Below are 57,671 nucleotides of genomic sequence, written 5' to 3'. Positions count from 1 at the left end.
CTCCCCGTCAGCGCGCCACGATCCGATCCGCCACCCGCGCCGCCGCATACCGCGCGAGCCCGCGCGCCCACGCGCCGAGATCCTCCCGCAGCGGGGTTTGCGCGAGCACCCACGGCACGCCGAGCTCGGCCTTCCCGCGCGCGATAGGAAACGCGCCCACGTCGTAGAACGGCACGAGCGCCGCGCGCCGCAGCCTGCCCGGCTCGAACGCCCGCAAGAGCTCCGCGTCGACGCTCGCGGCCCCGAGCGCGCGCAACGTCGACAGCATGACGAACATCACGGTCCCGAGCCGGAAGGCCCGCGCCCGCTCCACCAGCACCTGCCGGTCGATTCCACCACGCAAGAGCAGCTCCAGATCGAGCCACGCAGCCTCGTGCCGAAACTCGTGCCCCGCGGCGTGCAGCGCCACGAGCAGCGCATGATCCTCCACCGACGGCACGAAGAGCCCCGGGAGCCCCGGCGCCGCGCTCGCGCGCGTCTCCACGGCCGCCACGTCGATCGGCCGCGGCACGATCTTGTCGAGCGTCCCGTGCACCTCCACGAGCAAACGCATCTCCCCGGCGCGCGCGACGAGCTGCGTCTCGCCCAGCATCTCCCGACTCCTGGGACGCAAGCGAGGTTCGTGGAGCGCGAGCCCCGCCGCCGCGAGCACCTCGATCACCGCCCGCTCCCGCCGCGGCGGGACGAGCAGATCCACGTCGCACATCGGCCGCGCGGCAGGCGACGGATACACCGTGAGCGCGAGCGCCGCGCCTTTCACGAGCATGGCGTGTTCCCCTCGCGCGACGAGGGCGCGCGAGATCTGCCCGAGCACGTGCGCCCGCAGCATCGCCTCGGCGTGCGCCTCGGGCGTCGGCGCGGGCATTTCGGCGCGCGGATCACGCAGCAGGTCGAGGAGAAGCGTCGAGGGCGGCGTCATGCGGAGAGCCGGAGCACGTGCTTGGCGAAGCCGAGCACGGCGGGATCGTGGATCGCGGCGATGACACGGCGGCGCGCGGCGAGGCGGCGAAGCAAGTCGGCGAGCTCGGCGACGCTCGCCGCATCGAGGTGGGCCTCGGGCTCGTCGAGCACCACGAGATCCGCCTCGCGCACGAGCGCCCGCGCGAGCATCACGCGCCGCGCCTGCCCGCGCGAGAGCGAGCCGAGGCGAAGCGCGAGGGCCGCCGCATCGGAGCCGGCGCGCGCCCGGAGCGAGGCCCAGAGGCCCACCTCGTCGAGCGCGGCGGCGAGGCGTTCGTCGGGCGCATCCGCGTCGAACGCGCGCAGGGACGCGGCGATCGTCGCGTCGGGGGGTTCGAACGGTTCTTGCGAGACGAACGCGACCCGATCGCCGAACCGCGTGGTTCCCGGCCCCGGAGGCGCCTCGCCGTCGAGGAGGACCCGCCCCGCGTCCGGACGAACGAGCCCGAGCAGGAGGTAGAGCAGCGTCGTTTTCCCCGCGCCGTTCGGGCCGAGCACGGCGAGGCTCTCGCCGGCCGGGAGCACGAGCGAGACGTCCCGGAGCGCGTGGGTCTTCGAGGCTCCGTCTGCACCTCCCCGCGGCGGATACGCGTACCCGACGCCGTCGAGCCGGATCTCCGCGCGGGGATCGAGCGCACGAGCGGACGCATCCTCCGGCGCAACAAGGCCCTCCGCCGCGCCCCTCGCGAGCATGCCCCCGAGCGCCACGAGCTCCCCCCGTGCGTGGACGAAGTTCCCGAGGCCCGCGATCGTCATCTGCAACGTCGGGATCGCGGCGAGCACGAGGAGGAGCGATCGGTGCACGTCGCGCCCCTCGCCGGCCTCGAACGCCTTCACGCCGAAGAGCGTTGCCGCGCCGAGCGCCGCCGCGATCGTCGCGAGCAGCGCGCCCCAGCCCGTGATCGCGCTCGTGGCGCGGGCGCGGAGCTCCGCCGAGGACCACGCCGACACCTCGGCCCGGAGCTCCGCGGCGAAGGCCCGCGCGCGTCCGTGCGCCACGAGCTCGGCCGCGCCGGCAAACCCCGCGGACGCCCGCGCGAGCAGCACGCGCGACCGCTCGAACACCACGTCCCACGCGGCCTCGACGTGCGACGCGCCGAGCATCGTGACGAGCCCGCCCGTCAAGCCCGCGGCGACGAGCGGCGCGAGCGCCGACGCCCCGAGCGCCGAGACGAGCAGCGCAGTGACGGCGGGCACGGCGATCGCGCTGGCGAACAGGACGGCCACGCCCTCCACGGCCCAGCTCACGAGCACGGGCAGCGCCGTGGAGAGCCGCGCGGACGTGACCGCCGCCGGCGGCATCGCGACGACCGCGCCGTGTTCGAGGGGCGCGACGAAGAGGTCGACGACGCGGAGGCGCACCTGCCGCGCGAGGGCGTCGGCGGCCCGGGCGCGGACGAAGCTCAGGGCGGCCGCGACCGCGAGCAGGACGAGCGCGTCGCGGGGGCCGCGGTCGCCGAGCCAGAGGGCCGCGAGCGGCAGGGCGACGCGTTGCGCGCACGCGGCGGCCGCCACGACGACGAGGCTCGGCCCGGCCCCGCGCAGCAGCACGCGCGCGGGGGCGAGGGAGGTTCGTGGGGAGGTCAGGGCCTGCTCGGACACGGGGCGCGAGGACGATCGCGGGCGAGCTCGGCCATGAACTTCACCCGGGGGCGTCCCGGCTTGATAGCATCGGCACGGCCGCCGCGGGGATGCCGGGGCGAGCCTTCACGTGAGTACCCCGATGTCGACCTTCCCCTCCGCTCCCCGCGCGTCTCGGTTCCGTGGCCCCGCGCGGACGCTCTCGTTCCTCTCGGCCTTCGCGTTCGCGGGCCTCTCCTTCGCGGCGTGCAGCCGGACCGGCATCGGCACGCCCCCGGAGGAGTCGATCTCGGGGCCGGGCGGCGCGGGCGGTCAAGGCGGCGTGGGGGGCGCGACCTCGACGTCCAGCATCGGCGGCGGCGGGCAGGGCGGCGTGGGCGGCGCGCCCCCGTGTGTCGTGGCCCAGGACTGCACCGACGCGGACCCCTGCACGACGGACGCCTGCGTGGACGGCCTTTGTCAACACAGTCCGCGCGACGACGACGGGGATGGGTTTCCTCCGCTCGGGTGTAGCGGCACGGACTGCAATGATTTGAACCCGAAGGTGTTTCCGGGCAGCCCCGAGAACTGCACCGACGGGGCGGACAACGACTGCAACGGCGTGGCCGACTGCTCGGATCCCGCTTGCAAGCTCGCGCCCACCTGCGGCTGCGTGCCGAAGCCGGGCGGCGAGTCTTGCGCGAACGGCGAGGACGACGACTGCGACACCATCGTCGACTGCTTCGACAGCGATTGCGTGGGCACGCCGGCGTGCGGCTGCAAGCCGAGCGAGTCGCTCGATTGCGACAACGGGTTCGACGACGATTGCGACGGGAGCATCGACTGCAACGACCCCGACTGCTTCGGCTCCACGGCCTGCTCCTGCCAGGCGAAGTCCGAGGTTTGCAGCGACGGGACCGACGAGGACTGTGATCTCCTCGTCGACTGCGCCGACCCCGATTGTTTCGGCATCTTCCCGTGCGCCTGCCAGCCGCCGGGCACGCCCGAGGTCTGCGTGGGCGGGCTCGACGAGGATTGCGACAAGCTCATCGATTGCGCCGACCCGAACTGCATCGTCTCGCCGGCCTGCCAGAGCTGCACGGCCGAGGTCTGCGACGACGGCAAGGACAACAACTGCGACAACAAGATCGACTGCGCCGACCCGGCGTGTTTCTTCGCGCCGAACTGCGCGCCCAAGCCCGAGGTTTGCAACAACGGGCTCGACGACGACAACGACACGCTCGTCGACTGCCAGGATCCCGACTGCGCGAACAACCCGATCTGCATCCTCCAGCAGGCGAACTGCCTGTCGCCGAAGCTCATCCCCGGCACGGGACAGTACACGGGCGACACCACGGGCAACGTGAGCGAGACGAAGGGCTTCTGCGGCGGCGACGCCGGCGAGGCGGTCTTTTATTTCGTGCTGAACCAGCCCTCGCGGGTCCACCTCGACTCCATCGGGACGAGCTTCGACTCGACGCTCTACGTGCGCACGGGCAAGTGCAACTCCGGCAAGGAGATCGGCTGCGACGACGACAGCGCGGGCGTCTCCTGGTCGGCGCGGCTCGACTTCACGCTGCTCTATCCGGGCACGTATTACGTGTTCCTCGACGGGTACACCGTCGACCCGGAGCAAGGCGCGAACGAGGGGCCCTTCGTGCTCAACGTCGAGATCGAGCCGAACCCGAAGGAGAAGTGCGACGACGGCAAGGACAACGACGGCGACGTCTACGTCGACTGCGCCGACCCGGATTGCGCGAGCTTCGGCATCTGCGCGACGTGCCTCAATGGCGGCCCCGGCAAGCCCGAGTTCGGCACGTCGGCCTGCAAGAACGGCCTCGACGACGACTGCGACGGCGCCGCCGACTGCGCGGACGACGACTGCAGCGCGAGCGATTATTACGTCACCGAGTGCTGCGACGGCCTCGACGAGAACGGCAACCAGATCCCCGACGACTTCAACTGCCGCTGCGCCTCGAACGCCGACTGCTCGGGCGGACAGATCTGCTACACCCACACCGCGTTCGCCTGCGGCATCCCCTGCACGCAGTACTTCGGCGACGTCTGCCCGTTCGTCGCGGCAGGATCGTATTGTAATCCTGCGACGAACCAATGCGAGTTCTGAGCCGGGACCGGCCGGGCACCGGCTTGACCCTGACGACGTGATGTTCCTGCTCGCTCGGCTGCCCGGGGGCGCGGCGCGTGATACCTTTGCCCGCGGAGGCTGAGCATTGGTCTCATCGTGAGGCGTGGGAGCCGGGGCGCCGCCCCGGACCCCGCGGGGGCTGTCCGCCCAAAGGCCCGGACCAGGGCAAGCCCTGGACTCGGGTTTGAAAAACTGCGCGGGCGCAGTTTTTCAAACAGGCCGGCGAAGAGGCCGTGGCGCCAGTCGAATCGGCAGCGCGGCTGTCTTGATGGGCAACGCTGTTGCCAGTCTTGACCGGGCCTGTTCGATGAACTGCGCGGAGCCCAGATCATCGACCTCGGGTCCACGCCCTGGCCCCGCGAGGGCTCATCAGATACCTCGGGGAGCAAATTTCCCGGGTGTTTTGCCGTTGTTTTTGCGGAGCTACGCCGAGACGAAGCGTTGCTTTGGGCCGGCAGCCGCGGCGTGGATCATCGTTCGACGGTGTCAACGTCGACGGAGGTCGATGAAAGGCTCGGTCGAGCATCCGCGGCATCGTCCTCTTCTGCGGATCACGAAGGGAGAGGGCTTGGATGGAGGGGCGTGACGGTCCCTTGCGTCGTTGCAGCGAGCTGTCGGGGATGACGTTCACTGCTGCGGCAGAGGGACAAGGGTGACGAGCGTCGTTGCGGGGTTGGACAATGATGCGGGGTGGCGTAGGTGGCGCGCGCGTGCGCTGCGAGGTGGTCCGGGAGGCGTGGAACGACGACGCGGGGCGGGGCGCGCGGGCTGGCGCAAGGATGCGCCTGAGTTGTCTGTTGCCGTCAACGCGCTCGCGTGCGCACGCGGCAAACGCCGGGAAAACGGTTGACTGCCCCTTTCGCCCTCCCGTAGCCTCGCCCACCCGCGTCAGGGTTTACGCACCGCGGCGACGGAGGGAGCTGCATGGCCAGGATGGATCTTCGCATCGAGGGCATCGACGCTGCGCTCCACGTCCGCCGGGTTCAAGTCCGGGAAGTGATATCCATGCCCTTCGACGTGACGATCACGGCGCGCTCCACGTCCCCCGACATCGATCTCGACGCGGCGAGCTGGGCGCCGGCCTCATTCTCGCTCCTCTCCGGCTGGGCCCTCGTCCGCGGGGGCGGTGAGCGCGCATGGACGGGGCTCGTGCAGCGCATTGAGCAGACCGCCGTGGAGCTTTCCGGGCTCTCGACGTATGAGATCCGCATCGTCCCGCGGCTCTCCCTGCTCACGCAGAACAGAGATTATCGCATTTTTCAGCGGCAGACGGTTCCGGCGATCGTGAAGCGCCTCCTCGAGGACTGGCTCGTCGACCATGAATGGCGCCTCGATCCCGCGGCTTTCCCGGTGCTGGAGTACCGCGTCCAGTATGGGGAGAGCGATTTCTTCTTCCTCGCGACGGCTGCGGCTCGGTCCTCGTGCTCTCAGTTCGTCGAACCGGACCGGGGTGCATTCCCGGGCGCAGCATCGGAGCCGGCGTCGCTGGGACCGGGGTCGGGCGCCGGGGCCGGGTCGATCAGCTCACACGGCGCGAAGTCGTATTTTTCATTGTTGTCGCAGAGGATGACATTATCATTGCAGCAAACAGCGCAACTATAGCGCGCCTCTCGCCGGAAGCAGCTATAAAAGCACTCGTGTGATAGCTTGTTGCAATGTTCTTGGACCTTCAGCGGCTTCTTCTCTTCGTCCTCAGCTCGGTCGCGCTTCGGCCTGTACGTACCGCAGCCCGGGCGCGAGCTGCCGAGGGAGGTCAACACCACGAGCGCGAGCAACGCCTTTTTCATGACGGCCTCCAGACCTGGAACATAGGGGAGCTGCATTGGCCCGCTATTCCTTCCCGGGACACCAAAAGAAGCTGTAATGTTCGCCCTTCGTGCACGCCTTCTGGGCATCGTTGCAGCAAGTGCTACACGCGGAGCCGGCCCCGGACTTGAAGCAACTGTTCTGGCAAGCGATCGCCTTCTGATCGCACGGCGGGAGGTCGTCGTAGTCTGAACATCCGCCGGGGGCAAGGAACAGGGCGACGAGGGAGAGACGAAGGCCAAGCGCTCGCATGGTGTACTCCTGGCTTCCAGGGTACCGCGCAGACTGCGGAAAAGGAAGCGAAGTTCAAGGACGAGCACGGGTCGATCAAGGTGGGGTCCTCATGGGATCACGAGGGCGAGACGTCGTGCTGGATCCGCGTTTCGCAGGTCTGGACGGGCGCAGGATATGGAATCCATGCGACTCCGCGCGTGGGGCAGGAGGTCCTCGTCGGGTTTCTCGAAGGAAACCCCGATGAGTCGATCATCGTCGGACAAGTGCCGAACGCGCTCACGCCTGCGCCGTATGTTTTGCCGGGGAACCAGACGAAGACCGTGATTCGGACGCGGAGCACACCGGAGAGCGACGGGGTCAACGAGTTGAGCTTCGAGGATCGCAAGGGGGAGGAGCTGGTTTACCAGCGCGCCGAGCGCGATCGGGAAACGTGGGTGCGGCAAGACGAGCGGGAGCTCGTCGGCGGGAACCGGCAGCGCGCGGTGGGCGCGGATGAGCATATCGCGATCAAGGGGAGTCGCTTCGACGAGGTGCGGGGAGACGAGCACAGCAGGGTGGAAGGGGAGCTAAAGGCGGAGATCGGCGGGCCGGCCTCGGTGACGATCGGCGGTGATCTGAACGTGGATGTCCGCGGGACGCTGAGCATAAGCGTGGGCGCACAGGTTTACGTGGTCGCGCTCGACAAGCTCCTGCTCGCGGCGGCGGACGCGTCGATGCAGAGCGGGGGCGCGTTCGTGAGGGCGACGCCGGGGGCGGTGTTCGCGTCGCCGTTCGTGGAGAATGCGGGGGTTGGAGGCTCGGGGGCGCCGAACGCGCCGGCTGTGCCCGTGCCGCCGGTGTTGCCCGCGGCGTACGAGGAGCACCTGCCGAAGCGGACGCGGCTGCCGGTCATGGGGTGGATCGGGGGGATCCCGCCGGTGGGGTCGGTGCCGGATGAGGTGTTGATTTGTAGGTTTATTTGTGAGTGCAAGGATGCCCGGCGAGGGGACGGGACCAGGGAGCCACAACAGTGCTACATCCGGAAAATTCGACTGTATGAGCAGAGTGCACGCGGAACGACGCACATCTGGTCGGAGGTGCCGTACGACATGAGCACGAACCCGCCGACGCCGATCATGAGCCGGAAGGAGCCTTGGAGGCAGACGGGGAGGAAGCCGGAAGGGTCGAAGATCCCGGACAATGTTCTGGTCAAGGATCCGAGCAAGCCGCCGACGCAGGACAACATCGACAGGATCATCGAGGTGAAGTTTCCGCCGGATGATTGGTGGGAGGGACAGCAGACGGCCTACGAGAGGATCGCTGGAGACCCCACGAAAGTAGAGAAGTGGGGGCCTGACAATCCATGTCACTGCTCCGATCGCAAGGAGAAGGAGCCCGTGCGCGTCCCGGCGACCGACGTGGTCGGGACAGCGGTGATTGCGGCGCTCATCGTCGTTCTTTTGCTGGATGATGCCGTCGGCGGCTTCGCGGATGACGCCGCGATCCCGCCGCTCGTCATCGAGCTCGTGAAGCGGCTGGGGCCGCTCTTCAGCCGAGCGACCCCCATACCCTAGAGCGAGGAATATCGAAACATGTCGAATATGCTGCCCGACGAAGACCTGAAGTCGCTCTCCGATCTGCTCTGCATACGGGACACAGATGGCCGACCCGCGCTGATGATCGGGCTGATGGCCTACTTCTACTTCCGTGAACCGTGGACGCGTCCCGTTCGTGAGGCCGTCACAGAGATCGCCGACGAGTACCTGCATCAGTTCGAAGGCCAGCTCAAGTGGATACGAGATCACCGGTCCGACCGCGCGCCGATTTACGCTATCCAGAAGAGACGCGTTGCTTTACCTCGCGCGTGGCTGCCCGACAATCCGGACGGGCAGGAGTGGGGCATCGGCATTCATGGAGGCGAGAGCGAGCGGGCTGCGTCCGACATCCAGATCCAGGCGTTCGGTGGTGAATACTGGGGCCTCAATCATAAGGACGATTTGGGTCACCTATATTTCTACTACCCGCTGCGATGGCTCGCCGATCATCCCGGCGACTTTCAGCAGCGCGTCCTACATGCAGCCCAAAGGCTCAAGCCTTTCCACGGATATGCCGGCGTCGGTTTTCTTGAACCAGTCAGCCTTGCTGCGCGAGAGCAATCTTGCGTGCTCGTGACTCCGCTGGCTTCCCGCTTCCCCGGCATCGAGGTGAATGCACCAATCTCCCATGGGTTGAAGTGCCAGCATGGCATCAAGGGCGTGAACTGGTTGACCATCCTCTCCGATCACTTCGTCGAGGAGGCTGGAGGATACGACTACCTACGCATCCGCCTCGATGAGCCGAACTTTCCCTTCTACAAGTACGACGGCGGCTTGATGATCCAAGCCGGTCCGCACCCCGAGGTCGGCGACGCAACGCAGAACCGCTGGCCACGGCACTACGTCACCCTCGCGAAGGTGCTGAAGAAGATCCAGGTCAAGGAACACGGCGGGTTTCACCTTGGCGGCCCGGGTCTGCGCATGAACAAGGAGCGTGCCGAGGCCTGGCTCTTCCGCTTCGACGGCAAGTGATCCCCCGCCCCCCGCCCGTTCGACCCAGAACAGAAAGTTTGTCCCCGTGCTTGACACCTCCGTTTTGCGTCGGCCTCCCCTTTTCCGGTGTGGGTTGCGGTATCCTCTTCGCGCCATGCCGCGCGCCCAATCCCTCGCCCCGCTCCTTTGCCTTTCGCTCCTCGCCCCCGTCGCCTATGCCGACGAGCCCGACACAGCCCCGCCCGATGCAGCATCACCGGCGGAGCCACCTCCCCCGTCCCCGGAGGCCGTCACGAAGGCATGGAAGGTTCTGGTGGAGCTGGGCGACGCGGCGCGGGCGCGCGGGCAGGTCGACGAGGCGGTGAAGGCGTATCGGCGTGCCTACGATCTCCACCCGGACCCGGAGCTCGCCGCGCGCGTCGGGCTCTATCTTCTACAGATCGATAGGCCCGTCTCGGCGACGGCGCTCCTGATCGAGGCGCTGGAGGGCGGCGCCGGAAAGGACGCGAAAGACAAGGAAAGGATCATGCGCGGAATCCTCGCCGTGCGCGCGCGTGTCTGCCTGCTCCACGTCGCAGGAAACCTCCAGGACGCCGCGGTCACGGTCAACGGAGATCCTGTCTCACGGAAGCTCGGTGCGTTTTTCCGGATGTTCGAGGTCCCCGGCCGCCTGGTTATCGTCGGGCAATCGAAAGAGCACGGCGAAGCTCGGGACGTCGTGAATTGCCCGGCCGGCGGCGAGGTGTACGCGAACCTCCGCTGGAAGCTGCCCGAGCCGGCGCCGAACGTGGAGCCGGCGCCGAAGGTGGAGCCCGCGCCCGCGCCGGCGGTCGTCCCCGTGGCCCCGCCTGTGCCGCTCGCGGCGACGAAGGCGAAGGCCGAGAGCGCGCTCGGCGTCTACGTCGAGCGGTACACGAAGCAGGAGGATCCGTACGGGTACGAGGAGCAGCCGGCGAAGCCGAGCGACGCAGAGAAGAAGCCGATGCGTGGCTTCGTTGGCGTGGGGCCGGTCGTGGTGTTTGGCGCGGCGACGTGGGCGCCTGCGGTGGGCGCTTCGATTACGGGGGGTTTGCGGCTCCATGAGCATGTGTCGGTGGAGCTGGAGGGGCGGGCAGCATGGCTTGCGGGGGGTGTCAAGGGAGAAGCGATCACCACGATGACGGCGGGAGGCGTGCTGGGACTATGTGCGAACTGGCGCTACTTCCTCGGGTGCGGGCTCGGGCACCTCGGGGTCATCGCAGTCAACTGGGATGAAACCAAGTACGAACGCGGGTCGGATGTTTTCTTCAGCCCCGGCTTTGGCGGGCGGCTGGGCGCTCGGCTTGACCTGGGTTCCTCGTGGGGCCTCCAGGTGGCCGGGGATGTCTTGGGGCTCTCTCGGGGGACGCGGATCGTCGTCGGACAAACCGTGCTGGTGGAACAACCCGCGGTGATGATCAGCACGTCGCTCGCGCTATTAAGAAAGTTCTAGAGTTCGTCGGAGAACACTTGACAGTTCCCCGACGAACCCGCGACCATCACTCCATGTACAAGTCGAGGATTCGTACCGCGCTCGCGCTGGTAGGACTCATGGTCGGGGGCGCCGCGTCGATCGGGGCCGGATGCGGCGGGGTCCCGCAGGACGCGGAGAACAGGTGCAATCCAGATACTTTTTTCCCCACCCCCATCTGCGCCCAAGACGCTGGCACCGACGCCCCCGCTGCCGACGCGGGCGACGCCGGCACCGACGGCCCCACCGCGGACAACGGCCGCTGCCCGATGGACACGCATACGTGTGTCCCCCTCCCGGAAGGGGACGACGCGATCCACTGGCATCCCAATGAACCCCTCGTCGTGTGGTTCGGGGACAACGTCGAAGGCGAGGAGAACCAGCCGAAATGCCTCGCCGACACGGCGCCCGCCGTGCAGGCTCGTATGTATTCGGACCTCATCGCGCCCCCCGCCACGTGTGACGCCTGCGAATGCAAGCCCGCGACCGGCGATTGCGACCCCGTCCCCACGTCCATCACCATCCGCGCGGGGACGTGCGACGACCAAAGCGCCACGACGGTCCCCTTCGACGGCCCGTCCGAATGGGACGGGAGCTGCACCGCCGTGAATGCCTTGCCCCAGGGCGCCGAGTGCCCGCCCGGGAGCGGCGTGCCGTGCCTGCAATCGATCGAGATCGGGCCGTTGCCGCCGCCGCAAAATGAGAAGTGCGAGGTGGATGTGGTCGAGGTGCCCAAGGTCGTCGGACGCATCACGAAATGGCAGACGACGAGTCTTGCCTGTCGCGGGGAGAATGATACTTCGCTCTGCGACAATCCCGGCAAGATGTGCCTCCCGCAGGTGCTGCTTCCTTATCGGGTCTGTATCTGGCGGGAGGGGATCCACATGGAGTGCCCCATGCATTACCAGGGCGAGCCGGCGCGCTGGATGTACCCGGAAGAGGTGAAGGAGGGGCGTGGGTGCACGGAATGCGCGTGCGGGGCGCCGAATGGCGGGGCGTGCGTTTCGTCGTTGCGGTTGTTCGAGGATGGAGCGTGCGCGGCGCAGTTCCATGAGAAGTCGACCGCATCAGTGGGGGGGGATTGCGACCCGATCTTCCCTTCCGGCCGCGCCCTCGGCAGCAAGGAGGCGAGCCCCGCGATGTACATGGCCGGGACCTGCGAGGCGAGCGGCGGCGAGCCGTTCGGCGGGGCCATGGCGGATATGGACAACGCGATCACGTTCTGCTGCCGGCCGTCGTACGTGTTCGCGGGGTGAATCCGACCTCCGCGCCGCGGGTTCGCGGCGTTTCCGCCTGCGACATCTTTACAGGGGAGCGGTCCTTGCGTACCCTCTCGCGCGGAGGAGAAACGCCAATGTCGGAACCGAGCTACGCGCACGTCCCCGAGGAGGGGTTCCACGGCTTCGCCCAGGAGCTAGCGCAGGGGGAGTGGGCGCTCGTCGATTCCAAGGACTTCGAGGGCGGCGGCCAAGGGCCGGCCAAACCCTTATGCGAGGCCCCCTTGCAGGTCGCCTGGAAGCTGCGCATCGGCTGGACGCTCGCCGAACTCGGCGCCGCCCGCGGCGGAGCGGACGCAGCGAAAGACGTGGATGGCGCCTGGGATGGCACGCAGAAGAAGTTCGGGGGCCTCCTCCTCGCGAGCCACGACAAGGACCCCGAGAAGCGCGCGGCCTCGGCGCGCTTGCAAAAGGCATTCTTGCTCGGCGCAGGCAGCGGACAGACGAAGCTCCGGTATCAACAGGAGGTTGATTTCGGTCGCACGCAGGTGCAGCTCGCCAAGGAGGCACAGCACGCCGCGGATATCCATTTGCTCGGGCTCGATGGGGTGATCGCCGAAATCGAGGAGACGACGGACGCGTTGGCCGACGCGATCGGTCACGGTCAGGGCACGGGGCGACGGCCGAGCGAGCGACGGCGCGCCGCGCTCGGCGCCTGCTCGACGACGTTCGCGGCCGTGGCAGACTCGATTGCATGGGCGATTCGATGCGGGACGCCCGGCGATCAACCGCGGGCGCAGGCGCTTCTGGAGTCCTTGCACGCGCTCGCGAAGCGCTACCCGGCCCCCGCGTCCGGCACGAGCACGCCCGCCGACCAAACGACGTCGGCGGCGCCCTCGAACGAGGGCTGAGCGCGCGACGCGAGCCAGCCGAGACCGCAGCGCTGGCCGTACGGCTAGAGACTTCTTCCCTGGCGACAGCGCGCATAGCGCGCTGTCGATCCTGGTCCAGGGCTTGGCCCTGGTCCGGGTCGAGGGGCGGATAGCCCCCGCGGGGTCCGGGGCGGCGCCCCGGCTCCCACGCCTGCACGATGAGACCCATGCTCAGCCGCGGAGGATCGGGGGGGGACGAGGAGACCGGGGGCGGATGACCCTTCGTATCGTCTATGTGCCCATCGCTTGCAGCATGCCGCTCCTTTATGCGGCGGCGCGCGGCTTTTTCGAGCAGAAGGGGCTCTCCGTCGAGCTCCGCCGGGCCCCGAGCTGGGACGCCGTGCGGCGTCTGCTCACGCACGACAAGGTCGACGCGGCGCACCTCCTCGCGCCCCTCGCCCTCGCCACCGGCCTCGGGATCGACGGCCGCGCCGCCCCCATCCGCGTGCGCGCCCTGCAAAACCAGAACGGCAGCACGCTCGTCGTGGCGAAGGCCCTCGGCCGGATCACCACGCCGCGCGAGCTCGCCGGCAAGGTGCTCGGCGTGCCGCATCGCTTCTCGATGCAGTATTACCTGCTCTGCGACTGGCTCGCGCGTGGAGGCGTGAATCCGCTCAAGGACGTGGCGATCCGCGAGGTGCCGCCGCCGCGCATGCCGCGCTGGCTCGCGCTCGGGCGCATCGACGGCGCGATGTTCCCCGAGCCGTTCGCGCAGCTCGTCGTGGATCGAGGCGGCGGCGTGGACTGCATGCAGAGCCGCGAGGTTTGGCAGGGCCATCCCTGCTGCACGCTCTCGTTCGGGCCGAGGCTCTGGCGCGAGAGGCCCGAGCGCGCCGGCGCGCTGCTCGAAGCCGTCGTCGAGGCCCAGGCCGAGCTCGAGCGGATGGAGCCCGAAGGCCGTCGCGCCGCCGCGGGCCTCGTCGTCGCCCGAGGCTACTTGCCCGCGGAGGTGTGCGGCGCCCTGGAAAAAGGCCTCGCCGGCGATCCCATGAGCCCGAGCGATCCCCTCGGCCCCGAGCGCATCGGCTTCACGCCCACGCCGTTCGTCGAATACGGCGTGTGGATCCTCGCGCAAATGCAGCGCTGGGGGCAGCTCGCGGGGGACGTCGAGCACCACGCTTCCGCGCGCGCGATCTTCGAAGCCGAGCCGGCGCGCGGGCTCGCGGCGCGCCTCGGCATGAACGACGCCGCCCCGCGCCTCGACGACGTGCGCGGCTTCTCCTTCGACGATCCGCTCGGCGCCGTACGCGCCGCGCCGTTCTGCGCCCATCGCGCCGAGCGCCGTCCGCCGCCGCCGTGCAGCAGCCTTCCCGCGCCTGCCCGGGAACGCATCCAGCGGATCCTCGACCGGCTCGCCGACATGGCGTGGGGCGCGCCCGAGGTCGGGCTCTCGACCTTCGAGGACGACGAGCTCGGCGAGCTCGAGCGCGCGCTCGACGAGTCCATCCGGGCCCGCGCGTTCGCCGAGGAGGCGCTCGTCGAGCACATGGAGCTCGAGGAGGCGCACGCGCGGCAGGAGGCGCGGATCGAGGCGCAACACGCGCTCATCCGCGAGCTCGGCGCGCCCCTCGCGCCCGTGCTCCCGGGCGTCCTGCTCCTGCCGCTCGTGGGCCGCATCGATCGGGCGCGCGCGGCGGACATCGAGGAGCGCGCGCTCCGCGCGGCCTGGGAACGATCGGCGCGCCGCGTGATCGTGGACGTGACCGGCGCGCGCCTGATCGACGACGAGGCCCTCGCGCTCATCCTGCGCCTCTCGCGCGCGCTCCGCCTGGTCGGGGCCGAGTGCCTGCTCGTCGGGGTCTCACCCGAGGCCGCGCGCGCGCTCGCGGCGAGCCCCGATCCGGCCGCCTTGCCGCGCTGCGTGCGGGATCTCTCGGCCGCCCTCGAGGCGCTGAAGGACGCAATTCCCCGGTGATTTCGCGCAGGAACGAGCCCATCCCGCTGCGGAATTCCCCGACGGAGGATCAGGATCTTCACGGGTTTCGCGGTTCGGCCCAAGCGGGGAAGATTTCCTACAAATCATGGATCGTGCTGGACATTGGGAGGGGGATACGGGGAGCGATCTCTTCTTCACCTCGGACGCTCGATCCTCAGTGGTACGGGAGGTACGGGAGGAAAGCGGAGCTGCCGCGCGGGCGGGCGAGACGCACCCTTGTGGCGCGCTCCGGCGGCTCGTTTGCCTCGAAGAGATCACGATCGCGCTCCTCACGGCGACGAGCGAAGACGCCGTCGCGAAGGTGATCCTCGACCTCGGCGCGGCTGCGCTCGGCGCGAGCGCGGCGGTCGTCGCGATGGTCGAGGGCGACGAGTTCGTGATCCTCGACGCGAAGGGCATGCCCGACGAGGTGCTCGCGCAGTGGCGAAGGCACGCGCGGAGCGCATCGACCCCGATCGCGATGGCCGTGCAACGACGAGCGCCCGTGTTCATCGAGACCGAAGCGGAGTGGGCGGCCACCTGTCCAGACGCCGCGCGCGCCACGGTCGGGCCGCGTGGACCCCGCATCGCGCTCCCGCTCCTCGTGGGCGATCGTGTCCTCGGCGGGATGGGCTTCAGCTTCCCGCCGAGCGTGCGCTTCACCGACGAGGACCGCGCGCTCGCCGTCACGCTCGGGCGCCAGTGCGCGCTCGCCCTCGATCGCGCGCGTCTCTTCGACGCCGAGCGGAAGGCCCGCGCCGAGCTCGCGCGTGTCGCCCAGCGGATCGATCGCCTCCAGCACACGACCGCCGCGCTCGCCGCGGCCACGACGCCGCTGGAGGTCGCGCGCGCCGTCGTGGTCGACGCCCGCGCGGCCCTCACGGCCGATCGCGCGGTCCTCGCGATCCCCACGCCGGACGGGCAAAGGCTCGTGGTGCTGGAGCACGAGGGCGCCGCGTCGTGGACGAGCCGCACGCCGAGCCAGCCGTTCCCCGTCGACGCGAACAGCCCGCTCGCGCTCACCTTTCGCACGGGCGAGCGCCTGCGGCTCTCGTCGAGGGCCGCGATCGAGGCGCGCTTCCCGGCCGCGAGCGGGGAGGGCGTGGTCACGCCGGGCTCGCTGCTCTGCCACCCGCTCGTGGCTCGCGGCCGCACGATCGGCGTGCTCCTCTTCGGCTGGGGCGCCGAGGGCGCGCTCGACGCGGACGGCGCTTCGATCGCCGAGGAGCTCGTGCACAGGAGCGCGGTCGCGCTCGACCGGGCCATGCTGCACGCCGCCTTCGAGCACGAGAACCGCACGCTCACCGCGTTCATCGCGGCGTGCCCCGTGGCGGCCATGATCCTCGACACCGACGGCACCGTGCGCGTCTGGAACCCCGCGGCCGAGCGCATGTTCGGCTGGTCCGCGGCCGAGACCGTGGGGCGCTTCTTGCCCATCACGGAAAAACCTCACGAGACCGAGGCGTTCCTCGCGCGGGTCGCGCAGGGCGAGGTGCTCTCGGACATCGAGGTCGAGCGCAAGCACAAGCTCGGCCACAGCATCGACATGTCCCTCTACTCGGCGCCCGTCGTGCATGGAGACGGCAGCGTCCAGTGCCTGTCCATCTGCATGGACATCGGGGATCGCAAGCAGGCCGAGGCGGAGCTGCGCCGCGCGTACGAGATCGCGCGCGACGCCGATCGGCGCAAGGACGAGTTCCTCGCGCTCCTCGGGCACGAGCTTCGAAACCCCCTCTCCCCGATCCTCACGGCGCTCTACCTGATGCGCCTCAAGGGGCGCACGGACGGCCTCGAGCGCGAGCGTGACGTCATCGAGCGCCAGGTCCAGCACCTCGTCTCGCTCGTCGACGACCTGCTCGACGTCTCGCGCATCATGCGCGGCAAGATCCAGCTCAGCACGCGGCCCATCGAGATCGCCCGTGTCTTCTCGCAGGCCATCGAGATCGCGAGCCCGCTCTTCGAGCAGAAGCGGCACGAGCTCCGCGTGGACGTGCCGGCCGAGGGGCTCGTCGTCGAGGTGGACGAGACCCGCATGGCGCAAGTCCTCGCGAATTTGCTCACGAATGCGGCCCGGTACACGGACGCGGGCGGGCACATCGCGGTCGCCGCGCGGCGCGAGGGGGACGAGGTCGTGGTCACGGTGCGTGACGACGGCAGCGGCATCCCCTCCGAGATGCTGCCCGTGATCTTCGACCTCTTCGTGCAGGGCGCGCGTGGCGCCGATCGTGCGGGTGGTGGGCTCGGGCTCGGCCTCGGGCTCGTGCGGAGCCTCGTCAAGCTGCACGGGGGCGCGGTGAGCGCGCGCAGCGAGGGCCCGGGCAGGGGCAGCGAGTTCGAGGTGCGCCTCCCTGCGCTCTCGCCGCGCCGCGCGTCCTCGCCGGACCTCCCTGCGCCCGTCTCTCCGCGGCTCAGCAAGGTGCGGCGCGTGCTCGTCGTCGACGACAACCGCGACGCGGCGCAGATGCTCGCCGAGGTGCTCACGAGCCACGGCCACGAGGTCGTGGTCGCGCACGACGGCCCGCAGGCGCTCGCCCTCGCGGCGACGTTCCGGCCCGAGATCGGCATCCTCGACATCGGCTTGCCGGTCATGGACGGCTACGAGCTCGCGCTCGAGCTCCGCACGGCCTACGGCGAGCGCATCACGCTCGTCGCGGTGACCGGCTACGGCCAGGAGCATGACAAACGCCGCGCCTTCGAGGCGGGTTTTTCCCGGCATTACGTCAAGCCGGTCGCGGCCGACGCGCTCCTCAGCGAAGTGTTTCCTTGACGGCGGGTCGACGGCGCGCTCGGGCGAGCGCGGAGGCGCGGGCGAGGCGGATGTCCTGCCTCGCCGGGGGGACGAACGCTCAGAAGTGGATGTGGACCTTGGCGCCCTTCTTGTGGGGACCTTTCCAGTGCCACTTGCCCTTGCCCTTGCCCTTGCCGACGACCACGACGCCGGGGGTGGGGACGACGACGACCGGGGCCCAGTTCGCCACGACGAACAGGCCCACCACGGGCGCGCTCGGGCCCACGACGACGACCGCGCCGGGGTGCCAGCCGCAGAGCACGACGACCGGCGCCGGCGCGTCCTCCGGGTAGACCATGACCGTCAGCTTGTGGGGGTTCGTCTTCACGACGAGCTTGCCGGTGAAGTAGAGGCCCTTCGGCTCCGCGTCGAGCTCGACGAACTCGGGACCGCTCGCCACGACGCCGAGCTTCACCTTCCGCTTGCCGACGGGGATCGGCTTGAGATCGTCGTCGAGCACGAAGACGCGTGTCTCGCCCGTCTTCACGTCGGCCACGACCTCGATGAGATCGTCGCCCGCGACCTGGAGGATGCCGCCGTTCGGGCCTTTTTTGCCCTCGGGGATCTTCACGTCGGCGTTGACCTTCGCGGTCGCGACGAGCTCGTGCGTGCCGCCCTTGGGCACGTAGAGCGTGCTCTTCAGCGGTTTGCCCTTCACCTGGACGTCGTAGCTGACCTCGGTGAGGTCGTCTTCGAGCTTGGGGATGTCGGCCGTGTGGACGCCGGCTTTCGCGTCGAAGACGAGCTTCGCGCTCACGGGCTCCGCGCCCTTGCGCGTGGGCTTCACGGTGACGGTGCCGGTCACGCCGTCGTCGAGCGGCGCCCCGTCGGGCGCCTTGAAGCGGGCCTTCACCTTGCCTTCCGGCGCGACGGCCCACGTCACGGTGGCAGCTTCGTGTTGCTCCGTGATCGCGTCTTCGGCCGCGATGTTCTCGGCCGTCACCTCGGCCTCGGCCTTGGCTTCTGTCTTCGAGCACGCGGGCAGCGCCGCGACCGCGGCGAGCGAGAGCGCGACGAGCGTGGAGTGCAGGAGCTTTTCGAGTCGCATCCCGGCCATCTTACCCAGAATCGTTCCGCTCCGCGATATCCATCCCGACGAATCCTTGCCTTTTCAGGCCTCCGGAGCGCGCGCGGGGTGGGAATGCCCCCTGGTCACTGGAATGGGCAGGGGCCTTTCGACGTGCGGATGCGTCATATTTGTCGTTTGCGGACGGACCAAACGAAACCGTCGTAGAAAAAATGCATCAGGGCGACGGTCTGGACGAGGCTCCAGAGCGCGCGGCTCCCGTCGGAGGTGATCTCGGCGACGGCGCCGTACGCGAGGGTCACGCAGGCGAACACGGCGGCGGCGAGGGGCGCGCCGTGCCGGAATTGTTGGAGCCGCAACCTTTGGACGAGCACGCGCCGCTCGGACCACCAGACGAGGCCGAAGTACTGCACCGCGTGAAAGAGGTTCATGATGAGAAAGGCTTGCCCGAACGGGTTCCACCCCCACGCCCAGATCGAGCAGAGGCCCGTCGTGGCGAGCAAAAACACCTTGGGAAAGCTCACCACGTGGCCGCGCCGCGCGAGGCGCACGTAGGTGACCACGTAATACACGAGGAAGAGGCCTCCGCCGACGATCACGGCCCAGGCGATGGGGCGCTGGTGGGCCGACATCGCGGTCGGGATCTCGGTGAGGAAGAGGGCGCCGACGTCCTCGAAGAGCTCGAACTTCTGGAAATGCGCCAGCATCGTGGCGCCCGAGACGATGGGGCCGGCGTAGAGCAAGAGGTTCAGGCCGAGATCGAGCCTGCGGAGCGTCGTGGGATCGTTGCCCTGGTTCCGCTCGTAAATGCGTCCGAGGCCGAAGGTCTGGAGCGCCGAATGATAGACGTCCCAGAACGTGACGAGCACCGTGGCGATCACCACGGCCCACATCGAGGTCATCATCGCGGCGAATGCGGCGATCGGGACGACGACGAACCGGATCTTGTGGCGCGAAAAGACGTCCGGATTGAGGTGGCTGCGGACGAACACCGCGACGAGGTGGGCGTTGACGACGATCCCGAGCAGCAGCGTGCTCCAGGTGACCCGCTTGCCCGCGAGCCAGAATCGGTCCGTGGCGATCCACGTGCCCGAGACGAGCGCGCCGACGAGCACGGAGACGATCGGCGGCAGCAGGAAAAACACCCAATCGTAGACGGGGCCCGCGATGTAGACGGAGCGGGCCTGCTTGGCGCTCTCGGCGGGCCTCGTCGCATCGAGCGTGGTCATGGCGCGTCCGCGGCTTCGGCCTCGGGCGCGGGCTCGGCCGGCGCTTCGGGCGCCGGGTTCGCGAAGCGCAGGGTGACGCCCTTCTCCGCGAGGTGATCGACGAGCCAGAGCACGAACAGGTTGATGCCAAGCATTTCGAGCGACTCTTCGACCGCGTCGAGGAGCCCGTAGCCGAGGTTGTGCATGCCCTTCTGCTCGGTCCAGTATCCGAGCGGCAGCTCCATCCCGACGGCGCCGCCCACGTAAATCGCGCCCGCGACGAGGAACCGGATCCTCGTCCGCAGCGGCAGATGCCGCAGGAACGGGACGTACACGAGGCCCACGAGGAGCACCACGACCGCGGCCGGAATCACCCAACTGAAGTAGAGGACGCCCGAGAGCTCCACGAATGTGCCTGCCATTTCGTGAAACTCGAAGACCTCGTCCACCGCGATGTAGGCGAAGCCCGCCGAGAGCCCCCACCAGTGCGCGACGAACCGCTCACCCGCCCGCCGCGTCGCTGCGGCGGCAAGCGCGAGCAGGAGCGACGTGAGCCCGAGGAGCGCCGCCGTGTAGAACGTCGGCACGTTGCCCTCGTAACTCATCGACAGGAAAGGCACGATCCCGCTTCGGCTCGGCAGCTCGTAGAGCGGCTTCAGCACCTCGACGAGCACGCCCGCGAGGACCACGAGGCCCATGGGCACGAAAAGGAGGGGCCGGAGCCACGATTTCGACAGGACGACGTCCATCTCGGTGTCTCTACGCGCGCCCTTCGATCGAGCCCATCATGCACCCGCGCGGAGGCCACGCGCAAGGCTCACGTTCGTGGTATCAAGGGTCCGTGCACGACGGTCGTCCCAGCTTGACATCCATGGCCGTGGCCACGATCCGGGCGGTTTACACCGATCTTCCGGCTCCTTTCGCGGGTGCGCACGATCCCATCGCGGGCGCGCTCGTCCCGCGGCCGCTTTCGCTCGCGGCGCGCATCGCGGCCCGCGCGGCGGTCTCGGAGCGCGCGACCGGGCTCGTGCACCGCGGGCTCGGCCTCGCGTCGCTCGGCATGACGTACCACGTCGCGCTGCGGACGCGGGCGATCGACGACGCGCTCCGCGAGAGCCTCGCCGCGGGCGTGCGGCAGCTCGTCGTGCTCGGCGCGGGCCTCGACGGGCGCGCGTATCGGATGGACGAGCTCGGAGACGCGGCCGTCTTCGAGGTGGATCACCCGAGCACACAACGCGACAAACGGGCGCGCCTGCGGGCCGCGCGGATCGAGCCCAAGGCGCGCGAGGTGCGGCTCGTGCCCGTCGATTTCGAGCGTGACGACCTCGGCGCATCGCTCGCGCGGGAAGGTTTTTCCGCGGACGCGCCCTCGTTCTGGATATGGGAGGGCGTCACCGTGTATCTCACGCGCGCGGCCATTGCGGGCACGCTCCACGCCGTCGGCGCGGCGAGCGCGCCGGGCAGCCGGCTCGCGCTCACGTACGTGCCTCCACGCGAGCCCCGGATCGAGCGGATCTTGCTCGTGGGCGGGCGCGTGGCCGCGCGGGTGCTCGGCGAGCCCATTCGTGGGTTCGTCGCGCCCGCGGAGCTCGCCGCGCTCGGGCGGGACGCGGGGCTCGACGTCCTTCGGGACGAGGGCGCGGACGCCTGGGCCCCGCGGTACTGGTCGACCGAATACGAGGGCATTTTTGAATGGGAGCGCCTCGCGATCCTGGAGCGGCGCGCGGGGTAATCGTGCTCGACGCGGGATTCGCGTGACGGTGCGTGGGGCTTGTGGAATCGTCGTTCGCGCGGACTTCCTTTCCCCACTTCCGGGAGGCCTCATGCGAAGGACGTTGCTCATCATCCCGCTTTTGGTGCTCGCGATCGCCTGTGGAGACGAAGGCCCCACGAAGCCCCCCGCGTGTGGTGACGGCGAGTTGAGCGAGGGCGAGATCTGCGACGACGGCAACACCGAGGACGGCGACGGATGCAGCGCCGGCTGCGTGCCCGAGCAGGGAGGCGAGGCGTGCGGCAACGGCGTCGTGGATCCGCTCGAACATTGCGACGACGGCAATAAGCTGAACGGCGATGGGTGCAGCGCGACCTGCGATCTGGAGAGCTGCGGCAATGGCGTGGTCGATCCGGGCGAGGATTGCGACGACGGGAACGGCATCAACCTCGACGGGTGTCCCAACGACTGCACGCTCGCGAAATGTGGCAACGGCGTGATCGAGGCGCCGTACGAGACCTGCGATCCGCCGGACACGGCTGTCTGTGACAGCCAGTGCCAGGGGCTCCCGTTCTGCGGCGACGGCGAGCTCGAAGGCGACGAGGAGTGCGACGACGGCAATTTCTTCGGCGGCGACGGCTGCAATTCCGCCTGCAAGCTCGAGTTTTGCGGGGACGGTATCACCAACGACACCGGGCACGAGCAGTGCGACGACGGTAACAACGAGGATGGCGACGGCTGCAACTCTCTTTGCATGTACGAGACGTGCGGCGACGGCATCCTGCAAACGGGGCTCTTCGAGACGTGCGACGACGGCAATACCCTCGGCGGCGACGGCTGCCGGTCGAACTGCACCCTGGAGGTCTGCGGGGACGGCGTCCTGGATCCAAACGAGGCTTGCGACGACGGCAATGTGGTCGATAACGACGGCTGCGGGAACGATTGCACGTCGGATGGATGCCACGACGGCGTGACGAACCCCGACGAGCGCTGCTACACGAGTTTCTCTTCGTTCCCGGGGCCCTCGGACCTGATGATCGTGGGCAAGGCGGATCTCGACGGCGATGGGCGGGTTGATGTCGTCGCCTGGAGCAGCGAGCACCTCGTGTGGTTCCGGAACTTCGGCGACGGGAGCCTCGGCGCGAGGCCAATCTTCTCGGGGGCCCCGATCCGCGCGGTGGCGCTCGGAGATGTGGACGTGGATGGAGACACGGACGTCGTGATGACGTTCGGCCAGGACATGGCGAGCGCGCTCGTCATTTGGACAAATGATGGTGCGGGCCATTTTACCAAAATACAGACGCCCGACGCGCCGATCGGCGCCTTCACGCTTGCCGATTTCGACGGCGACGGGGACCCGGATCTCGCCATGATGCTCGACGTCCTCGGCGGCCTGATCGTGCGCGAGAACATGGGCGGCACCTTCGGGCCGCCGAAGACGATCTCCACGAACCCGGAAGGGTATGTCATCGTGGCCGGGGATCTCGACGGGGATCTCGATCCGGATCTCGCCTCGTTCGCGCCGACGACCAACGCGCTGCGATTCTACCAGAACCTGGGGAATTTTTCGTTCGCCGCGCCCATCGAAGTCCCGATTCCGACGGGCGCCGGATCGTTCAGCGCGAACGTGCTGCTCGACGACATCGACGGCGATGGCTTGCTCGACGCGCTCACGACGGATGGATTGCAGGACGAGATCGTGATCGCCCGGAACACGGGCGAGTTCACATTTGCCCTGCAGGAAGTGCCCGTCGGCAAGGACGCGTCCCCGGTCCTCGTGATCGACGCCGATGCCGACGGCGACAAGGATATTTTCCTTTCGGCAGATGTCCAGGCCGGCGATCCGCAGGGGCTCAGCGTGCTGACGAACGATGGCACGGGCACGTTCGCGCTCGGCGCGGATCAATGGGTCCCCGAAGGCGTTTGGACCGGGCCCATGGTGTCGCTCGATCTGGAGCAGGACGGCGACGAGGACGTCGTCCTCAACACGCTGTATGGCGCTGAACGCGCTCGTGTCCAACGGACCCCAAGGGTTTGTCCCGCGCCAGGTCGTGGTGGCGAACGGTTCTGCCAAAACGATCCAGCTCGGCGACGTGGACGGCGATGGCGACGACGACGCCGTGCTCGCAGGCGGCGGCGTTTGGATCGCGCAGAATGATGGAACGGGGCGCCTCCTCCCGCCGGTGCAGGTGCCGAATACGCAGTCGACGTCGCGGGTCGCGCTCGGGGACATGAACGGCGACGGCTCGCTCGACCTCGTCCTCGCCTTTTCGCTCGGCGCGCAGGTGGTGCACGTTCTCCACAATGACGGCGTCGGCCATTTTGGCGCGCCCGTGCCGGTGCCGGGCGTCCTTGACGCGACGCATGAGCTTTTCGTCGAGGATCTCGACGCCGACGGCGACAACGACGTCCTCCTCGTCGGCTCCTACGACGCGCAAGCCCTCCTCAATGACGGCGTGGGAGGACTCTCGCCGAAGACCAAGTTCACGATCGCCGTCGGGTTCGACGTCGATTCCGCGACGCTCGTGGATCGTACGGGGGATGGTTTGCCCGAGCTCGTCCTCGGGATCAGCACACGGATCGATACGTTCGAGAACGCGGGCAACGGGGCCTTCACGAAGCTCGCCACGAAGCCATGCGATTTCGAGGTGGGCGCGCTCGCGGCCGGCGACGTCGACGAGGACGGACAAACCGATCTCGTGGTCGCGCCGAGCATCTTCACGGACCTCGCGGATCTGCGCCTCTTCAAGGGAATGCCGGCCGGCGAGCTCGCGGAGCCGACGCTCGTGCCCGCAGGCAAGCAGCTCCGGAAGGTCTTCCTGGTCGATTTGAACCTCGACGGCAGGCTCGACATCGCGAGCGTCGCCTCGTTTGATCAAAAGATCCCGCTGCACTTCCAGGATGCGGCGGGGCACTTCAACGCCGAGGTGACGTTCCCGTACGTGTGGTCCGGGTATTCACTCGCCGTCGGGCGGCTGAATGGCGACACGTTGCCGGATCTCCTCGTGTCGAGTTACGCGTCCAGGTTCATCAGCGCCCTCCTGTCGAGCCCCTGACAGGCTTTTTGGCGCCTCGCGGACCGACCGGGCTCCTGGTACCATGCGCCCATGAAGTACCTTCTTGCCTTTCTTGGTTTCTCGGCTGGGCTCACGGGCTGCGGGCCCGTGGTGGATACGATCGACACCTCCACGGCCGGGAGCGGCGGCGCCGGGGCCTCGGGCGCCGGCGGCTCCGGGGGCGTCGGCGGCTCGTCCGGCGTGGGCGGTTGGGGCGCGGGTCCGTCTGCGCTGTGCAAGCCGCTCACGAATCCTTCGGGCCCCGCGCAGCCGCTTTGCGGCCTGGAAGCGCCTTGCCAGGTCCTCGAAGAGGAGCTGCTTGCCGTTCCGCCCGCATATCGGAACGACGCCCCCGCGCTCTCGCTCGATGCGTCCTGCCACCCCCGGGTCCTCTTTTCGTCGGCCACGGGCGAATACAAAGGGTTTTACGCTGTACGCAAGGCCGTGGGCGACTGGCAGGTGATCCCGACGCCGTTTGATTCGGCCACGGCCGGGCTCGTTTCGATTGCGCCGGATGTTCCGGTCGCGCTCGTGAACGACGGAGCGTTCGGGGCTTCGTTGTGGTCGTTCACGACGGAGGGGTGGAGCCTCGTCGGAGACGTCCCCGAGGAGGGAACGCACCTGGCCCGGGGATTCGCGCTCGGAAAAACCGGTGAGTTCTTCGCTGGGTTCCGTGGTCCCGGCGACGAGCTCCTCTTGGGGCGATATGGTAGTTCGTCCTGGTCCATCGAAACGCTGGGCGGGACCCCCTTTCCGTTCCCGGTCGTGGTCTCGCCCGAGGGCGCGCCGCACCTCATCGCGTGGGAGGCCGTGAATGGCGCGTGGAAGCTTCACTGGCAAACGCCGCCGCACGCGCACGAGGTCGTCATGCCGCTCGGCGCGGGGACCCTGCAAGCGGACGCGTATCGCCTCGTGCTGGGCACCACCGCGGCGGACGTCGTGAACCCCCAGGGCAAACCCCACGTCCTCGCATTACGCCAGCTCTCGGATTTCACGTTCGAGCTCGTGTACGCGACGCGCGAAGGGAAGGACACGTGGACCGTCATGCCCCTCGAACAGGTGCCACAGGACACCACGGTATATCCGCTGGGAATCGTGACCAACGAGGCGGGCGCCGTGCGTCTCTTTTATTCGAGGGTCAAGTTCGCCTCGCCGACCGCGGGACAACTCGTCGTCGCCGCGCCTGTTCCCAGCGGGCCCAAGCTGGCCGTCGTGACGGAGGGGTTTTCTCCGTTCGGCGCCACGTTCGACCGTGACGGGGTCGGCCGGATCCACGTCGCGCTTTACGAGTTCAACACGACGAGCGACATCGGCATCCGATATCTCGTCCTGGGACCTTGAACCGCTAAAAACCGCCCTCGACGCCGATGCTCGGGATCACGAGCGGCCCGATCTCCTCGGGCGCGCATCCGTCCTGGAACGAGCATTCATATTGCGTCACCTCCTTGCCGGCGGTCGCGTTCAGGACCTCCACGGTGAACGAGAGCCAGCGACCGTTCGGGAACGTCCATCGTTTTTCCAGACGCACGTCGAGGCGGAAAAACGCGGGCAGGCGGTCGGGCAAGTTGAGGCTCTGCACGTAGTTCGCGAGCAGCTTCCGGAGCTCCTCGCGTTGCGCGTGGTCCTCGGGGGTGTCCGGGAGATCCGGTCCCTCGTCGGGTTCGTCCGGCAGGCCGAGGTCACGGCGGCGGACCCGGTAATCGAGGATCATCGGGGAGCCCGTGTAAAAGACGATGCGGCCGCCGATCTTCCAGTTCCTGCCGAGGTCGTAGGAGGCCGCGAGGTTCATGACGTGCCGCCGGTCGTAGGCCGACTCGAACGTTTGGTTTCCGATATGGCGGAGCGAACGCGAGAGCGTATACGAGAGGAACCCCCCGAGGCGCTTCGAGAGGCTGCGTCGGAGATAAAGCTCCATGCCGTACGTGCTGCCGGTTCCGCGGAGCTCCGCCTGGCGGGCATACCCGAGCTCCGTCGCGGGGGGGCGATTGCCGATCGGATCACTCAGGTTGAAGAACGCGCCACGAAAGCCCGTCACGGTCGCAGTGATGTCGAGGGGCAGGGTCATCTCGACGCCCGCGCTCGATAAGAGCCCCGTTTGCACGCCGCCCTGCAATCCCCCGATCTGAAGGCCTGGGGCCGCGCCGAGGAAGCTCGGGGGCTGGTGCGACACGCCAAACGCGCCGACGATCGTGAAGCGTTTTCCGACCTCGAGGCGGCTCGCGAGCCGCGGATCGAAGGTCGCCTTGGCGACGCCGTCGGACGTGAAGATGTCGGAGCGCACGCCGGGGACGAGCTCGAGCGCGGGCAGGGGGCGGATCACGGCGTCGGCCCAGACGGCGGCGGTGAAATCGTCGCGGCTCGTGAGCTGCCGCAGGAGCGCGAGGTCGTTCGGGCTCGGCGCGTCGTCGTCGTCCTCCTCGATGTCGATCTTGAAGCGCTCGACGTACGCGTCGGCGCCCGCGCGCACGGTCACGAGGTCCGAGGGGCGCAAGGTGAGCTCGGTGCGCGAGCCGAGCAGCCACGTTTTGCCCGCGTTTTCGCCGCCGCGGGCCTCGCTCTCGTCGTAGCCGAGCGTGATCGCGTGGCGCAATTTCCCGCGGTTGCCGAGCTTCCGATCGTAACGAAAATCAATGCGGTGGAACTGGCCGGCGACGACGACCTCCTTTTCGCCGTCGTCCTCATCGATCTGCGCGAGGTAATCGTGCGAGCCGAAGGCGAACACGCTGATGCGGTCCGAGGGCGTGAGGTCGTAATGGATCCGCGCCTGATAGTCCCAATAGCCGAGCTCGACGCCCGGGGAAGCGAGCTTCAGGACCAGCTCGGGATATGCATATCGGCCAGCGACGAGCGCGGCGCCGCGGCCGTTCGCGAACGGGGCCTCGACCATCGCGCCGGCGTCGAACAAGCGGATGTTGCCCTCGCCGTGCAGGCGGTTTTCGGGCTCGCGGACGGTGCCCGCGACGATGCCGCCCGTGAACCGGCCATACCGCGAAGGGAAGCCGCCGGGATACAGGTCCACGCGATCGACGAGGCCGGGGTGAATGACGCTTGGCCCCGCGGCCACGTGGAAGAGGAGCGGGACGCGGATGCCGTCGAGGAAATACCCCACGTTGCCGGGCGGCGCGCCGCGCACGAAGAAATAGGGGACGCCCGAGGCGATGGGCGTGACGCCGGGCATGGCCTCGATGGCGCGGAAAGGATCACCGAATGCGCCGGGGAGCTGGCGGACCTCGACGCGCGACATCGTGCGCGTCGTCGGCGCCTGGTGTTCACCTTGGACGCGGACCTCGATGGCCTTGGGCGCCGGGGGTTTGGCAGGCGGCGCGGTCGGGGCAGGCGCGGCCGGGGTTGTCGCGGGCGCGGGGGAGGTCTCCGCGGGCGGCGCGGGGGTCTCGGGGACGGGGGCGGGCGCGCGGAACGAGACGAGGAAGCGGATGCGGGCGCTGATGGGTTTTCCATTGCGGCGCGCGGGCTCGAACTCCCACGACGAGGCGGCGGCGGCCGCGGCGCTGGCGAACGGCTCGGGCCCTTCGATCACGCGGGCCTCGGTGACCTTGCCGTCGGAGCGCACCAGAATGGCGAGCATGACATCGGCGTCGCCCGTCGCGCCCTCGGGATAGGGCGGGATCGTCGGCCCGCGCGGCGAGGGCATGGTCGCCTCGGGGGGCTCGCTCGCGGGCTCGGCGTGGGACGGGGCTGTGACGAGGCCGAGGGCGAGGGCCGCTGCGCCGGCGATCAGGGCGCGGGAGAGGATCGTTTCGTGCGCGCGGAGGGGACGCGATCCCGGGTACGGCATGGTTTGAGTACAAACCTACCACGAACGCCCGGACTTGCAGGCTAGCCGCAGAGCATTTGCTCGAGGACGGCCGGGTCGAGGGCGAGGAGGATCTCTTCGAGCTCCTTGGGCCGGACGGCGTCGCCGATCACCTCCACGCCGTCCGCCGTCGGCCGGATGCGCAGCTTGACCTTCCGGCCCTCGGGATCGGCCGCATACTCCTCGGGCGTGATGAGGTCGGGCAGGGATTCGACGAATTCGCGTTTCGTCATGTCGGCACCTCGTCCCATCGCCCGGGGACCTTCCGTGAGCAATGAGGGCATGTTCCGTGAAGGAGGTTGTTCTCCGCGAGCGCCCACACGTCTCTTCGAATCACGGCCTGGCCACAGCCCGCGCAAGATGTATTGCGCCCGTCCTCGCCGAGCGCGCGCTCGACGTACACGTGCACGAGCCCGGCGTCCTTCGCGAGGGCGACGGCGCGGCGGAGGAGGTCGGGGTGTGTCGGGGGGGCTTCCTGGAGGCGATAATCGGGGTGGAAACGGACGAGGTGCCACGGGGTCTCGGCGCCGAACGAAACGACGAGCGCGGCGAGGGCGCGGAGCGAGGCGTCGTCCGTGTTGAGGCCCGGGATGAGCGGGGTCGAGATTTCGAGCCAGACGCCGCATTCTTTCCAGATGGAAAGCGCTTCCAGGACGGGCGCGAGCGGCGCGGCCGTGAGCTTGCGGTGCGAAAGGTCGGCCGGCGTCTTCAGATCGACGTTGGCGGCGAGCAGGGCCGGGGCGACGAGCCGGGCGGCGTGTTTCGTGACGAACCCATTGGTCTTCCAAACGATGGCGGGGCCGGGGTCGCCCTGGAGCTCGGCGACGTCGAGCGCGAGCTCGGCGGCGAGGAGGGGCTCGGTGTACGAGAAGGCGAGGAGCGCGTTTTTCTCCGCGCACGCGCGGACGAGCTCTCGCGCCGTGATGGGACGCGCGGTCCACGGCGCCTCGATGCGGCCGTGCTGCGAGAGGGGGAAGTTCTGGCAATACGTGCAGGCGAACGTGCAGCCCGGCGCGGCCACGGTGAGGACGGTTTTTCCGGGATGAACGTGATACAGCGGCTTGCGCTCGATGGGCTGGGCGTGGAGGACGGACGTCGCGTAGGTCGCCGTTTCCATCGTGTCGCCGCGCCTCTGCCGGACGTGGCAGCGGCCCCGATCGCCGTCCGCGAGCGCGCACGCGAAGGGGCAGAGGGTGCAGGTGAGGCGCGCGCCGTCGGTCCGGTAAAACCGCGCGGGGCGCCATTCCGGAGACGAGGTCATGCGAGCACCTGCCCGAGGGCCGCCGCGAGCAGGCCTTCGTCGTCGGGGCCGAGGCAGACGGCGCGCTTGCATCGCCTTTGCCACGCGGGCTCCCGGGGGTGGCCCGGGTAATGCACGAAAAAGCCGGCGAGGTCCTTGGGCGCGGGGACGTCGAGGTCCTCCTCGCCGAACGACGGATGCGAGAGGAGCACGATCGTGGGTTCGAGCGGACCGTGCATGGGCAAGGACGTGCAGAGTTCGGCGGCGAGGGCCATGGTTTGTCCGGTATGCACGGGCTCGCGCGCGCGGGCCGTGAGCACTTCGAAGAGGTCTGCGCGGTGGGCGATCGCCCGCGCTTCGTTGTTGCCGCCGGCTGCAATGAAATAGGCGGGCAGGCCGACGTCGAGCAGGGACGCGGCGAGGGCGTGCGCGGCTTGCCGGAGCAGGGCCTCGACCGGGCCGAAGGCGGTGGGCGAGACGTCGAGGACGAGCACGAGCGGGCGCAGGCGCGGCGGCTCGCGGCCGAAGCGGGCGCGATAGAGCAGGCCGCCGGCGAGGGCGCGATACTGCCGGAGATCGTCGGGCAAGGCCCATTGTGAGGGGACGAGCTGGAGGAGGTGGCCCGACGAAGAAAACCCCGAGGGTTCGAGCCAGGGGCCCCGCGCCTCCGCGGCGCCGAGGCTCTGCGCGGGGATACGCAAGGCGAGGAGCCGGCGATCGAGGGCGATCCGCGGCGCGAGCTCAGCGAGGCGCCCGAGCATCACGAGCGGCAGGGTGGGATCGTCGGCGCACGCCTCGGGGCCGAGGGAGCCGAGCAAGGCGAGCAGGCGATCGTCGACGGCGTCGAGGGCGTGTTCGAGGTACGCGAGGGGCAAGGGCGGCGCGTCGGGCTCGGAGGCGCCGCCGGCGAGGGCGTCGATCAGGGCGAAACGAATCTCGGCGGCGGAGGTGTCGGTTGGCGGGGCAAACGAGGTGTCCTCGGAGTCGCGGAGCAGGAGCAAGACGAGCGCGATACGGGCTTGCGGTGGCCAGCGGAGCGCGGCGAGGGCGCTCGTCCCGGGGTGGCGCGCGAGGCGCTGGGCTGCGGGGGACGAGGTTTGTCCGGCGGTGAGGGCGAGCAATTCGCGGAGGAGCGAGAGCGGCGCTGAGCGATTCACGCGGAGCAGGGCGACGAGCGCGCCGGGTAGCGGGTCGAGATCGGCGGCGAGCGGGCCTGCGCTGAGGAGGCGCGGCGCAGGCGCCACGGCTTTGAGGGTGGCCTGCGTATTCCAGACGCGCGCCGTGCAAGGGTGCGTCGACGCGAGCAGGACGCCGTCGGGCGAAAAGGCGAGGCGATAGGCGAAGTCTTCGGGGAATTCGTACCGGGCGAGCGGGAGGCCGGTGTGCGCGTCCCAGATTCGAATGGTGCGATCGGCCGAGCCGGAGGCGATGCGGCGGCCCTCGGGGGACCAGGCGACGCAAAAGACGAGGCCCGTGTGGCCTGTGAGGCGGAGGATCGGATCTTTCGGGTCGAGGCCGCAGAGGATGACGTCTTTGTCCTCGGACGCGGTGGCGAGACGGTTGCCGTCGGGCGACCAGGCGACGCCGTGAATGTCGCCCCGATGATGCTGATGCTCGGCGCGGAGCCCGCTCGGCATGTTCCAGAGGCGGAGCTTTCCGCCCGTCGCGCCCTCGGCGAGGATCGGCGCCTCGGGGGCGAACGCGACGGAATAGGACATCGTCCAATGGCTCGCGGCGAGCGCGGTCTCGGCCATCGTGGCGAGGTGGAGGAGGCGCGTGCCGCCCTGGCCGCCCATGGCGAGGAGCTGGCCGTCCTTCGAGAAAGAAAGCTCGAAGAAGGCATTGCCGCCCTTGATTTCGCGGAGGGTCTTGCCGGTCTCGGCGTCGGCGATGCGCACGTCGCCGCTCTTGCGGGCATAGGCGATCCGTTTTCCGTCGGGCGACACCGCGACGCATAGAATGCCGCGTCCGTATTCGGATTCGCTTTGCTCCCATAGGAGCGTGCCCGCGGGCAGGGCGAGGCGCCGGAGCTTGCCGTCGTCGCGGCCGAAGTAGAGCGAGCGGCCGTCGCGGGCGAAGGTGACGGAGCCCGGGCCCTTGCCGAGGTAACTCTCGGAGAAATCGTCGATGATGCCGAGCGAGGCTGCGCCGGTGGCGCCTTTGAAGGGGCCGACGGGGCCGATCGTCGCGACGTCCTCGGCCACGGGGGCGCGGCCCACCGTGGCGGCCTGGCGCGTCACGTACGCGTCGAGCGTGGCCTTGCGTGCGTGTTGCGGCTCGCTCATGCCCCGGCGCTCCCGACCCCCGGATGTATCCGAATCCGAGGGGATTTGCTAAGGTTCTTTGCAGATGGCGAAGCGGGACACCGTGGAAGCGGCCCTCCGCGAGGCGTTCGACCGAGGCCTCGGGAAGGGGCGGGATCCGACGCGCAAAGAGCCCGCGGCAGGTGGGGGGACGCGGACCACGATCCGCTCGCCGTGGCTGGGAAAAACCTGCACGCACTGCGGGCACACGTTCCGGCGCGGCGATGCCGTGGATCCCGCGGGGGCGGCGAGGGACGAGGTGCGTCACGGGGAGGTTTGTCCGGACGAGGAGACGATCTCGGCGTCGGCGTCGTCGCGGGAGCGCGAGGCGTTTTACGCGGGGGTCGCGTCCGCGCATCCGCCGCCCGAGGGGCTCCCGCTCGTGCGGCTCTTGCCGGGGGATCCGCGGCTCGCGGCGCCGGGGGGCGCGGGGCGGCGGCCTTCGTGCGTGATCTGCGGGCACACGCTCCGGCCGTTCGATGAGGTCGTGGTTTGTCCGTGCAGCCCCGAGGCGCCGCTCTGCCGCGGGGCCGTGCACCGCGACGCGATCCGGACGATGTATTGCTTCGATGAGTGGCAGAAGAGCAAGATCGGGCAGCATTGCCCCGTGACCTCGCGGAAGCTCACGTGAGCGGTTTGTCCGAGCGGTTCGCGCGGCACGCGCTCGTGCCGGGGTTTCGGCAGGATCGGCTCGCCGCGGCGACGGTGGTGATCGCGGGCGTGGGCGCGCTCGGGAACGTGGTCGCGCAGGCGCTCGCGCTCGCGGGCGTGGGAAAGCTCGTGCTTTGTGATCCTGATGTTGTCGCAGCCTCGAACCTGAGCCGCGCGCCGTTGTTTCGGCCCGCGGACGTGGGGCGGCCGAAGGCGCTGGCGGCGAAGGATACGCTCGCCGCGCTCGCGCCGGAGACGGTCGTGGAGGCGCGGCCTGCAGCGCTCGTCTCGGGCGTGGGGCTCGCGGAGCTGCGGGATGCGTCGCTCGTCGTGGGGTGTCTCGACAGCCGCGCGGCGCGGATGTCGCTCGCGGGGCGCGCGGGGCTCGTGCGCGCGCGGTGGATCGACGCGGCGACGTCGGCGTGGGGCGGGGAGGTGCGGCCGTTTCTGGATCCGGACGGGCCGTGTTACGCGTGTGCGCTCTCGCCCGAGGAGCGCGCGAAGAGCGACGTGCCGTGGAGCTGCATGGATCCGCGCAGGCCTGCGGAGCTCGGGTCGAGCGCGCCTGTCGCGGGCCTCGTGGGCGCGTGGGCGAGCGCGCTCGCGGCGCGGGTGATCATGGGCGAGGCGGCGGCGACCGACGCGGTCGTGATCGACGTGCTGCGCGGCGCGGCCGAGCCGCTCCGGATGCAGCGCGCGCCGGATTGCCCGCTGCATGCGCCGATCGGGGAAGCGACGCGAATTCCGCTCGGGAGTGATGCGACCGTGGGGGCGCTTCGCGCGGCGCTCGGGCCGGGGGCGCGGCCGCTCGCGTGGAGCCCGCTCTTGCAGAGGCTCGAATGTCCGCGCGGGGATCACGCCGAGGAGGCGTGGGGCATGCCGTCCACCCGAGGCTGTCCGCGTTGTGGTACGTTGATGCGAGCGCGGACGACGCTCCTCTTCGAGAGCGCGCCCGAGGGGGCGGTGTTGTCGGATCTGGGGGTGGCGCCGCGCGAGATCCTCGCGGTGCTCGGTCGAGTCGGAATCACGTACGTGGAGCTTTCCTGATGTCGAACGCGGGACTTCTTCTGGACACGGCGGAGGCGGTGGGCGAGCTCGGGCGCGTGGCAGAAACACGCGAGGACGCGCTCACGCTGCTCGGCGGCGCGATCCTCGCAGGCGTGCCGGGCCTCGAAGGCGCGCGCCTGCCGCGGTTCGAGGGGCCGGCGCACGACTATTTCCAGAAGGTCGCCGAGATCGTGGAGCAAGGCGGCGGGCGCGCGGGGGTCTCGGCGCTGCTCGCCGAAGCGTCGCGGCTCTTTCCCGGCAAGCGTGGCAAGGGGCGTGAGGCGGGCTTTGCGCGCGAATCGGGCGCGCAGGCGCTGCCCATTTCGATCGTGCTGCAGGAGGATCTCGGCGACGAGCAGATCCTGGCGATCGTGAAGGCGTCGCGCGGCGTCGCGGCCTCGCTCGGGCGAAGGGCGGCGCTCGATCTCGTGAGCCGCGAGGAAGGAGGTCTCTGCGTGTCGTTCGAAGGCGCGAGCGAGGAAGAGGCGGAGACGATCGTGCGGTCGCTCCGCGCGTCGATCGAGCCCTCGATGCGCGTGGAGGTCGCGCGCGAGAGCCACGCGTTCCGCGATTATTTCCTCGATCCGCTGCAAGCCGAGGGGCCGGACGGGCAGCGGTTCGTGCTCGATCACGTGCGGGCCTCGACGCGGCTCGTGGACGTGGCGCAGGCGATCCTCGGGGCCTACGAGGAGGCGTTCTGGCCCATGGGCAAAGGCGAAAAGGCGCTGCCCGTCGTGGATCTGCGGCGGCCCGGGGAGCGCGGGGCGCGGCGGCTCTTCTCGCAGCAGACGCTGCACGACGCGGGCGTGCAGCCCTTCGATCTCCTGGAAATCCATCCGGAGCGCCGCGCGGGCAGCGTGAATCCGTTTCTGCTGACCGAGAGCCTGGCGATGGTGAAGAACCAGATCCTCGAGTTTGCCGGGACGCACCAGGGCTTCGAGGTGCAGGCGAACGCACTCGACGTGCCGACGGAGTACCTCGTGCGCTTTCGCGCGCCGGGGTTTGCCCCGGGATCACCGCCGCGGCGGGTCGAGGCGCACGAGGTGCTCCTGGTGATGCCGCCCGATTTCCCGGTGAAGGCGCCGGAGGCGTATTTCCAGCGCGAGGTATTTCACCCGAACGTGGACGCGAAGACGGGGCTCGTTTGTCTGGGCGTGCTCGCGGAGAGCTACCGGCCGGGGCTGCATTTCGGTACGGTTTGTCAGATGCTCGTCGACATGGCGTCGTACCGGAACTACGAGCTGCGCGAGGTCTACAACCCCGAGGCCCACGCCTGGGCCGCCTCGCCCGAGGGGCAAGCCGCGATCACGGCGAGCGGCGGGCGCTCGTGGAGCGAGCTCGAAGGCGGGGCGGCGCGGCGCGCGCGCAGCGTGAGGATCGAGCGGCTCTCGGCATGATCCGGGCGAAAAAGGCGTTCGGCGTGTCCCCGATCAAGGCGCCGCCGCCGCCCCTCCGAACGAAGAGCGCGCTCGGTCCGCGCGCCCGCGCGTGGCCCGGGGCGGCGCGCGAAGGCGGGCCCGTCGACGTGTTCGTCCGGGACCACGTGCGCGATTCGCTCGGCGTCTCGTGGGGATTTTCGCGCGAGGTGGAGGAAGGCGGGTTTCTGTTCGGTGAGGTGCACCGGGACGCGGATGCGCCTTCGCGGTGGCTCGTCGTGGTGACGGAGGTGATCCGGGCCGAGCACACGGAGGAGGCGCCGGACGCGCTCGTGTTTTCGCCGGAGTCGTTCGCCTCGATGCGGCGGCATGCCGAGGCGAAGCGCGATGGGGCCTCGATCCTCGGCTGGTTTCACACGCACCTCGTCGCAGGGCCGGAGGATCGGGGGCTCTCCGTGGTCGATCGGGATCTGCACTTCTCCACGTTCCGGCGGCCCTGGCAGGTCGCGGCGCTCGTCTGCGTGGATCCGGCGCGGGATCCCGAGGGGCGCGAGGTCTCGTTTTTCGCGCGGCAGGGCGACTTCTTGGTGCCGTGTGCCGTGGAGGTGCTCGCGTGACGGAGCTCGAACGGGGTGCGTCGAGACAACCCGCGGGCCGGACCTCGGCAGCCACGGCGATCGCGGCGGAGGTGATCGCGTGGGCGAGCGCGCCCGGCGGGGCGCGGCCGCGGAAAACGCCTCAAGGAGAGATGGGGTATCCCTCGCTGCTCGCGCCGCCGCAGCGCTTGCGAGATGCGGCGGCGGCGCTCGCCGCGATCCACGCGGCGAAGCTCGGCCTGCGCGCGCCGCCGCTCGGCGATGGAAGGCCGCTCGGGCCCGGAGGTGTGGTGCTCGCCGCGGCCGTGGGGGTTGTGGAGACGAAGGGCGTGGCGGAGGCGCTCGCGGAGGCCTGTCCGGAGCTCTCGGGGGCGTGGGATCTCGTGCTGCGGGATGCGATATGCTCGCGCGCGCTCGCGACGTCGATCGACGCGGATTTCGCGGACATGCTGCGCGCACGGTCGCCGCTCACGGCCGCGCTCGGCAGGCCCGCGCCCGGCGGGGAGGACGAGACGATCGCGACGATCGCCGCGATCGCCCGGCATGCGGACGGAAGAAGGTTGGTGGTCCAAACGTTCGCGCGGCCGGGCGCTCCGCGCGAGGTGCGGCGGTTCCGCGCGGCGGCGATGGAGCGGCTGCGCACGGGGGAAACGAGCTTGCTCGATCTGGTGATCGAGGTGTACGAGGCGGCGCTCGTGTTTCATCGCGAGCGCGTGATCGAGGAGATCACGGCGGCGCGGGCGGTGATCCTCGGGCGGGGGGACCCGGAGGCGAAGATCGAGGACGCGCTCGCAGTGGCTGCGTTTTATGGGCCGCTCTGGCGGATCCGTCGGGCGCACGCGGAGCTCTTGCGAACGCGGCACGGGCTCGATCTCGAAGGGATGCTCGAGGGGACGCGGCTGTTCCAGCTCGGCGCGCGCCTCGCCGGAGAAGATGCATGAGCCGGCCGCTCGTCTCGCTCGCGCCGCTCGGGGATGCCGAGGCGTTTCAGGATGCGCTGTTCAATGCGCAGGAACAAACGCTGCGCGGATTGCTCGAAATGTGCCCGGCGGTGTCGCTGGAGCCGCTCGCCGAGGTGCTCGATCGGCGCGTATCGGATCTGCGGATCAAGGTGGTGACGATCTCCGAGCGGACGCCGGTGTTCTGGCCGCCGGGGCTTCGGCTGCCAACGGCGACGGCGCACCCCGCGCCGCAGGCGCCGGTGCCGGTCGTCGCGCCGAAGGCGCCTGCAGCCGCGGCAAAACCGCCGCCCGCGCTGGAGGGACATCCGCAGGCGATCTCGGAGGCGCAAGCCGTGGAGATCGCGTATGGCGACGAGATCGAGCAGGTCGCGTCGTTCCTGCGGGCCGGTTTGTCGGCCATGGTCATTTGTGACAAACTCGTCGTGCGGCACCTCTGGCCGCGGATCGTGGCGGCGGCGCGGCTCGATCGGGTGGTGCTGGAGCTGCCGCCCGAGGACGCGGAGGCGGGGATCGTGCCGCGGGGCCTGCGGCAGATGCAGATTGCGCGGCTGCGGGAGCTGATCTTCGGGCTGAAGGAGGGGCAGGTGCTCGTGCTGCCGCACCTCGATCTGCTCGTGGCGGCGACCGAGCGCGGGATGTCGAGCGAAGCGCGGGAGATCACGGAGCTTCTGTACGAGGCGCCGGATAGGCCGTTGCTCGCGTTCGTGGATCGGTCGCTCGTGGTGCCAGAGGTGGTGGCGGCGCGTTTTTCCGTGCGTATTTCGCTCTCGGGGCTGCCGCGGGAGGTGCCTCTGGAGGGGCAGCGAGCCCCGGTGGGGGTGGCGCTCGTGACCCAAAAAGAAAGGGCGATGTTCGCCGATTACAAGCCGGCGGAGTTCTTCAAGCAGGTCGCGGGGCTCAATCCGATCCGGCTGCGCGACGCGATGGCCTACGCTGTCCAGATCGAGGCGCGGCGCGGGCATGGCCCGGACAACCCCTCGCGGGTCGCCCGGCTCTACGAGTCGATCCGGATGTTCAAGGCGCAGACGTCCGAGGATTTCGTCATTCCAGACGTCTCGATGGCCGACATCGGGGGGTATGAAGACGAAAAGGCGCTGCTCGCGCGGGCGATCAAGCTGCTCGCCGGGGTGTTCCAGCTCCCGGACGACAAGCTCCGGCGCGAACTCATCCCGCGGGGATTCTTGTTCCACGGGCCGCCGGGGACAGGCAAGACGCTGTTCGCGAAGGCGATCGCGAACCAGATGAACGCGACGATCCGCGTCGTGTCCGGGCCGGAGGTCACGGACATGTACGTGGGCGAGAGCGAGCGGAAGCTCCGCGCGATTTTCGCCGAGGCGCGCCGGAACGCGCCGAGCGTGGTGGTATTCGATGAGTTCGATTCGATCGCGGCCAAGCGCAGCGGGCGCGACGACGGCGGGAGCCGCGCGGGAAATGCGCTCGTCGCGCAGATCTTGACGGAGATGGATGGGTTTCGGCCCGACGTGCCGATGCTGGTGATTGGCACGACGAACCGGCTGAACCTCATCGACGAGGCGTTGCTCCGGCCGAGCCGGTTTCAGCCGATCGCCATTGGTTTGCCCGACGAGGCGGCGCGGCGGCGTATCGCCGAGGTGCACGCGAAGCATTTTCAGATTGAGGCGAGCCCCGCGCTGCTCGACGTGATCGCGGAGGCGACGCACGGGATGAACGGGGATCAGATCCGGTCGATCTTCCGCGACGCGTGCGTGGGGCTGTTTTGCGAGACACCACCGATCGAGCCGACAGCGGAGCGGCTCGGATTTCTGGTCGGGAGGATTCGCGCGGCGGCCGACGAGCAAAGGCTCGAAGGGGCCGCGCCGATCGTGGCGGTCGCCGCGCGGGCGCCGTCGGGGCCCGGGCCGCGGCGGCCGTCGGGGGCCTTGTTCACGCTTGCGTCGGGGAATGGCCCCGGCGGGCATGGGACGTCCGGAGGAGGATCGCCGTGAGTTATCCGGAGGCGACCCTTCGGACGGTGGACCGGCTGTCGCGGCTCGCGAAGGAGCTGAAGCGGCAGTTTTTCCTGCGGGACGAGGCGGTGGATATCCTCGTGCTCGGCGCGGTTTGTCAGGAGCACGTGCTCTTGCTCGGGCCGCCGGGCACGGCGAAGAGTGATCTCTTGACGCGATTCGCCGAGCAGATCGACGCGCCGCGGTTCCATTACCTGCTCACGCGGTTCACGGAGCCGGCCGAGATCTTCGGGCCGCTGGATCTGCCTGCATTCCAAGAGGGGCGGTACCACGTGCGCACGGAGGGGATGTTGCCTTCGGCGACGATCGCGTTCCTCGACGAGGTGTTCCAGGGCGGGAGCGCGATCTTGAATACGCTGCTCACGCTGGTAAACGAGCGGGTGTTCCACAATGGCCCGGTCCGGCAGCGGGTGCCGCTGATGTCGCTCGTCGGGGCCTCGAACGAGCTGCCGGACGATCCGACGCTGAAGGCGTTCGCCGATCGATTCGCGCTGCGGGTGCTGGCCCCACCGGCGCCGGACGAGGGGCTCGGCGAATTGCTCAATCGAGGCTGGGACCTGGAAGTGGAGCGGCTCGACGCGGCGAAGAGGAGCGAGCGCGGGGAGGGGACGGCCGTGGTGCCGATGTTGAAGGAATCGGCGGTGCGGGCGCTGCAATATCATCTCGCCGAGGTGAAGCTCTCGGAGGTGCGGCCGCTGTACGAGCAGATTTTGCGGGATACACGGGCCGAGGGGCTGGAGCTTTCGGATCGGCGGATCGTGAAGGGGCTGCGGCTCGTCGCGGGCGCGGCGCTCGTCGCGGGGCGGGAGCAGGCGGCGGTCGAGGATCTGTGGCCCATCAAGCACGTGTGGTCGCGGCCTTCGGACGCGCCGATCCTGCGGCGCGTGGTGGAGGCGCGGATCACCGAGGCCGGGGGCGCGAAGGCGCCGCGGGCGCGAGGGCAAAGGCATATCCTCGCGGATCTGGAGACGCTGGAGGAGCGCGAGGGGAGCCTGCGCGGGGAGACGGCGATTTCTGCGCATTTGATGGCGCTCAATCGCCTGCGACGCGAGGTGATTCTGGATCACCCGGACGGGCGGGAGCTCCGGGAGCGAATCGAGGTCGTCGTGCGCCGCGTGCTCGGGCGGCTCGAGGAGGCGTGATGTGCAATCCGCGTCGGGTGGAGGTGACGGCGACACGCGCGATCGTGGAGGCGTGGGAGCGTGAGGTGCGCCGCGTGGCGTCGCGGACGGGGACGGTGCACGGCGAGGTGCGGATCCGGCAATCCCTCGCGGCGTCGCTCGGCGCGCCGGCCCTGGCCGCCTTGGAGCGAGCGCTCGACGCGGGGGATCTCGCGTGGCGGGAGGTGCCGGAGGGATATCGATACGCCATCGACGGGGGATATGCGCTGTATTCGCCGGACGATCGGAGCTTGACGATCGTGGCGACGCAAAGCGAAGAGGTGGTCGGTCGGGGCGAGGCGGAGAGGCGTTTGTCGGGGCGCGTGGAGGCGGAACTCTCGGCGCGCGGGATGGGGGCCTATTACGACGACGGATACAACGGCAGGACGCGGGCGGCGGCGGACGTGGAGGCGCGGGCGGCGGCGCAGGTCGCGCTGGACGCGGCGGCGCGGGCGCGGGTCACGCAGGCGGCGAGCGACGCGGAGGCGGCCGTGCGCGCGGAGGTCGAAGCGCAGGCGGCGCGCGCGGCGGAGGCCGATTTCGAGGCGCGCGCGGCGGAGCGGCGAGCGGAGCTCCAGCGGCAAGTGGAGGGGCGCGCGGATCGGGTCTTTGCGGAGGCGCGGCGGGCCTTTCACGCGCTGCTCGCGCGGGCATACCGGGACGCCTTGCTCGCCATGGCGCGGCACCGGGGGGCGCAGGGCATTTCGGTGCACGAGGACGGCGACGTGCTCGAAATCGAGTTCGAACTGCCGAGGTAGGAGGCGCGCCATGCCGACGCTCGTGCGATTTCGCTTCAACAAGGTGACGGGGGAGGTCGAGGAATTTCTGGTGGACGATCAGGATCGCCACCTGCCCGAGGCCGAGCACGACCGCATCGCCGCCGAGGTGGGGCAGTTTGTCGCGGCCTTTCCGCGGCTGCGGGAGGTGGCGCCGGAGGGCGCCCCTTTGCGTGAGGCCGGGGGCGCGCGCGAGGCGCCCGCCGAGGAGGCGGAGGGCGGGCCGCTCGTGCCGGAGGTCGAATGACGTCGCCGCGGGAGTTCTGGGCGTCGGCCGGGCGGTGCTGGCTGTCGAGCGGGGACGAGGACGAGGCGCTCCGGTGCTTCGAGGCGGCGGAGGCGTGGGGGAGCCTCGGGGTGCTGCACGAGCGAAAGGGGCGGTTTGTCGAGGCGGCAGAGGCCTACCAGCGCGCCGAGCAATGGGTGGACGCGGCGCGCTGCTTTCACGTGGCGGGGAAATGGGAGCCGGCCGGGCGTTGCCTTTCGCGGGCGGAGCTTCCGATGCGGCGGGCCTGGACGCTCGTGCACGAGATGGGGCTCGTGGCCGAGGCGGAGAAGGTGATCGACGCGGCGCCCATGCGCGATGTGGCCGAGACGGTGTCGATGACGCTCGTGCGCGCGCGTTGTGACGTGGCGCGCGGGGATCACGCGGCGGCGGCGAAGAAGCTGCGCGAGGTGTTTCCGGATCTCGCGAAGGTCTCCCCGGCGTCGGGGTATCGGTGCGTGACGGAATGGGCGGTGCTGATCGGGGAATCGATGCGGCGGCCGGATCTGTCGGCGCTCGCGCTCGCCGCTGCGCCGCGCGGGGTCGAGGCGGACGCGTTATGGGAGCGCTGGTCGTCCCGGGTGTTCGGAGAGGTGGTGCCGCCGCCCTTCTCGCTGCACGCGCGGGATGAGGAGGCGGGCGCCGGATGAGCGACGGCAAACCCCCGACGTTCTGGCAGAAGCTCTTTGGGCGCGCAGGGGACGTGGCGCGATCGGACGAGGGGGCGGCGAAGGAAGAGCCACCGCCACCGCCGCCGCCACCGCCACCGCCACCGCCACCGCCACGGCCGGCTGCGGTTCCACCTCCGCAAACCAAGGCTGTCGCGGAGTTTGTCCAGGCGCCGGCAGGGCAGGCCATGGCGCTGCTCGAGGCAAACCTCTGCGGGGCCATGTTTTCCGGTGCCGGTGAAGCCCTCGCCTTTCTCGGGGCGCTCGGCGGGGCGCGGCTCGCGGCGCGGGCGGTTTGTCGGGTAGGTCCACAAGGAAGAGTCTGGGTCGAGGCCGCCGCGCCGCCCGAGAAAGCAGCGATGCTCGCGCGTCTCGCTGGCGGGCGCGCATTCACGGGGCTCGTCGCGGGCGCAGGGGAGGAGCCGACCCTGGGCGAGCCACGGGCGTGGGTCGCCATGTTGCCCGATGGAAAACCCATGCCGCCGCGGATCCTTTTGCCGCAAGGGCCATCGCGTACGGTGCTGGTCACGGGGCGCGACGTGGAGCGGCTGGAGCGGACGTCGTGGAGCGCGGCGCCATTGCCTTCGCTCCTCGAATCGACGTCGCTGCGCGCCGAGCGCGCGCGTGCGCGGAGCGAGGTCGTGGCCGTGGTGCCGCCGGAGCTCGCGCGCTGGGTCGTGGGGCGTTGTCTCGCGCTCGGGCTCGTGATCTCGCTCGTGCCGGCGGAGCAGCGGGGGCTCCTTGACGCGGAGGAGGGCACGGGGGTCGTGTGGATGCGCGTGCACGCGCCGAAAGGCGTGGTGCCGGCGTCGTGGATCGCGCGGCTCGCGGATCTGCCGGGCGTCGTGGTCGCGTATGCGGCCGGCGGAGACGCGCGGCTCTTCGTGGATGCGCGGTGTGACGCGCCTGCGTGGGCGCCGTTTTTCGCGGCGTTTTTGGGGCGGGACGAGGTATGGGTGCTCGGCGCCGTGGACGTGGGGCACGCGCGTCTGCGTCTGCTCGGTGAAATGGTCTCCGGCGGTTCGCTCGTGACCCTGCCGGATCACGCGGCGGCGCCGATCGAAAGGGAAGCGACGGCGGCGCGGTTGCCAGCCCCGATCCAGGTGGAGCTCGTGCACGACGGGCGCGCGGCGCGGATCGACGCCGTGCTCCTCGACGCCGACGAGCTCGCATGGGCGCGGCAATGGCTTTTGCGGCTGCCGGCGGGGGATTCGGTGGTCCTCGCGTTCGGAGGAGAGCGGCACCTGCTCCTCGCGGCGGAAGAGACGGCGTCGCGTGTGCCGTTTGGCGTGTCGCTTTCGCGGATCGGCCCGGGGGCGATTTACATCGAGCAGGGGCTCGGGTTTTTCCCGGCCATGCCACCGGAGGCGCGGCGCCGGGCCTTCGGGCCAAAGGAGGGCGAGCTCGTGGTCGTGACGCGCGGCGGGTCGTTCGTGTTCCGGATCGATTCACTCGCGCCGGCCTGGGCGGCGTGGATCGCGGAGCCGCCGCCCATGCACCCCGAGCCGTTTGGCGAAGCCACCCAAAAATTCGCGGAGATCGAACGGCGGGCGCGCGCGGACGAGGCGCGCGCGGCGGCCCGAAAGCTGCCGATTGAATTCGACGTGCAGGACGGCGAGGTCGACGTGGGGCGGCTGCGCGAGCAAGCCACGCGCGCGCTCGCCGCCGGGAGCCTCGCCCGCGCAGCGCAGCTCTACGAGCGCATCGGTGATCTGCGCGCGGCCGCTCAGCTCTATGAGCGTGCCGCGCGCGGCGAATAGATCGACGGAATCGGCGCGTCGCTGACGGGACGGCGTTTCGCCTCGGGCATGCGCGTGTTTCGAGCGCCTTCCCGCGTGCTCCCCCCTGCCGATCGTTGTATTCTGCGTTACTTCCGTGGGGCGCCGAACGCGTGACGCTTGCGTGTTCGGCGAAGGAAAAAGGGAGGATGCATGCAACGACGACGGATGGCGGGCGTGGCGCTCGGCGTGGGGCTTCTGCTCGGTCTCGGGGCTTGTAGCAAGAACGACGAATCCCGTGTCGAGTCCTCGACGGGGCCAGCGGCCTCGGGTCCCGCGATGTGGGCGAACGCGCTCGGCGCCGACGGCAGGCAGGCAGGATGGTTCGTCGGCGCGTCCAGGACGGGCGAAATCGTCTTGGTCGGGACGATGGAGGGGTCCGTGCAATTCGGCGACGCAGGGGCCCTTCAAGCCAAGACGAAGAGCGACATCTTCGTGGCATGGCTCGGGCAAGATGGGAAAATCAAGCGCGCGCGGCGCTTCGGCGATTCGGGCCGGCACGTGCCCGTGGGGGTGGCCGTCGATCCACAAGGCGGCGTCGTGATTTCGGGTCTCGCCGACGGGAACATCGATTTCGGCGGCGGGCCGCTCGCCGATCTCGGCGGCGGTGACGCCTTCGTGGCCTCGCTCGGTCCGAACGGCGAGCTCCGGTATGCGCTGCGCGTCGGCGACGCGATGATGCAAAACGGCGGCGAGGTCGTGCTCGCCTCCGACGGGAGCGTGTACTGGTCCGGCTCGTTCGATGGGACAATCGATATCGGCGGACAAACCCTGACGAGCGCCGGAAACTCGGACGTGTTCGTCGCGCGGCTCGATTCCGCGGGCAAGGTCACCTGGGCGAAATCGCTCGGCGGGGCCGGGACCGAGGCCGATGGCTCGCTCGCGATCGACGCGAAGGGCCAGATCCTCGTGTCCGGGTATTACGAGGGCGCGCCGAACCTGGGCACAGGCGCGCTCCCGGACACCGGCGTGGCGGACGGCGAAATGCTCGTCGCCCTCGATTCGTCGGGCAAGGTGCTGTGGTCGCAGGGCGCGCCGAACAAGACCGGCTTCTTCGGGTTCAGCATGCAGGCGGGCGAGAACGGTACGTTCCTCGTCGGCAGCGTGGCAGGGTCGATCGATTTCCTCGGCAAGACGCTCGCCCCGCAAGGAGGCTCGGCCGAGGGCCTCGGGGTCGTGCAGATCGACAGCGCAGGCAAGGTGCTACGCGCGGACGTGTTCCCGGTGGAGCGGCTCGGGCAGGTCTTCGCGACGCCGGTGAAGGGCGGTGGCCTCGTCCTGGGTGGCCATTTCCAGGGCACGGTCGATCTCGGCGGGCAGAAGCTCACGAGCGCCGGCGAGGAGGACATGTTCGTGGCCTGGATGAACCCACAAGGGCGCATCGAGCGCCAGGAGCGGCTCGGCGGCAAGGATCACGAGCGGCTCGGCGATCTCGCGATGACGCCCGACGGGCACGTCGTGTTGACCGGGATGTTCGAGGGGACGATGAACCTCGGCGCCGGTGACCTGACGAGCGGCAAGGGGCCGGACGCGTTCGTCGCGTTCCTGCGGTAAGGACCAACGGAGCGCGTCGGGCTCGCTTTGGGCAGGGTGGGCCCGACGCGCTCGCTTTTCTTCGCTTCGTTACCGCGTGGGCTTGAGGTGGAACGCGCCGCAGCCCGGGAACGTGATCTTGCCGGCGAAGAGGGAGTTGTCGGTGGCGATTTCGCCCTCCATGCTGACCATGATGTAGTGCTCGGGCTGCACGATCCAGCGGCTCGGATCGAAGCGCACGCGGCGGGTCTCGGGCTCGTACGTGCCGGAGATGAGGTACGAGCCGGCCGCGCCCGAGGGGGCGTGGTGGAAGTCGAAGACCGCACGCACGACGCGGCCGCGGACGTCGACGATGCGGAGCGCGAGGCCCGTGTTGCCCTGCGTGCAGTCGTAGTCGCCGACCCAGGTGCGCGCGCGCTGGAACGGGTTTTCCGCGGGGAACTCGCTCGGGACCCAGCCCTCGTCCTGGTGGACGATCTCGGGCGCCGGGGCGCCCTCGGGCTGGTTCACGATGATGTAGATGGCCGTGGGCTCGGACGTGGTCTCGACGACCTCCGCCGGGTCGGGAGGCAACGGCGCCGCGGCGCGGACGTAGTGCGGGCCGCCCCCGCACCCGAGCGCGGAAAGCGCTCCGACGAGGAGCGCTCCTCGTGCGGCACGAAACCCCATCGCCACCCTCTCCTCGAACGAGCTCAAGAACATCGTGTCCTCCCCGGCTCGAGTGCCTTCGTGACCCGCGGCGGCCGGCCGCAGGGGGAGAATAGCGCGTTTTCCCCGAAAGCACGTTCCTTTCGCGAAGTTCTCCCGAGGCGCGTTGCTCAGGACATCCTTCCGCGCGCTCCCCCGGAGCCCCTGACGGCCGTTCCCGAACCCCCCTCGGTCAACGAGACGGGTGCAGGGGCGCGCGGCGCGAGGTAGAGATCGCGCGCCATGGATCTCCTTCTATTCCGACACGGCGAGGCCGTGGAGAACGCTCCCGGGCTCGGTGACGCAGGCAGGTGGCTTACGGCGAAAGGCCGTCGGGTGTCGCGAAAGGTCGCGCGCTGGCTCGACGAACGGTCGTCGCGCAGGCCCACGGCGATCTGGACCTCGAGCCTGGTGCGCTCGGTGCAAACGGCGGAAATCCTCGCGGCAGAGCTCGGGCTGGAAGAGGAAGTCCTCGTGCGGCCGGAGCTCGCGCCGAGCGGGGATCTCGCGGACCTCGTGCGGCTCATCGAGGCCCATCGCGGGCGCGGGCCGCTCGCGCTCGTGGGCCACGAGCCGGGGTTGTCGATGCTCGCCCGGAACCTGCTCGGCGACGTGGCCTGGCCCGGGATCAAGAAGAGCGGAGTCGCGGCGATCCGTCTGACGCCCGCCGAGGGGGAGCAGGGGCGGCGGGAGGCGAGCTTCCGCTTTTTGCTCCAGCCGAAGGGGATGGAGCTCGTGCGCTCGCTCGACGTGTTCTCGCAGGAAGACGCGGCGCCGCCGCAGCAGGCGTCGGCCTAACGCACGCTCTTCGCCGCCGCTTCGAGGACGTCGACGTCGCGCACGCCGTCGGCCTCGGCGCGGTAGGAGAGGACGATGCGGTGGCGGAGCGCGGGCACGAGCATGGCGCGCACGTCGTCGACGTCGGCGGCGGCCTCGCCGCGGAGGGCAGCGCGGGCCTTCGCGGCGAGGACGAGGGCCTGGCTGCCGCGCGGGCCGGCGCCGTACCGTACGTACTCCTTGACCTCGCGGACGACCTTGCCCGCCGTGGGGCGCGTGGCCCGGCAGAGCGAGACGGCCAGGGAGACGGCCTCGTCCGTGACGGGGATGCGCGGCACGAGCTTGCCAATCGCGCGCACGTCGGCGGCATGGAGGACGGGCTCGATCTGCGGAGCCTTGCCGCTCGTGGTGCGGCGCGCGACCTCGCGCTCCTCTTCTTCGCTCGGGTAATCGACGTGGATTTCCAGGAGGAAGCGGTCGAGCTGGGCCTCGGGCAGGGGGTAGGTGCCCTCCTGCTCGATCGGATTGCGGGTCGCGAACACCTGGAAGGGATCCGGGAGCGGGTGCGTCGCGGCGCCGACCGTGACCTTGCGCTCCTGCATCGCTTCGAGGAGCGCCGCCTGGGTCTTCGGGGGCGTGCGGTTGATTTCGTCGGCCAGGATCAGATTGTGGAAGATCGGGCCGGGCATGAAGCGCAGCGTGCGGCTGCCGTGTTGCTCGTGGAGGACGTCGGTGCCGGTGATGTCGGCCGGCAAGAGGTCCGGCGTGAACTGGACGCGGCCGAACGAGAGGTCGAGGGCGCGGGCCAAGGAGGCCACGAGCAGGGTCTTGGCGAGGCCCGGGACGCCGACGAGCAGGGCATGGCCCCGCGCAGCCAGCGTGACGAGCATGGATTCGACGACCGCGTCCTGGCCGACGACGGCCTGGGCCACGGCGGTGCGGAGGCGCTTGGCGGCGGCCTCGGTCTTTTCGAGCAGCTCGGCGTCGGAGAGTTCGGCCTCGCCGGTGTCGGTCGTCGTATCGGTGGACATGGGGGTTCGGGGGCGCAGCTCCGCTCGCGGAGTGGAGCCCCCGAAGCGGTGTACGCGGCTGGCCTCGTACCGCGGGCGTCGTGCCCGAGCAAGGCTTCCGGAACTTCCCATGATCCGTCCGGGCCCAACTGTGTGACAATCACCTCGATGCCCCCGAAGCAGGAGCCTCGCGAAAAAGACACGCGGGAGGTCGCCGCGTTCGCCGTGCCGCCGCCGCCCCTCGTCCCCGCGGAGGCGGAGGAGGCGCGGGAGGCCCGGGACGCAGCCGAGGAGCCCTCGAAAGAGCGAGAGCGTCCGCCGGAGCGGCCCTCGAACCCGGGGAAACGGAACGGGAACGGGAACGGCGCGGCGAAAGCGCAGGTCGCGGACCACGCGGCGACGGCGCCGCTCGAGTCGCTGAGCCTGCGCGACGATCCGATCCCCTCGGTGCCGCCGCCGCCCGCGGCAGGGCCCTGGCGCTCGTACAAGGAGATCCTGGCGAAGCTCTCGCAGCGCGTGCTGGAGGCGCAGCGGCCGATCCGGATCTTGCAGGCGCTGCGCTGGGAGTCGGCGGTGGAGGAGCAGTTTCTCCGCGGCAAGCAGCGGGATCTGCCGAAGGTGACGTACGCGACGGACCTGGGCTTCGACGCGGACGTGAAGATCGCCGAGCTCGAGGAGATCCTGCGCGACGCGGAGCGCGAGCTTGGGAAGAACGATCGGCTCGGAAATATCCTGCGGCACACGGCGGCGGAGTACCGCGACGTCGTGCGGATGCTCAAGGCGCGCGGGAAGCGGGATTTTTACAAGATGTCGCGGGTGCTCTACGGGTCGCCGAAGGACAAGCTGCCCGACGGTCAGACGAGCGTGCGCGACATGGGGATCGTGCTCTACGACGTGCTCACGGCGATCGGCGGCGAGAAGCTCGGTCCGCCGGAGCGGCGCGAGATCACGGCCGAGATGGCGGCGATGGAGCTGAACGCGCGCTTCGATCGGTTCTTCGGGAGCGCGGCGATCCGCGTGCAGGTGGACGACTCGATCCTCGCGGACGCGGCGGCGGGCAGCGACTACGTGAAGATCCGGAGCGGGGCGACGTTCTCGACGCGGGACATCGACATCCTCGAGGCGCACGAGGGCTGGGTGCACGTGGCGACGAACCTGAACGGGCAGGCGCAGCCCGTGGCGCGCTGGCTCGGCAAGGGGCCGCCGCGCACGACGGCGGTGCAGGAGGGGCTCGCGGCGCTCGTCGAGATCTTCACGTTCCGGTCGTCGCCGCGACGCGCGAAGAAGCTGAACGATCGGATCCTCGCGGTGGACAAGGCCGAGGACGGCGCGAGTTTCCTCGACGTGTTCGAGTGGTACCGGACCGAGGGCTACGAGGAAGACGAGTGCTTCCAGAACGCGCGCCGGGTCTTCCGCGGCGGGCTGCTCGAAGGCGGCGGGCCGTTCACGAAGGACGCCTGTTACTGCAAGGGGATCGTCCTCAACTACGCGTTCATGCGGGCCGCGATCCAGCAGGACAAGGCCGCGCTGATCCCGTTCTTGTTCGTGGGGAAAGTGGCGCACGAGGACGTGCCGGTGCTCTACGCGCACGTCACCGACGGGATCGTGAAGCCTCCGCCGTACCTGCCGCCGCTCTTCGACGACATGAACGGGCTCGCGATCTGGATGTGTTACTCGTCCTTCTTCTCACGGCTCGGGGCCACGGCGATCGCCGAGCACTACAGCAAGGTGATGGCGCTCTAGCAAGAGCGCACCGCATAAAGCCGCGGCCCTGTCAATTGAAAAAGGACAGGACATGGGATCGCGGACGATGCGGTATGGGGTGAGCGTGGCGCTTCTCGGCGTCGCGCTCGGCGGGTGTGGAGAAGGCGGCGGGACGGGCGGCACGGCCGGGGCGAGCGCGTCGAGCACGAGCACAGGCACGGGCGGCGCCGGCGGCAGCGGGGGCGACGGCGGCGGCGGGATGGGCGGCGCCGGAGGTTCCGGCGGCGGGACCGTGGACAAGGCGAAAGATTGCGCCGACACGTTCGGCGACGCGCTCACGAGCGCGTTCGGGCGCGCCGATGGCACGGTGCTCGCCATCGTGAAGCCGACCGATACGCAATGCGCGATGCCGAACGACGATCACGTGGTCGTGCAGGTGGTCATGGACGGCAAGGCCTATCGGATGGTGGTGAACGTGGAATCGAGCTTCGGGGATCCCAACGTGCGGTACCTCGAGACGTCGCACGTGTTGCCCGGGCCGGTGTGGGAGGAAGGCTGGCATCCCGGGCTCTCCCTCGATTACGTGAACGACCTCGGGGTGCAGGCGGAGGCATTCACGCCGTATGACCTGCCCACGTTATCGGACATGATCGCCGACGTGATCCCGCTCGGCGAGAAGATCAGCGTCTATGCCCACAGCTCGGGCGGGGCGAGCGCGCACAAGGTGCACCGGAACAGCGCGGCCCAGGATGGGGTCATCGTGCTCGATCCGGAGGGCGCCGCGCCGAAGATGCTGCTCTTCCGCTTCTCGAACCAGGTATTCTGAGCTTCTCTCCGCGTTGCGCTGCGCGGCCCTGAAAACGGGACCCGCGTGGCGCGTAGGGGCCTCGGCAGGGCCCGTAGGGGGTTCGCCCCTAGGATTTCTCCTGCAAGTCGCCGCATGCTCGGGGCGTGTTCCATCGCCGGACCGCTCGACGTTCTGACGACCGGGCCGAATGAAATGGCTCGTGGTCGGACCTTCGCGGCAAGCGAGCACATCACTGCTTTTCAGCCCACGGAGGAAAGACCTCGTCGAATGGAAACAGGGGGGAGATTCGTATGAAGAACACGTCGAAGCTCGTTGCGTTGATTCTGTCGGCGTCGGCCTGCGTGTGGATGACGGGCTGCGCGGCCGAGTACGGGGATCTCAGCGAGGATACGGACGACGCGGCGGCCAACCTGGAGAAGGGCGCGATCACCAAGGGGCATCTCGGCGGTCAGGCGGAGTTCCCGGCGATCTCGAAGGGAAAGGGAATGCTCGGGCAGGACAGCCAATTCGAGGGCAGGATGCTCGGCAAGGCCGCGCGGGTCGTGGCAGGCGGGACGCAAATCGAGCAGCCGGCGTTCGGCGGAAGCCTGGAAGGCGGCCAGGCTGCGCGCGAGGAGAGGGTCGAAGAGGGGCAGCGCGCCGGTATCGAGGGGCAGCTCTCGGAGACGGCGCTCGTGCACGAGGAGTCGGCGGGTCAGGATGTCGCCGGCCAGGTCGAGGAGGGTGATACGTCGGAGTCGCAGGAAGCGCTCTCGAGCTGGTGCGGGGCTGGCATTGGATTCGCCGGGTTCGGGTACGGCTGGCGAGGATACGCTCCCGGCTTCTTCGGCGGCGGCTGCTATCGCCCCTGCGGCGGCTACGGGATCTGGGGCGGCTTCGCCGGCGGCTGCGGTTTGGGCGGCGCCTTCTGGTGATCGCTCCAGACATCAACGGAAGGAACGCGTGAATTGAACTTACGGGCCTGAGCGGCCTCCACGGAGGAGGTCGTTCGGGTCTGTTTCCATTTCCACGCTCCACGACTTCCGATCGAGCCATCCTGCTCCGGACATGAGCTCCTTTGGACCCGCGTGCCGATCGTCCCCGCGGGCGTTTCACCCGCGCCTACCCTCGACGTCGGGCTGTCCCGGCCAAATGAATTCGCTTGTGGCCGGACCCTCCGAGGAGAGCGAACCGCTCGCGCCCCTCACGCAGGGAATGGCCGCAGCGAAGTGGGAACAGGGGGAGGTTGGTATGAAGAACACGTCGAAAATCGTGGCATTGATCCTTTCCGCGTCCGCGGGCATTTGGCTCGCGGGTTGCGCTGCGGAGGTCGGGGATATCGACGAGGAGACGGAGAGCGCTCTCGATAACGTGCACAAGAGTGCCGGCTTCACCAAGGGGCGCATGGGCGCCTCGACGGATGCCTCGGGGAGCCAGGACGGCCAGCTCGGCGAGAACGTGTCCCTGGGCGGTCAGGTCGCGGGGGAGATCGCGGGCGGCATGCTCGGCAAGGGCCTCGGCAAGGGCATGGAGAAGGGGAAGGGATTCGAGCAGGGGCTCGGCAAGGCCATCATGGAAAAGGGCCTCAGCAAGGGCACGGAGAAGGGGCTCGGCAAGGGCTTCGTGCAGGGGCTCGGCAAGCACCATCTCAGCAAGAGCGCACCGATCGCGGCAGAGGAGAGGGCTGGCGGGCAGCCGGCGCTCGGCCAGCAAGAGGAAAGTGGTCAGCTCGCCGGGGAGAGCGGTCAGCTCGCCGGGGAGAGCGGTCAGCTCGCCGGGGAGAGCGGTCAGCTCGCTGGGGAGAGCGGTCAGCTCGCTGGGGAGAGCGGTCAGCTCGCCGAGGAAGGCGGCCAGGTCGCGGGCGCGGAGAGGATCGAGGGCCAGGTGGCCGGCCACGAGGGGCAGATCGAAGGCCAGGCGGCCACGAGTGGAGAAGAAGTCGGCCAGGCCGAGGAATCGACGGGTGAATCGCAGGAATCGCTCACGGCGCAGCCGTGGCGTCGCGGCTGGTACGGCGGGTACGGTCGGTATGGCTACCGCTACCCGTATTACGGTTACGGCTATCGCCCGTACTACAACTACCCTTACTACGGCGGCTACCCCTACTACAACTACCCTTACTACGGCGGCTACCCGTATTACGGCGGCTACCCGTACTACCGGCATCATCGCCGCTACTGGTGGTGATCGGCGGAACGGCTTCGTGACGTGAATCCATGGGCCCGGTCGGTCTCCTCGGAGGCCCACCGGGCCCGCTTCATTTCATCGTTGTTTCGATTCCCCGCCCGCCCTCGGCGCCGCGGGCGGCGGCTTCCGTCCCGACGGCGCGTCCGCCGTCCTCTCCGCCTCCGCCCGCCCTTCCTCCCTTTCCCCTTCCGCTCCCATCCGCCCCGGTGGCATCATCCTCGCCGTGAGGATCTGCCCCGCGTGCTCGCGCGAGTACCCCGATGCGCGCTCGCATTGTCAGGATGACGGGATCAAGCTCGTCAGCCTGGACAAGACGGCGGCGCTCCGGGCCGAGCAGCTCGTCGGGCAGCTCGTCGACGGGCGCTACCGCATCGAGCGCGTGCTCGGGCACGGCGGCATGGGCACGATCTACGCCTGCCGGCACGTCGTCGTCGGCAAGGCGTTCGCGATGAAGGTGCTGCGCCCGCCGCGCAGCGGGCAAAACGATGGCGTGCTCGCGCGCTTCATCCGCGAGGCGCAGACCGCGAACGCGCTGAAGAGCCGGCACATCATCGAGACGACGGACTTCGGCCAGCTCGAAGGCGGCCCGTTTTACGTGGTGATGGAGCTGCTCGAAGGCTTCGATCTCGCGCGGGCGATGCGCGAGTCGAGGCTCGGTCCCGCGCAGCTCCTGCACGTGTTCATCCAGATCGCCGACACGCTCGGGCTCGTGCACGCGCAAGGGATCGTCCACCGCGATCTGAAGCCGGACAACGTGTTCCTCGTGCAGGAAAACGGCGATCCGCTCTTCGTGAAGCTGCTCGATTTCGGGATCGCGAAGATCCTGCACAGCGGTTCGTCGGAGCTGACCGAGGAGGGGATGATCCTCGGCACACCACACTACATGGCGCCGGAGCAGGCGCGCAGCGAGAGCGTGGATCACCGCGCCGACGTGTACTCGCTCGGCGTGATGATGTACCGCGCCTTCACGGGGAGGCTGCCGTTCACCGCGGAGTCGACGATCGGCGTGATCACGCGGCACGCGATGGAAGCGCCGGAGCCGCCGAGCCGGTTCTGCGCGATGGATGGGCTGCTCGAAGGCGTGATCCTGCGCTGCATGGCGAAGCGGCCCGAGGAGCGGCCGCAAAGCATGGCCGAGGTGTCGCGGGATCTGCGCGCGCTCGCGATGAAGTCGTCGGGGCAGGGCTGGCCCGTGCCGAGGCATGACATCGGGGGCTTCGCTCCGACGAGCGGAGCTGCGCCCCCGAACCCCGCAGGCAACGCACCGGCGCCCTACGCGACGGGGAACTTCGCGCGGATCTCGACGAGCAGCGTGCCGATGCCGATGCCGGCGGCGACGCCGAGCCAGGCGCCTCCGCCGATGATGGAGAGCGGCGCGACGCAGCGCGGGTTCGTCACGTCCGCGACCGGGGCGCACAAGGCGCCGCCGAAGCGCAGCGCGGCCGTGGTCGTGTCGCTCGGCGTCGCGGCGCTCGCGATGGGCGGGATCGGCGCGGTGCTCGCGTTCGCCGTGATGCGCGGAGGCGGAAGCTCGCAGCAGAACGCGAGCGCATCGAGCGCAGAGGCGCCCGCCCCGAGCGCGAGCGCGAGCCCGACGTCTCCGCCGCAGGCGCTCGCCGCGACGGCGCCGCCCGAGCCCACGACGACGCCCGCGACGTCGGCCGCAACGCCGACGACGTCGACGCCGACGGCGACCCCCGCGGCCACGCAGACGTCCGCGCGCGGGACGTCGCCGGGGCCCGTTCGTACCGCAGCGCCGCCGCCCACGACCACCAGCAAAACGGGCCGCAGGTCGGAGATCCGGAGTCCCTTCGAATGATCCGTCGCTCCATGCCGCTCGTCGCGGCGTCGCTCCTCGGTTTGTCCTTCCTCGTCACGAGCCCCCTGGCCTCGGCCCAGGCGAAGAAGTCCACGTCCACGTCTGCGCCTGCGACGAAGAAGAAGCCGCCGAACAAGAACGATCCGAAGCTCGTCGAGGCCAAGCGCCTGTTCCAGCAGGGCGAGGAGCTCTACACGAAGGGCGACTACGAGAAGGCGATCGAGGTGTGGGAGATGTCCTACGAGCTCTCGCAACGAGAGCTGATCCTCGAGAGCATCGCGAACGCCTACGAGCGGCTCGGCAAGGCCGAGAAGGCGCGCGAGTACCTGGGTCGCTGGCGGGAAGCGGCGCCGCCGGAGGAGCACGCGGATCTCGACGCGCGGCTCGCGAAGCTCGACGAGCGCATCGCGAAGGAGAAGGCGGAGCAGGCCGCGAAGGAGAAAGCCGAGAAGGACGCGAAGGACAAGCGCGACGCCGACGAGCGAGCGAAGCGCGAGGGCAGCAAGCTCTTCATGCCCGGCGTGATCCTCGCGGCGGCGGGCGGGGCCGTGGCGCTCGGCGGCGGCGTGCTCGACATCCTGGCCGCGACGCGCAGGCCGGATGCGGCGTCGGTCTGCGGAACGACGGCGGATGGACGGCAGCTCTGCCGATCGTCGGCGAAGGACGACATCGAGACGTCGAACACGTTCGCGACCGTGGGCGACATCATGCTGATCGGCGGCGGCGTGGCCGCGGCGGTGGGCGTCGTGCTCGTGGTGACGCAGAGCGGCGGGAAGAAGGGCGCGGAGGAGACGAAGACCGCCGTCGTGCCGTGGTTCTTGCCGGGCGGCGGCGGGATCGTGGCGGGCGGGTCGTTCTAGCGGACGCGTGCCGGGCGCGTACGACGCAGGCGCCGAGCGATGCGTGCGATCGCTCGGCGCTTGTCAAGCGATTTACGGCGTGCTGTTGGGATCCGCCGGATCACTCCCGGCGTCGTGCTCGTCGCCGTCGCGGAACCCGTCCTCGTCGCGGTCGAGGCCCAGGCGCTCGCCTGAGCCGGGCGGCGTGCAGGTATAGGTCAGCGGCAAGTTGAGCAGGAGGGACACGAGGCGGAGCGTGGCGTCCGCGATCGGGGGAGAGCCCGCGCGATTGCTCGTGAACAGGCCGCCGCCCGCGTAGAGGTAGCCGAGCTCGCTGCCGAGCAGGTGCCCCTTCACGACGAGATCACATTCCCCGGCCTCGGCGCGGCTGCGCAGCAGATTGAGGCGGGCGTGGACGGCCGCGTTGCTCGTTTGGGTCAAGGTCGCCTGCTGCCCGACGATCGGCGCCATGTTGGAGTCGAACGCGAGGAGGAACGACTCGACCTGCCGCCGCAAGAGCTGGCCGCTCGGGCCGACCGGGAATCCCTCGGGGTTGAATTCGCTCTCTCCGAAGCCGAAATGCATGAATCGGAAGATCGTATCGATCATGCCATCGTGCAGAAAGCCGAAGCCGCGCACCTGATCGCCCATGAAGCCATTGTCGCCCGGCTCGATCCCCGGCGCCTCGGCCATGCCGAACATCCCGACCTTCTGGTAGAGGTTGCGGAAATGGGGGACCTTCATCGTTTGGGGCGTCCCCTCGAAGGTGCTCAGGCCCATCGTGCCGAAGAAACCCGGCGCCTCGCTCTCCGGGTTGCCGGTGGTATCGAGGGTATGGCATCCCTCGCAGCTATGCGTGACGTCGGACATGGGGCCGGTGAAGAATGCTTTCCCCGCTTGCTGGTCCGGCGTGAGGGAGTTGTCGAGGTTGCGGATCGGGTTCGGCGGATAGGTGATGCGCAGGACGAAATCGGTGAATGCGTCCATGTCCGGCTCGGAGAGCTCGGTGTGGCGCCCCAGGAGCTCCACGAAGGCGGGGTTGAATTTCTTGAAAGCCGCGACCTCGTCGAAGATCCCGCTGTCCGGCTGGACGGACGGCGCGTCGTTGCCGCCGGTGCGGTCGCCGCGCCAGTGCATCGGTCCATGGTTTGCCATGCCGCGCAGGCTCTGGGTGGTCATGGGGCCCTTCATCGGGCGATAGTCGGGGGTGCCGGGATCCTCGACCAGGAAGGGCCCCGGATTGGGGATCGTGACCGCGTCCGGATTGCCGAGGTCCCAGGCCAGGCTGTCGAAATCGCCGAACACGTGGCAACTCGCGCAGGACGAGTCGCCGTGGCTGGACGAGAATTTCGCGTCGTAGAGGAACTTCCGGCCGTGCGTGATGCTGGGCGGCTCGGGGTTGTGCATCGGCACGTGGGCCGTCTCGACGCGCGTCGCAGTATCGATGATGGAAATGGCGTTGTCGAAGCTCGTCAGCGCATAGAGGCGGCCGCGCGCTTGATCGAGCACGATCCCCGTGGGCCCCCCGCCCGAGACGGGGATATGGTTCGTCGCCGAGGGCACGAACGTGTCGTTCTCCAGGGCTGCCGTATTGAAAATGCCGATCTTGTTCGAGCCCAGGGCGGCCACGTAGAGCGTCGCGCCGTTGCTGGTGATGGCCATGCCCTGCGGCAGCGCGAGGCTCCGCTCGTTCTCCGTATTGGGCAAGGGCGCGCAGCAGCTCGCGTAATCGATGTGCTTGTTGATGTGCCGCGGGGCCACGCTGCCCGCGCCCAGCACCGTGATTCGGCTCTCGTGCAGGTGCCCCCGCAGCGTCTCGCCCGCGAAGATCCCCGGGCCCTCGAACCGCTTGTCGTTCTGCGCGTCGGTGTTGGTGACGTAGACCTTCCCGTTCACCGGGTTGACGATCATGTTGTACAGGATCGTGCCGACGCCGGTGTAAAACCCTGACGGGCCCGCCTTCTGGGCCGGGGGATGGGCCGTGGCGTCGATGACGAACACGTCCTCGTCGGGCAACGAGAAGCGCACCTCGTCGTCCCACGTACGGCCGATGGAATCGACCCAGTTGGCGCCGTTGTGCTTGACGATGATGCTGCTCTCGGGCTGCGGGAGGCCCTCGAAGTTCGTGTTGGGCGCGGCGACACCACCGGCCGCTTCCCCGCCGTCGGGGACCAGCAGATCGCTGACGACCGTGGTGCGGTTGCCGGAATGGAAGGCGGCCGCATACACCTTGGAGCCGTCGGGGGAGACGGCGAGCGCGCGTGGCGTGTCGCTGAAGAGGGTCACGATGGTGAGCGGCGTCCCACCGAGGGGCGCGCCCAGCGCATTCGCGTCGAAGACCCAGACGTCGGCGCGGCCGACGCCGGGCGTGGCGAACTGCGGGTCGCTCGGGCGATTCTGGCCGCGGTGGGCCGTCGTGATGAATGCACGCCGGCGGTTCGGCCCACCAAAAACGATATCACGAGGTTCGTCCCCCACGAGCAACGTGCGCACCACCCGCCCGTGCTCCGGGTCGCTCACGTCGACGACGCTGATGCTGTCCGAGAGATGATTGACGACCCATACCTCGTCGTCGTTTCTCGCCGCGACGGCGACGGGCTCGAGCCCCACGGGCACCGAGCCGACGTGTGACAGGCCGTTCTTTTTGACGCGGAAGATCTCCAGCCGACCATCCGGGGTATTGACGGCGAAGAGATGTTTGCCATCGGTCGACAGTGCGAGGGGGCGCACTTGACCACTTTCGAAGAGTGTGTACGACGAGGCCGCGTGTGCGAGGGTGGGGGCGGTGAGAGGGACGGCGAGCCCTGCAATCGCGAGGGCTTTGCGCAGCAATCCAGATCGGGTCATCACCTGTTCCTTGCCAGCGTCGCGGGGCGGATTCCGGCGTTACGCCGGAGAGCGTGCTCGACGCCACTCTGCAATGTGCTACGGGTGACGAGCCCGCGCAAATCGGTCCCGAGCTCGACGAGCGTGCGCGCGGTCTCCGCCCGGATACCGGTGAGTACGACCTCCGCCCCGAGGAGCGCCACGGCCTGCGCGGCCTGGATCAGCCCATTGGCGACATCCGCGTCCACCACCGGGACGCCGGTCACGTCGAGGATGGCGACCGCCGCCCGATGCGCCATCACCCCTTCGAGCAGCGTCTCGATGA

General features: G+C 69.5%; 45 protein-coding genes and 1 pseudogene (1 of these 46 only partly in view). 33 read left to right on the top strand and 13 right to left on the bottom strand.

The genetic code is table 11. The features are described from left to right. Positions 1-7 precede the first annotated feature (7 nt). Positions 8-919: a nucleotidyltransferase family protein gene (locus E8A74_RS27275; RefSeq protein ID WP_136932008.1), complete on the bottom strand. Its 912-nt coding sequence runs from the start codon at positions 917-919 to the stop codon at positions 8-10. Continuing rightward, positions 916-2,562: an ATP-binding cassette domain-containing protein gene (locus E8A74_RS27270; RefSeq protein ID WP_136932007.1), complete on the bottom strand. Its 1,647-nt coding sequence runs from the start codon at positions 2,560-2,562 to the stop codon at positions 916-918. Before E8A74_RS27270 ends, E8A74_RS27275 begins: the two co-directional genes overlap by 4 nt. 121 nt (positions 2,563-2,683) lie before the next feature. Between E8A74_RS27270 and E8A74_RS27265 the strand changes: the two genes are divergently transcribed. From E8A74_RS27265 to E8A74_RS27225, 10 genes and pseudogenes are all read left to right on the top strand, one after another. After that, positions 2,684-4,645 carry a MopE-related protein gene (locus E8A74_RS27265; RefSeq protein ID WP_136932006.1) on the top strand — a complete coding sequence of 654 codons (1,962 nt, stop codon included), beginning with the start codon at positions 2,684-2,686 and terminating at the stop codon, positions 4,643-4,645. 945 nt (positions 4,646-5,590) lie between these two features. After that, positions 5,591-6,268, top strand: coding sequence for a contractile injection system protein, VgrG/Pvc8 family (locus E8A74_RS27260; RefSeq protein ID WP_136932005.1), 678 nt, complete (start codon positions 5,591-5,593; stop codon positions 6,266-6,268). A gap of 392 nt (positions 6,269-6,660) precedes the next feature. Further along, positions 6,661-6,957, top strand: a pseudogene (locus E8A74_RS56075) (phage baseplate assembly protein V); the annotation flags it as partial. Between the two features lie 12 nt (positions 6,958-6,969). Next, positions 6,970-8,259, top strand: coding sequence for a bacteriophage T4 gp5 trimerisation domain-containing protein (locus tag E8A74_RS27255; protein ID WP_136932004.1), 1,290 nt, complete (start codon positions 6,970-6,972; stop codon positions 8,257-8,259). A gap of 18 nt (positions 8,260-8,277) precedes the next feature. Continuing rightward, the gene (locus E8A74_RS27250; RefSeq protein WP_136932003.1) at positions 8,278-9,252 is read left to right on the top strand and encodes a type VI immunity family protein; all 975 of its coding nucleotides are present in this window, start codon (positions 8,278-8,280) and stop codon (positions 9,250-9,252) included. A gap of 115 nt (positions 9,253-9,367) precedes the next feature. Next, the gene (locus E8A74_RS27245; protein WP_136932002.1) at positions 9,368-10,684 is read left to right on the top strand and encodes a tetratricopeptide repeat protein; all 1,317 of its coding nucleotides are present in this window, start codon (positions 9,368-9,370) and stop codon (positions 10,682-10,684) included. Between the two features lie 53 nt (positions 10,685-10,737). After that, positions 10,738-11,958: a hypothetical protein gene (locus E8A74_RS27240; RefSeq protein WP_136932001.1), complete on the top strand. Its 1,221-nt coding sequence runs from the start codon at positions 10,738-10,740 to the stop codon at positions 11,956-11,958. A 98-nt stretch (positions 11,959-12,056) separates the two neighbouring features. Next, a complete protein-coding gene (locus tag E8A74_RS27235) occupies positions 12,057-12,830 on the top strand; it encodes a hypothetical protein (protein ID WP_136932000.1) in 774 nt (257 codons plus the stop codon). 235 nt (positions 12,831-13,065) lie between these two features. Continuing rightward, positions 13,066-14,766 carry an ABC transporter substrate-binding protein gene (locus E8A74_RS27230; protein WP_136931999.1) on the top strand — a complete coding sequence of 567 codons (1,701 nt, stop codon included), beginning with the start codon at positions 13,066-13,068 and terminating at the stop codon, positions 14,764-14,766. A 178-nt stretch (positions 14,767-14,944) separates the two neighbouring features. Beyond that, positions 14,945-17,533 (top strand): hybrid sensor histidine kinase/response regulator, encoded by a 2,589-nt coding sequence (locus E8A74_RS27225; RefSeq protein WP_170229399.1) that lies wholly within the window; start codon positions 14,945-14,947, stop codon positions 17,531-17,533. A gap of 79 nt (positions 17,534-17,612) precedes the next feature. On the opposite strand, the gene E8A74_RS27220 is transcribed toward E8A74_RS27225, so the two are convergent. From E8A74_RS27220 to E8A74_RS27210, 3 genes are all read right to left on the bottom strand, one after another. Further along, a complete protein-coding gene (locus E8A74_RS27220; protein ID WP_136931997.1) occupies positions 17,613-18,602 on the bottom strand; it encodes a hypothetical protein in 990 nt (329 codons plus the stop codon). 143 nt (positions 18,603-18,745) lie between these two features. Then, positions 18,746-19,810, bottom strand: coding sequence for a hypothetical protein (locus E8A74_RS27215; RefSeq protein WP_136931996.1), 1,065 nt, complete (start codon positions 19,808-19,810; stop codon positions 18,746-18,748). Next, positions 19,807-20,538, bottom strand: a complete 732-nt coding sequence (locus E8A74_RS27210; RefSeq protein ID WP_136931995.1) for a hypothetical protein — start codon at positions 20,536-20,538, stop codon at positions 19,807-19,809. Before E8A74_RS27210 ends, E8A74_RS27215 begins: the two co-directional genes overlap by 4 nt. Positions 20,539-20,630: 92 nt before the next feature. Between E8A74_RS27210 and E8A74_RS27205 the strand changes: the two genes are divergently transcribed. The 4 genes from E8A74_RS27205 (at position 20,631) to E8A74_RS27190 (ending at position 25,897) form a co-directional block, all read left to right on the top strand. Next, entirely contained in the window at positions 20,631-21,521 is an 891-nt protein-coding gene (locus E8A74_RS27205) for a class I SAM-dependent methyltransferase (RefSeq protein WP_170229398.1), read from the top strand. 91 nt (positions 21,522-21,612) lie between these two features. Next, complete coding sequence (locus E8A74_RS27200; protein WP_136931993.1) at positions 21,613-23,658, top strand: DUF4215 domain-containing protein; 2,046 nt, start codon at positions 21,613-21,615, stop codon at positions 23,656-23,658. After that, positions 23,594-24,556 carry an FG-GAP repeat domain-containing protein gene (locus E8A74_RS27195; protein WP_170229397.1) on the top strand — a complete coding sequence of 321 codons (963 nt, stop codon included), beginning with the start codon at positions 23,594-23,596 and terminating at the stop codon, positions 24,554-24,556. Before E8A74_RS27200 ends, E8A74_RS27195 begins: the two co-directional genes overlap by 65 nt. A 51-nt stretch (positions 24,557-24,607) precedes the next feature. Beyond that, a complete protein-coding gene (locus E8A74_RS27190; RefSeq protein WP_136931991.1) occupies positions 24,608-25,897 on the top strand; it encodes a hypothetical protein in 1,290 nt (429 codons plus the stop codon). A 4-nt stretch (positions 25,898-25,901) separates the two neighbouring features. Here the strand turns inward: E8A74_RS27190 and E8A74_RS27185 are convergent, their stop codons facing one another. Genes E8A74_RS27185 through E8A74_RS27170 form a run of 4 tightly spaced genes read right to left on the bottom strand, consistent with a single transcriptional unit; the run spans position 25,902 to position 31,895 of the window. Then, entirely contained in the window at positions 25,902-28,352 is a 2,451-nt protein-coding gene (locus E8A74_RS27185) for a TonB-dependent receptor domain-containing protein (protein ID WP_136931990.1), read from the bottom strand. Positions 28,353-28,393: 41 nt separating this feature from the next. Further along, positions 28,394-28,603: a radical SAM-modified peptide, FtsH ternary system-associated gene (locus tag E8A74_RS27180; protein ID WP_136931989.1), complete on the bottom strand. Its 210-nt coding sequence runs from the start codon at positions 28,601-28,603 to the stop codon at positions 28,394-28,396. Beyond that, positions 28,600-29,631, bottom strand: coding sequence for an AmmeMemoRadiSam system radical SAM enzyme (gene amrS / locus E8A74_RS27175; RefSeq protein WP_136931988.1), 1,032 nt, complete (start codon positions 29,629-29,631; stop codon positions 28,600-28,602). The genes E8A74_RS27180 and amrS overlap by 4 nt, the downstream gene beginning before the upstream one ends. After that, positions 29,628-31,895, bottom strand: a complete 2,268-nt coding sequence (locus tag E8A74_RS27170) for a WD40 repeat domain-containing protein (protein WP_136931987.1) — start codon at positions 31,893-31,895, stop codon at positions 29,628-29,630. Before E8A74_RS27170 ends, amrS begins: the two co-directional genes overlap by 4 nt. A gap of 64 nt (positions 31,896-31,959) precedes the next feature. On the opposite strand from E8A74_RS27170, the gene E8A74_RS27165 reads away from it, so the two are divergent. The 12 genes from E8A74_RS27165 (at position 31,960) to E8A74_RS27110 (ending at position 44,731) form a co-directional block, all read left to right on the top strand. After that, positions 31,960-32,544 (top strand): hypothetical protein, encoded by a 585-nt coding sequence (locus E8A74_RS27165; RefSeq protein ID WP_136931986.1) that lies wholly within the window; start codon positions 31,960-31,962, stop codon positions 32,542-32,544. Beyond that, complete coding sequence (locus tag E8A74_RS27160; protein ID WP_170229396.1) at positions 32,541-33,611, top strand: HesA/MoeB/ThiF family protein; 1,071 nt, start codon at positions 32,541-32,543, stop codon at positions 33,609-33,611. The genes E8A74_RS27165 and E8A74_RS27160 overlap by 4 nt, the downstream gene beginning before the upstream one ends. Further along, positions 33,611-35,008, top strand: coding sequence for a ubiquitin-conjugating enzyme E2 (locus E8A74_RS27155; protein WP_136931984.1), 1,398 nt, complete (start codon positions 33,611-33,613; stop codon positions 35,006-35,008). The genes E8A74_RS27160 and E8A74_RS27155 overlap by 1 nt, the downstream gene beginning before the upstream one ends. After that, positions 35,005-35,604 (top strand): MPN domain-containing protein, encoded by a 600-nt coding sequence (locus tag E8A74_RS27150; protein ID WP_136931983.1) that lies wholly within the window; start codon positions 35,005-35,007, stop codon positions 35,602-35,604. Before E8A74_RS27155 ends, E8A74_RS27150 begins: the two co-directional genes overlap by 4 nt. Continuing rightward, the gene (locus tag E8A74_RS27145; RefSeq protein ID WP_136931982.1) at positions 35,601-36,524 is read left to right on the top strand and encodes a hypothetical protein; all 924 of its coding nucleotides are present in this window, start codon (positions 35,601-35,603) and stop codon (positions 36,522-36,524) included. The genes E8A74_RS27150 and E8A74_RS27145 overlap by 4 nt, the downstream gene beginning before the upstream one ends. After that, entirely contained in the window at positions 36,521-38,509 is a 1,989-nt protein-coding gene (locus E8A74_RS27140) for an ATP-binding protein (protein WP_136931981.1), read from the top strand. Before E8A74_RS27145 ends, E8A74_RS27140 begins: the two co-directional genes overlap by 4 nt. Next, complete coding sequence (locus E8A74_RS27135; RefSeq protein ID WP_136931980.1) at positions 38,506-39,672, top strand: AAA family ATPase; 1,167 nt, start codon at positions 38,506-38,508, stop codon at positions 39,670-39,672. The genes E8A74_RS27140 and E8A74_RS27135 overlap by 4 nt, the downstream gene beginning before the upstream one ends. Next, positions 39,672-40,448, top strand: a complete 777-nt coding sequence (locus E8A74_RS54090; RefSeq protein ID WP_211365456.1) for a hypothetical protein — start codon at positions 39,672-39,674, stop codon at positions 40,446-40,448. Before E8A74_RS27135 ends, E8A74_RS54090 begins: the two co-directional genes overlap by 1 nt. Before the next feature lie 10 nt (positions 40,449-40,458). Further along, complete coding sequence (locus tag E8A74_RS27125; RefSeq protein WP_136931979.1) at positions 40,459-40,713, top strand: hypothetical protein; 255 nt, start codon at positions 40,459-40,461, stop codon at positions 40,711-40,713. Continuing rightward, positions 40,710-41,381 carry a tetratricopeptide repeat protein gene (locus E8A74_RS27120; RefSeq protein ID WP_136931978.1) on the top strand — a complete coding sequence of 224 codons (672 nt, stop codon included), beginning with the start codon at positions 40,710-40,712 and terminating at the stop codon, positions 41,379-41,381. Before E8A74_RS27125 ends, E8A74_RS27120 begins: the two co-directional genes overlap by 4 nt. Then, a complete protein-coding gene (locus tag E8A74_RS54085; RefSeq protein ID WP_136931977.1) occupies positions 41,378-43,159 on the top strand; it encodes a hypothetical protein in 1,782 nt (593 codons plus the stop codon). Before E8A74_RS27120 ends, E8A74_RS54085 begins: the two co-directional genes overlap by 4 nt. Before the next feature lie 171 nt (positions 43,160-43,330). Beyond that, positions 43,331-44,731 carry a hypothetical protein gene (locus E8A74_RS27110; RefSeq protein ID WP_136931976.1) on the top strand — a complete coding sequence of 467 codons (1,401 nt, stop codon included), beginning with the start codon at positions 43,331-43,333 and terminating at the stop codon, positions 44,729-44,731. A gap of 69 nt (positions 44,732-44,800) precedes the next feature. Here the strand turns inward: E8A74_RS27110 and E8A74_RS27105 are convergent, their stop codons facing one another. Continuing rightward, on the bottom strand, positions 44,801-45,412 hold the full coding sequence (locus E8A74_RS27105) for a hypothetical protein (protein WP_170229395.1): 612 nt from the start codon (positions 45,410-45,412) through the stop codon (positions 44,801-44,803). Between the two features lie 228 nt (positions 45,413-45,640). Here E8A74_RS27105 and E8A74_RS27100 point away from each other — a divergent pair, with 228 nt between their 5' ends. Continuing rightward, positions 45,641-46,195 (top strand): SixA phosphatase family protein, encoded by a 555-nt coding sequence (locus tag E8A74_RS27100; protein WP_136931974.1) that lies wholly within the window; start codon positions 45,641-45,643, stop codon positions 46,193-46,195. On the opposite strand, the gene E8A74_RS27095 is transcribed toward E8A74_RS27100, so the two are convergent. After that, positions 46,192-47,205, bottom strand: coding sequence for an AAA family ATPase (locus tag E8A74_RS27095; protein ID WP_136931973.1), 1,014 nt, complete (start codon positions 47,203-47,205; stop codon positions 46,192-46,194). The genes E8A74_RS27100 and E8A74_RS27095 overlap by 4 nt on opposite strands. A gap of 147 nt (positions 47,206-47,352) precedes the next feature. Between E8A74_RS27095 and E8A74_RS27090 the strand changes: the two genes are divergently transcribed. The 6 genes from E8A74_RS27090 to E8A74_RS27060 all read left to right on the top strand — a co-directional run bounded on the left by E8A74_RS27090 (position 47,353) and on the right by E8A74_RS27060 (position 54,541). Beyond that, positions 47,353-48,927, top strand: coding sequence for a peptidase MATCAP family protein (locus E8A74_RS27090; protein ID WP_232379762.1), 1,575 nt, complete (start codon positions 47,353-47,355; stop codon positions 48,925-48,927). A 52-nt stretch (positions 48,928-48,979) separates the two neighbouring features. Next, positions 48,980-49,714, top strand: a complete 735-nt coding sequence (locus E8A74_RS27080; RefSeq protein ID WP_170229394.1) for a hypothetical protein — start codon at positions 48,980-48,982, stop codon at positions 49,712-49,714. Between the two features lie 272 nt (positions 49,715-49,986). Beyond that, positions 49,987-50,610 carry a hypothetical protein gene (locus E8A74_RS27075; RefSeq protein ID WP_136931971.1) on the top strand — a complete coding sequence of 208 codons (624 nt, stop codon included), beginning with the start codon at positions 49,987-49,989 and terminating at the stop codon, positions 50,608-50,610. Between the two features lie 316 nt (positions 50,611-50,926). Then, a complete protein-coding gene (locus E8A74_RS54080) occupies positions 50,927-51,862 on the top strand; it encodes a hypothetical protein (RefSeq protein WP_211365455.1) in 936 nt (311 codons plus the stop codon). Positions 51,863-52,085: 223 nt separating this feature from the next. Then, the gene (locus E8A74_RS27065; RefSeq protein WP_136931970.1) at positions 52,086-53,681 is read left to right on the top strand and encodes a serine/threonine-protein kinase; all 1,596 of its coding nucleotides are present in this window, start codon (positions 52,086-52,088) and stop codon (positions 53,679-53,681) included. Then, a complete protein-coding gene (locus E8A74_RS27060; RefSeq protein ID WP_136931969.1) occupies positions 53,678-54,541 on the top strand; it encodes a tetratricopeptide repeat protein in 864 nt (287 codons plus the stop codon). The genes E8A74_RS27065 and E8A74_RS27060 overlap by 4 nt, the downstream gene beginning before the upstream one ends. A 72-nt stretch (positions 54,542-54,613) precedes the next feature. Here the strand turns inward: E8A74_RS27060 and E8A74_RS27055 are convergent, their stop codons facing one another. Continuing rightward, positions 54,614-57,367: a beta-propeller fold lactonase family protein gene (locus E8A74_RS27055; protein ID WP_136931968.1), complete on the bottom strand. Its 2,754-nt coding sequence runs from the start codon at positions 57,365-57,367 to the stop codon at positions 54,614-54,616. Continuing rightward, positions 57,367-57,671, bottom strand: the 3' portion of a protein-coding gene (locus E8A74_RS27050; RefSeq protein WP_232379761.1) for an STAS domain-containing protein. The gene runs 625 nt beyond the window's last position; 305 of the gene's 930 nt are visible here — the last part of the coding sequence; its start codon lies off the right edge, out of view — the gene reads right to left on this strand; its stop codon occupies positions 57,367-57,369. Before E8A74_RS27050 ends, E8A74_RS27055 begins: the two co-directional genes overlap by 1 nt.

The organism is Polyangium fumosum (assembly GCF_005144585.1).
In the GTDB taxonomy this organism is placed as follows: Bacteria; Myxococcota_A; Polyangia; order Polyangiales; family Polyangiaceae; genus Polyangium; species Polyangium fumosum.
This window is presented reverse-complemented; position numbering and strand designations above follow the sequence as displayed.

Bases quoted from the DNA above. Each gene is read 5' to 3' on its own strand.
- E8A74_RS27180 (WP_136931989.1), bottom strand. From the start codon at position 28,603: ATGACGAAACGCGAATTCGTCGAATCCCTGCCCGACCTCATCACGCCC.
- E8A74_RS27150 (WP_136931983.1), top strand. From the start codon at position 35,005: ATGATCCGGGCGAAAAAGGCGTTCGGCGTGTCCCCGATCAAGGCGCCG.
- E8A74_RS27190 (WP_136931991.1), top strand. From the start codon at position 24,608: ATGAAGTACCTTCTTGCCTTTCTTGGTTTCTCGGCTGGGCTCACGGGC.
- E8A74_RS27075 (WP_136931971.1), top strand. From the start codon at position 49,987: ATGAAGAACACGTCGAAGCTCGTTGCGTTGATTCTGTCGGCGTCGGCC.
- E8A74_RS27215 (WP_136931996.1), bottom strand. From the start codon at position 19,810: ATGACCACGCTCGATGCGACGAGGCCCGCCGAGAGCGCCAAGCAGGCC.
- E8A74_RS27110 (WP_136931976.1), top strand. From the start codon at position 43,331: ATGCAACGACGACGGATGGCGGGCGTGGCGCTCGGCGTGGGGCTTCTG.
- E8A74_RS27220 (WP_136931997.1), bottom strand. From the start codon at position 18,602: ATGCGACTCGAAAAGCTCCTGCACTCCACGCTCGTCGCGCTCTCGCTC.
- E8A74_RS27235 (WP_136932000.1), top strand. From the start codon at position 12,057: ATGTCGGAACCGAGCTACGCGCACGTCCCCGAGGAGGGGTTCCACGGC.
- E8A74_RS54080 (WP_211365455.1), top strand. From the start codon at position 50,927: ATGAAGAACACGTCGAAAATCGTGGCATTGATCCTTTCCGCGTCCGCG.
- E8A74_RS27230 (WP_136931999.1), top strand. From the start codon at position 13,066: ATGACCCTTCGTATCGTCTATGTGCCCATCGCTTGCAGCATGCCGCTC.
- E8A74_RS27265 (WP_136932006.1), top strand. From the start codon at position 2,684: ATGTCGACCTTCCCCTCCGCTCCCCGCGCGTCTCGGTTCCGTGGCCCC.
- E8A74_RS27245 (WP_136932002.1), top strand. From the start codon at position 9,368: ATGCCGCGCGCCCAATCCCTCGCCCCGCTCCTTTGCCTTTCGCTCCTC.
- E8A74_RS27165 (WP_136931986.1), top strand. From the start codon at position 31,960: ATGGCGAAGCGGGACACCGTGGAAGCGGCCCTCCGCGAGGCGTTCGAC.
- E8A74_RS27055 (WP_136931968.1), bottom strand. From the start codon at position 57,367: ATGACCCGATCTGGATTGCTGCGCAAAGCCCTCGCGATTGCAGGGCTC.
- E8A74_RS27240 (WP_136932001.1), top strand. From the start codon at position 10,738: ATGTACAAGTCGAGGATTCGTACCGCGCTCGCGCTGGTAGGACTCATG.
- E8A74_RS27105 (WP_170229395.1), bottom strand. From the start codon at position 45,412: ATGTTCTTGAGCTCGTTCGAGGAGAGGGTGGCGATGGGGTTTCGTGCC.
- amrS (WP_136931988.1), bottom strand. From the start codon at position 29,631: ATGACCTCGTCTCCGGAATGGCGCCCCGCGCGGTTTTACCGGACCGAC.
- E8A74_RS27200 (WP_136931993.1), top strand. From the start codon at position 21,613: ATGCGAAGGACGTTGCTCATCATCCCGCTTTTGGTGCTCGCGATCGCC.
- E8A74_RS27120 (WP_136931978.1), top strand. From the start codon at position 40,710: ATGACGTCGCCGCGGGAGTTCTGGGCGTCGGCCGGGCGGTGCTGGCTG.
- E8A74_RS27100 (WP_136931974.1), top strand. From the start codon at position 45,641: ATGGATCTCCTTCTATTCCGACACGGCGAGGCCGTGGAGAACGCTCCC.
- E8A74_RS54085 (WP_136931977.1), top strand. From the start codon at position 41,378: ATGAGCGACGGCAAACCCCCGACGTTCTGGCAGAAGCTCTTTGGGCGC.
- E8A74_RS27275 (WP_136932008.1), bottom strand. From the start codon at position 919: ATGACGCCGCCCTCGACGCTTCTCCTCGACCTGCTGCGTGATCCGCGC.
- E8A74_RS27080 (WP_170229394.1), top strand. From the start codon at position 48,980: ATGGGATCGCGGACGATGCGGTATGGGGTGAGCGTGGCGCTTCTCGGC.
- E8A74_RS27140 (WP_136931981.1), top strand. From the start codon at position 36,521: ATGAGCCGGCCGCTCGTCTCGCTCGCGCCGCTCGGGGATGCCGAGGCG.
- E8A74_RS27125 (WP_136931979.1), top strand. From the start codon at position 40,459: ATGCCGACGCTCGTGCGATTTCGCTTCAACAAGGTGACGGGGGAGGTC.
- E8A74_RS27090 (WP_232379762.1), top strand. From the start codon at position 47,353: ATGCCCCCGAAGCAGGAGCCTCGCGAAAAAGACACGCGGGAGGTCGCC.
- E8A74_RS27060 (WP_136931969.1), top strand. From the start codon at position 53,678: ATGATCCGTCGCTCCATGCCGCTCGTCGCGGCGTCGCTCCTCGGTTTG.
- E8A74_RS27095 (WP_136931973.1), bottom strand. From the start codon at position 47,205: ATGTCCACCGATACGACGACCGACACCGGCGAGGCCGAACTCTCCGAC.
- E8A74_RS27185 (WP_136931990.1), bottom strand. From the start codon at position 28,352: ATGCCGTACCCGGGATCGCGTCCCCTCCGCGCGCACGAAACGATCCTC.
- E8A74_RS27250 (WP_136932003.1), top strand. From the start codon at position 8,278: ATGTCGAATATGCTGCCCGACGAAGACCTGAAGTCGCTCTCCGATCTG.
- E8A74_RS27260 (WP_136932005.1), top strand. From the start codon at position 5,591: ATGGCCAGGATGGATCTTCGCATCGAGGGCATCGACGCTGCGCTCCAC.
- E8A74_RS27210 (WP_136931995.1), bottom strand. From the start codon at position 20,538: ATGGACGTCGTCCTGTCGAAATCGTGGCTCCGGCCCCTCCTTTTCGTG.
- E8A74_RS54090 (WP_211365456.1), top strand. From the start codon at position 39,672: ATGTGCAATCCGCGTCGGGTGGAGGTGACGGCGACACGCGCGATCGTG.
- E8A74_RS27155 (WP_136931984.1), top strand. From the start codon at position 33,611: ATGTCGAACGCGGGACTTCTTCTGGACACGGCGGAGGCGGTGGGCGAG.
- E8A74_RS27170 (WP_136931987.1), bottom strand. From the start codon at position 31,895: ATGAGCGAGCCGCAACACGCACGCAAGGCCACGCTCGACGCGTACGTG.